Raw genomic sequence first — 57671 nt, forward strand, 5'->3', positions numbered from 1 at the left:
CCGGGGGGCCCCAACACCGGCTGCCGCCCCCCCCCCCCGCGCGGGCCCCCCGCGTGCCGCCCCCCCGGGGGGGCGGGCCCCGGGGGGGGGGGGGGGGGGGGGCCCCCCCCCCCCCACCCCTCCCGTGTGCCGACCGGGCGCCGCGGGCCCTTCGGGCCCGTGCCGGGCCCCTGCGCCGGCCGGGGCCTCACGGTCGACCGTCAGATGTCAGTCGGATGCCATGAACGCGCCCAGGACGGCGGCCAGATGACCGGGATCGGCGGCCCCGCACAGTTCGCGCGCCGAATGCATGGACAGCCCGGGCACCCCCACGTCGACCGTCGTGACGCCCAGCCGGGCCGCGGTGAGCGGGCCGATGGACGTGCCGCACGGCATCGCGTTGTTGGAGACGAACGGCTGCCACGGCGCGCCCGCCCGCTCGCACGCCGCCGCGAACACCGCCATGCCCGTGCTGTCGGTCGCGTACCGCTGGTTGACGTTGACCTTCACCGTCGGGCCGCCGTTGGGCAGCGGCTGGTGACCCGGATCGTGCCGTTCCGCGTAATTGGGGTGCACGGCGTGCGCCATGTCGGAGGACACGCAGAACGCGCCGGACAGGGCCCTGGCCCAGTCCTCCGGGCCGCCGCCGCGCGCGGTGACCGTACGGCCCAGCACCCGTTCCAGCAGTGGGCTCTGCGCGCCCGTCTCCGAACCGCTGCCGACCTCCTCGTGGTCGAACGCGGCCAGGACGGGGACGTACGCGGGCTCGTCGTGCGCGGTCGCCGCGGCCGCCAGCGCCGTCACACCGGCGTGCACGGACACCAGGTTGTCCAGCCGCGCCGACACCACGAACTCCCGGTCCGCGCCCAGGTATCCGGGCGGCTGGACATCGTGGAGCATCAGGTCCCAGCCGAGCACGTCCTCCCGGTCCGCCTCCACGGTCCGCGCGACCCGGCGCAGCAGCGCACCCTCCTCGGGCGCCCCGAGCGCCCACAGCGGGGCGAGATGGCGCTGCCGGTCGAGGACCAGCCCCTCGTTGACCGTGCGGTCCAGGTGGATGGCCAGCTGGGGCACCCGCAGCAGCGGTTCGTCGATCTGGACGAGCCGGGACTCGACCGTGCCGCCGGGCCCGCGCAGCGCCAGCCGCCCCGAGATGCCGAGATCGCGGTCGAGCCAGGTGTTCAGCGGGACGCCGCCGTACACCTCCACGGCGACCTGCCGCCAGCCCGCCGTCCCGGTGTCGGGAGTGGGCTTGACCCGCAGGTTGGGCGAGTCGGTGTGCGTGCCGACGATCCGGAAGGGGGTGTGGGCGGGGGCGCCCTCGGGGACGTACCACGCGATCAGGGCACCGCCGCGGGTGACGAAGCAGCCGCCGGTCGTGCCCGTCCAGTCGTCCGTGCCGTGCAGCTCTCGGAAGCCGGCCTTCTCCAGGCGTTGGGCGGCGCAGGCCACCGCGTGATACGGGGAGGGACTGGCCTTGATGAAGGACAGCAGGTCGTCGGCGTGGCTGCGGTGGGGAAGCGGCGTCATACGGCGTCCGCCTTTCCGGTGTTCGACGGTGAGGTGACAGTGCCCGGGCCGCGTCCGGCCGCTCGCTGCGGGCCGGGTGCGGTCCGGGGTGTGGGGGGTGGCGGCTGGGCTGCTGTTCTCCGGGACTTCTTCCGTTTCCGGGACTTCTTCCGGCTACGGATTCCCGGCGAGGGCTCCCGGTTCCCCGCTACCGCGGAGCGCCGAGCACGTCGGGGCCCTCGACAACCCACCGCAGGGGCCCGGTACCGCGCAAGTCCCCGGCACGGCCCGCTGCGTGAAAGCGGCGGTGCCGGACCGGCCGCCCGGGAGCCCCGGACCGGGGCGTGCGAGGGCGCGCGGCGCCCGTACGGAGGGGGTTCGAGGAGGGGCCCGCAGGTCGGTGGGGGTCGCGCGTACCGGACGCGCGCCCCTGCGCCGGGCCGGGTGACCGGTCCCGCGTGGACCGCCGCGAAATTGGCTGAAACTTGCCGTACATGATCGCTGGTCACGCCCACCCGCCATGGCCGGTTCGGGGGGCGGGGCGCGGGACGGCGTCCCGCCGTCGGGCCCTCGTCACATGGCCCGTGTTCCGGCCGCGACCGGGGCCCACGGGCCGGCCCCCGGAATCCTCCGGGCCCGCGGAGGGCCCTGCGCATGCCGAACGCGCACGCCGGAACGCGCGCCGCCGCGCACCCGGTCGTGGGGGCGTGCGCGCTCATGACCGGGGTACGCGGCGGCGGTGCTGCCGTACTTCCGTACCTTCGTGGCTCCGTGCCCGCACACGGGGACGGCCCCTGTCGCGCGGACGTGGCACTCGGGCTCGCAGTGTCGCGTTCGCGCTAACGACCTGGGGAACAATAGGGAGTGGATCAGTGAGCGGCGTCGTGCGGCTTCGAATCCAAGGCGGAGGCGGGAGGCGGATGGGGTCTCCGCTGCTCGAAAGCAGCTGAGAGCTCGGGGAAGGAGCGTCGGTGACCGACGACGACGCGGGAGGCGGAGTCGCACGGCGTCGGGAGCCCGCCCCCTATTGCTCCCCAGGTCGTAAGGGGCGTGCTCCTCCGCGTCCGGGCGCTTGTTCTTCCCGGGGCGTCAGGCGAGGCCGGGGCCCCGCACCGGGATGCTGGTGAACGTCGGCGCGGCGGCCGGCTCGGTGAAGAAGTCGTTGCCCTTGTCGTCGACGACGATGAACGCGGGGAAGTCCTCGACCTCGATCCGCCACACCGCCTCCATGCCGAGCTCCTCGTACTCGACGACCTCGACCTTCTTGATGCAGTCCTGGGCGAGGCGCGCCGCCGGGCCGCCGATCGAGCCGAGGTAGAAGCCGCCGTGCGCCTCGCAGGCGTCGGTGACCTGCTTGGAGCGGTTGCCCTTGGCGAGCATCACCTTGGAGCCGCCCGCCGCCTGGAACTGCGCGACGTAGCTGTCCATGCGGCCGGCCGTGGTCGGGCCGAAGGAGCCGGACGCGTACCCCTCGGGGGTCTTCGCCGGGCCCGCGTAGTAGACCGGGTGGTCCTTCAGGTACTGCGGCATCTCCTCGCCGGCGTCCAGCCGCTCCTTGATCTTGGCGTGCGCGATGTCGCGGGCCACGACCAGCGGACCGGTCAGCGAGAGCCGGGTCTTGACCGGGTACTTGGTCAGCTCGGCGAGGACCTCGTCCATCGGCCGGCTGAGGTCGATCTTCACACTGTGTCGTTCAGCGTCTTCGCCGCGGGTCCCGGACTCGTCGAGGTGCTCGTCCGTGGTGTCCGGCAGGAAGCGCGCCGGGTCCTTCTCCAGCTGCTCCAGGAAGACGCCCTCGGCGGTGATCTTCGCGACGGCCTGGCGGTCCGCCGAGCAGGACACGGCGATCGCGACCGGCAGCGACGCGCCGTGGCGGGGGAGGCGGACGACGCGTACGTCGTGGCAGAAGTACTTGCCGCCGAACTGGGCGCCGATGCCGATCTTCTGCGTCAGCTCGAAGACCTTCTCCTCCAGCTCCTCGTCCCGGAAGCCGTGGCCGGTGGGGGAGCCCTCGGTGGGCAGCTCGTCCAGGTAGTGCGCGGAGGCGTACTTCGCGGTCTTCAGCGCGAACTCGGCCGACGTGCCGCCGACGACGATCGCCAGGTGGTAGGGCGGGCAGGCGGCCGTGCCCAGTGAACGGATCTTCTCCTCCAGGAACTTCATCATGGAGGTCTCGTTCAGTACGGCCTTCGTCTCCTGGAACAGGAACGACTTGTTGGCCGAGCCGCCGCCCTTCGCCATGAAGAGGAACTTGTACGCGCCGCCGTCGGTGGCGTACAGCTCGATCTGCGCGGGCAGGTTGGAGCCGGTGTTCTTCTCCTCCCACATGGTGAGCGGAGCCATCTGCGAATACCGCAGGTTGAGCTTGGTGTAGGCGTCGAAGATGCCGCGCGACAGCGCCTCCTCGTCACCACCCTCGGTGAGCACGTTCTGCCCGCGCTTGCCCATGACGATCGCGGTGCCGGTGTCCTGGCACATCGGCAGTACGCCCGCGGCGGCGATGTTCGCGTTCTTCAGCAGGTCGAGCGCGACGAACTTGTCGTTCGACGACGCCTCGGGGTCGTCCACGATCCGCCGCAGCTGCGCGAGGTGGGCGGGGCGCAGGTAGTGCGAGATGTCGTGCATGGCCTCGGCGGCCAGGGTGCGCAGCGCCTCCGGGGAGACCTTGAGGAACGTACGGCCGTCGGCCTCGAAGGTGGAGACACCCTCGGAGGTCACCAGACGATAAGGCGTGGTGTCCTCTCCCAGGGGGAGCAGATCGGAGTACGCAAACTCTGGCATTACGGCCATTCCTCACTCGGCAGACGGTGGCTGGCCTCCCTCGGGCAGCGCATCCACCAGGGTAGAACCCCGTACGGACACCGAAGCTGTGAGGTAAGGCTCAGTCCGGGCACCCGTACGAGGGGGGTTCGCCCGGACGCCTGTCCGGGAGCGCTCGTGCGGGTGTGTCTGCCCGAGGGGTTGGCGCGGGCGCCCACGCGGTGTGGCCGGCCAGGGGTTTCATGGACGTGGGCATGGACGCGACACGGCGGGGCGGAGCAAGGGGTAGTCGCGATCTATCGCGTTTCGGTACGCTGGGGCGGTGGACCTCGAAAAGCACCCTCAGAAGCCTGTAGCCCCGGCCGAGCCGGCCGGTATCCGCGCCTCCGACGCGGACCGCGACCGGATCGCGGACATCCTGCGCGAGGCCATGGCCGAGGGCCGGCTCACCGCCCAGGAACACTCCGAGCGGGTCGACGCGGTCTATCGCGCCAAGACCGTGGGCGAACTCGAACCGCTGGTGCGGGATCTGCCCGCGCCCGGCGGCGCCCGCCCGACCGTCGCCCCCGGCGTCCACGGTCAGGAGGACGCAGCGGGTCCGGGCGGCCCGGCGGAGAGCCTCGTGGCGATCTTCAGCAGTTCCACCCGCAGGGGGCGCTGGCGGGTCGGCGGCCGTACGAACGCCTTCGCCTTCTTCGGCAGTGTGGAGATCGATCTGACGGAGGCGCTTTTCGGCCAGAGGCTCACGGTGATCAACGCGACCTCCGTCTTCGGCAGCGTCGACATCAGGGTTCCCGAGAACATCTCGCTGCGCGGTGCCGGCACCGGTGTCTTCGGCAGCTTCGAGGTCTCCACGCTGGAATCCGCCGACCCCGAGGCGCCTGTGGTCGTCGTCAACGGATATTCGGTGTTCGGCAGCGTCGACGCCAAGCCCAAGCGCGGGAAGTTCATCGAGGACCTCCAGGACCGGCTGCGCAAGCAGATGCGCAAACACCTGGGCTGAGGCGGTGGCGCGGGGCGTGCGGGAGGGATCCGTTCGGAATTCCCGAAACTCCCACCGGACCCCGGTGCGTCACCTCCGAACCGTCGTCGGCTGTATCCGAGCGGCTCGCGAGGCGTTCCCAAAGCGCCTCCGAGTCGATTCCGAGCCGCTTCGGAAGTACGCCGGAACCCACTTCGGAACGTCCTTCGCATCGCCCCGGCGTCGCCCCGGAACCGCCTTCGGGTCTTCTTCGGGTCTCCTTCGAAAATCAGCCAAATCCCTGACCAGAGGCACTTGTGAGGCCCGGAACCGAAAGCCACTCAGTGCATAGGCGCACGCACGGCGGGTAGGGACTGCTGCATCGTCTTCTCGCTCCGAAGCCGTCGTCAGGAGTAGACCGTGCTGCAACTGCCGCATCAGCCCCTGCAGGTCGCCGCCGTTCCTCCCCAGCGCATTCCCGCTCGGGAGGACCAGGCCGGCCCCTGGCACTCGGAGGCGGTGTGCCGCCGCGACGAGGCCGGGCTGTTCTTCGCTCCGTCGAAGGAGCCGACCGCCGCCAGAATCGCGCGGGAGGAGTCCGCGAAGCGGGTCTGCGCGCGCTGCCCGGTGATGGTCGAGTGCCAGGAGCACGCGCTCATACAGCCGGAGCCGTACGGCGTGTGGGGCGGTCTCACCGCCGCCGAGCGCCGCGTGGTGCTCGCCCGGCGCAGGCGGCGCGAGATGGAGCTGAAGGCGTCGGCGGCGACCACCGTGGCGCCGAACCGCGTCGCCGCGGCGGGCTGACGGGCACACGTCCGCGCAGCGCCGGCGAGCGGACGGCCGGGGAGCGAGCCCGTCCACGCGCGCGGGCACCCTCGTGCACGCGAAGAGGCGCCCCACCGCACAACAGGGGCGCCTCTTCGCGTACGTCCCCTGCGCTCGGGAACGGGCCCACGGGCCGGACCCACCGGGTCCGCGGGGAGGGGGGTTACTTCGCGCGGTCGAAGTCGATCGCGCTGTAGGCGCGGAGCTTCGAGAGCCGGTGCGTCGAGTCGATCTTCCGGATGGTGCCGGACTTGGACCGCATGACGATCGACTCGGTGGTCGCCGTCTCCGCGCGATACCGCACGCCGCGCATCAGCTCGCCGTCCGTGATGCCGGTCGCGACGAAGAACACGTTGTCGCCGCTGACCAGGTCGTCGGTGGACAGCACCCGGTCCAGGTCGTGCCCGGCGTCCAGCGCGCGCTGCCGCTCGGCCTCGTCCTTCGGCCAGAGCTTGCCCTGGATGACACCGCCGAGGCACTTTATGGCGCACGCCGAGATGATGCCCTCCGGCGTGCCGCCGATGCCCATCAGCAGGTCCACGCCGGTCCCCTCGCGGGCGGCCATGATCGAGCCCGCGACGTCGCCGTCGGAGATGAACTTGATGCGGGCGCCGGTCTCCCGGATCTCCTTGACGATGCCCTCGTGGCGCGGGCGGTCGAGGACGACGACGGTGACGTCCTCGGGGGAGGAGTTCTTCGCCTTCGCGACACGGCGGATGTTCACCGAGACGGGCGCGTTGATGTCGACGAAGTCGGCGGCCTCGGGGCCCGTGACGAGCTTGTCCATGTAGAAGACCGCGGACGGGTCGAACATGGCGCCGCGGTCGGCGGCGGCCAGCACGGCGATCGCGTTCGGCATGCCCTTGGCGTTGAGCGTCGTGCCGTCGATCGGGTCCACCGCGATGTCGACCTCGGGGCCCGTGCCGTCACCGACGCGCTCCCCGTTGAACAGCATGGGGGCTTCGTCCTTCTCGCCCTCGCCGATGACGACGACGCCGTTCATCGACACGGTGGAAACGAGGGTTCGCATGGCCTTCACGGCGGCCCCGTCGGCGCCGATCTTGTCTCCGCGGCCGACCCAGCGCCCCGCCGCCATGGCGGCGGCCTCGGTGACCCGGACCAGCTCCAGGGCGAGGTTGCGGTCGGGGGCCTCCGGGGAGACCTCGAGCTGGGACGGCAGATGATGCTCGGACATCGGAGCGCACCTTTCTGTACGGCGACGACCGGAAGAGGGTGCAATGACTCTATCGCCAGGTCGATAAAATGAGCAGACCGGGTCACTTTTGAGCGCTTGACCCGAGCGACGGGCTCGTCGTCTCTGATGCGACCATGGACCCGTGGCTAGCAAGCGAGGCAAGCAGACGGTGCGGGGGATGTTCCTGTCGATGGCGGTGGCCACCGGCACGGCAGGACTTGTTTACATCTTCGTTCCGCATGACGGGAACGCCAACCCGGTCAAGGCGATCGACTACCGGGTGGAACTGGTGACGGCGCGGCGCGCGGCGCCGTACCCGGTGGCCGCCCCGGACGGGCTCGCCAAGGGCTGGAAGCCGACCTCGGTCAGCTACGACCGCGAGAACGGCGACAGCTGGCACCTGGGCTTCCTCGACCCGGATGGCAAGTACGTCGCGGTGGAGCAGTCCACCTCCCTGGCGGAGAAGTACGTGACCGAGGTCAGCCAGAACGCCAGGAACACCGGGCGCACCCGGCAGGTCGCCGGTGAGGCGTGGCAGCACTGGAAGGGCGACAAGTACGACGCCCTCGTGCTCCGGGGCAAGGACGCGACCACGGTGGTGACGGGGTCCGCCCCGACGGAACGGCTGGCGGAGATGGCCGCCGCGCTCAAGGAATCCTGACCCGCTGGATCCCTGACCCGCTGGATCCCCTGACCTGGCAGTATTCCCGACCCGCCGGGATTTTCGGCGCGTCGCCCCCGGGGCGTCCCGGCGGGTCGGAGCGCTCGCGGTGCCCCGAGGTGCGCTCCGGGCCCGCGGGGCGCTCAGGTGGTCCCAGGGCGCGTTACGGCGCATGGAAGAAGCCCCGGGCCAGCGGCGGGCGGGCGCTGCTCCGGGGCCTTCTTCCTGTCCGTCTCGCGTGATCAGACGGTCGTGACGACCTCGTCGTAGGAGAGGCGCGGCAGACGCGGGAACCAGGCGTCCTCGCCCGGCTTGCCGATGTTGACGACCATCAGCACGTTGTGGTCGCCGTCCAGGAACTCCTTCTCGATGCCCGCGGCGTCGTAGCCGGTCATCGGGCCGGCGGCCAGACCGGCGGCGCGGACGCCCAGGATGAAGTACGCGGCCTGCAGCGAGCCGTTGAGCGTGGCGGACGACTCGCGGACCGGGCGCTCGGAGAAGAAGGCGTCCTTGGCCTGCGGGAAGTGCGGCAGCAGGGCCGGAAGCTCCTCGTGGAACTCGTTGTCCGTGGCCAGGATCGCGACCAGCGGGGCGGTGGAGGTCTTCGGCTGGTTGCCCTCGGCCATGTGCTTCACGAGGCGCGCGCGGGCGTCGTCGGAGCGGACCAGGACGACGCGCAGCGGCGACTGGTTGAACGCGGTGGGGCCGTACTTGACCAGGTCGTAGATCGCCTGGACCTGCTCATCGGTGACCGGCTCGTCGGTGAAGGTGTTGGCGGTACGGGCCTCACGGAAGAGGAGGTCCTGCGCAGCGGGGTCGAGAACGAGGGACATGGTGAGGTACTGCCTTCCGGATTGTGCGCGTGGTTCGTGCAACGCGGAACACCGTAAGGCAGAGGTGTATTAACTTTCAACTAAACTTGGAGGGGAGTGATCCGTTCCACAGGACGCGGGCAGCGTCCGTGGGACGGGGCAGTGCGTCAGGGCCGGGCAGGCATGTCGGTGCGGGGCATCCGGAAGTCCGCGGCGGCCCCGGACGTCCTCGGTCGGCCCCGGCCGTCCTCGGCCGTCGTCGGACACCGGAGTTCAGTCGTCGTCGCCCGCCGCGCCGCCACCGTCCCGCAAGGGCGTGTCGCCGGTCTGCTGAGGGCCGGTCGGTCCGGCCAGGGCCGCGTCCAGTCGCGCGCGGGCGCCCTCCAGCCAGTGCCGGCACACCTTCGCCAGCTCCTCGCCCCGCTCCCAGAGAGCGAGGGACTCCTCCAGCGTCGTACCGCCCGCCTCCAGGCGGCGTACGACCTCGATCAGCTCGTCACGGGCCTGCTCGTATCCGAGCGTGCCCGTGGCACCGGCCGTCGCGGCTCCGTCGTCCGTCATATGCCCCACCCTACGTTCCGGCCCGCCTCGGGCCCTCGACCTCGTCGTCCGTCATCGCCGCCGTCCGCGCACCGCGCCGAGGGCGTGCGGTGCGCTCCCGCCCGTCGTGGCGTGGTCCCTCGTGGCGCGGCACGGTCGGGGTTCACTCGGCCACCCGCACCGCGAACTCGCCTCCCGACACCCGCGCCCGGAGCACCTCACCCGCCGGTCCCGCATCCTCGGGGGTCCGCACCACGTGGCCGTCCGCACGCTGCAGCACCGCGTATCCGCGCTCCAGGGTCGCCGCGGGCGACAGCGCGACCACACGCGCCCGGGTGTGGGCGAGCTCCGAGTCCGCCCGGTCCAGCAGATGCCCCAGCACCCGTCGGCTCCGTCCGACCAGGGCGTCGATCTCCGACTCCCGTTCGTCCACCATCCGCTGCGGGTGCTCCATCGACGGTCTGGCCAGCGCGTACGCCAGCCCCCGCTCCTCCCGGTCCAGCAGCCCCCGGACCGACCGCAACGCCCGGTCCCGCAGCTGCCGCACCCGGTCCAGCTCCTCGCCCACATCGGGCACGATCTTCTTCGCCGCGTCCGTCGGCGTCGAGGCGCGCAGGTCCGCGACCAGGTCGAGCAGCGGGGAATCCGGCTCATGACCGATCGCGGACACCACCGGCGTACGGCACGCGGCGACCGTACGGATCAGCTGCTCGTCCGAGAACGGCAACAGGTCCTCCACGCTGCCGCCGCCCCGGGCCACGACGATCACGTCGACATCCGGGAGGTCGTCCAGCTCCTTCACGGCCTGGACCACCTGATTGACCGCGTGCACCCCCTGCACCGCCGTGTTCCGCACCTCGAACCGCACGGCGGGCCACCGGCGGCGGGCGTTCTCCAGCACATCGCGCTCGGCCGCCGAGGCCCGCCCGCAGACCAGCCCGATCAGCTGGGGCAGGAACGGCAGCGGCTTCTTCCGGTCGAGCGCGAAGATCCCCTCGGCGGCCAGCGACTTCCTCAGTTGTTCGAGCCTGACCAGCAGCTCACCGACGCCGACCGGCCGTATCTCCGTGGCCCGCAGCGACAGCTGCCCACGAGGCGCGTACCACTCGGGCTTCGCGAGGACGACGACCCGCGCCCCCTCCGTCACCACGTCGGCGATCCGGTCGAAGACCTGCCGGAAGCACGTCACGCCCACCGAGACGTCCCGCGAGGGGTCGCGCAGCGTCAGGAAGACCACACCGGCGCCGGGCCGCCGTGACAGCTGGGTGATCTGTCCTTCGACCCAGACCGCCCCGAGCCGGTCGATCCAGCCACCGATGAGCCGCGACACCTCGCCGACGGGCAACGGAGCTTCGGCGGACGTTTGGAGAGCCATGCGAGTGAGCGTATCCGCCGGCACCGACAATCGGCCGCCCGCGAACCGGCCACGCCGTCACCGTCCCCCACCTCGCTCCCGCCCGGCCCGGGTGCCGTACCGCGCGTCCGCCGGAACGCACAGCGTCGGGCGCACAGCCGTCGGGAGCGGGGCGTACGGCCCCATCACGCCGGCCGCCGCCCCCACTGCACCGCCAGCACCACCAGCCCCACTCCCAGCCAGCACACCCCCACCACCTGGGCGCTCGCGGTCGCCGCCGTGATCACCGCGACCAGCGCCCCCGCACCCACCACCGGCACCAGCACATGCCGCCACCAGCTCGGCGGCCCCGCCATCCGGTGCACGGCGAACCAGCCGACCACCGACGCGTGCAGCAGCACGAACGCCGTCAGCGCCCCGATGTCGACGACCGACACCAGAAGGTCGAGACCGTCGGGGCGCCGGGCCGCCCACACGGCGGCCACCAGCGTGACCGCCGCCGCCAGCAGGATCGCGAACCGCGGTACCCCCGACCGCGGATCGACCCTGGACAGCAGCGACGGCAGCCGCCGCTCCCTGGCCATCGCGAACACCAGACGTCCCGCGGCCGCCTGCCCCGCCAGCGCCGCGAAGGCCGCCCCGACCGCCTTGCTGACCGCCACCAGATCGTGCAGCCAGGTCCCGACCGACGCGTCCACCGTGTCGTAGAACGCCGACCCCTGCGCGGCCGGGTCGGTGGCCAGTTCCGCCGACGTCATCGGCTCCAGCAGCGCCGCCAGGTACCCCTGCGCCACGAACAGCGTGCCCGCGAGCACCAGACAGAACAGCACCGCCCGCGCCACCTTCGCCGAGCCGCCCGTCACCTCTTCGGCGAACGAGGCGATCGCGTCGAAGCCCAGGTACGACAGCACCGCGACCGACACCGCGCCCAGCACCGCCGGCAAGGCGAAACCGGAGTCGCCCGTGAACGGGGTCAGCCAGCCGCGCTGCGCCCCGCTCCGCAGGAGCACCGCCACCGCCGATACCAGGAACACCAGCAGCACCAAGATCTCCATCATCAGGACCGCGAACCCGACCCGGGCGGCGGCCCGTACGCCCCGCAGATTGAGCAGCGTGGTCACGACGACGGCGAGCGCCGTCCACACCCATCGCGACACCGACGGCACGAGCGCGTTCAGCGCGATCCCGGAGAAGAGGTAGGCGACGGCCGGGATCAGGAGGTAGTCGAGCATCGCCATCCACCCCGCGACGAACCCCGCCCCCTCCCCGAGCCCCTTGCGCGCATAGGCGAAGACCGAACCCGCCAGCGGGGCCACGCGCACCATCTGGGCGTAGCTGAAGGCCGTGAACGCCATCACGACCGTCGCCGCGACGTAGACCAGCGCGACCGCGCCGCCCGATTTCGCGTCGAGCGTCCCGAACACCCCGACGGGCGCCATCGGCGCGATGAAGAGGAGTCCGTAGACCACCAGATCCTGGAATCCGAGCGTCCGTCGCAGTCGGCCCGGCTCCTGGTGCGAGCCCCTCACCTCCGTGCCCACGCCACCGCTGCCCCCGCCGTCGCCGCTGCCGCCTCCGGTCCCCGACATGAGCCCTCCGTCGATCGCGCACGCACCAGATCGCGTACGCATCAGTCTGGCGACCCCGTCGATCTTCCGCCCGTCCGGCGCGGCCTTACGATGGGGCCCATGACTGCTCCCACACCCCGCCGCGTCCTGCTCGCCGCTCCCCGTGGCTACTGCGCGGGCGTGGACCGTGCCGTGATCGCCGTGGAGAAGGCCCTGGAGCAGTACGGCTCCCCGGTCTACGTACGCCACGAGATCGTCCACAACAAGTACGTCGTACAGACCCTGGAGAAGAAGGGCGCGATCTTCGTCGAGGAGACGGCGGAGGTCCCCGAGGGCTCGATCGTGATGTTCTCCGCGCACGGCGTCGCGCCGACCGTGCACCAGGAGGCGGCCGAGAGGAAGCTCGCCACGATCGACGCGACCTGCCCCCTGGTCACCAAGGTCCACAAGGAGGCCGTCCGCTTCGCGCAGCAGGACTTCGACATCCTCCTGATCGGCCACGAGGGCCACGAGGAGGTCATCGGCACCTCCGGCGAGGCCCCCGACCACATCACGCTGGTCGACGGCCCCGAGGACGTCGCGAACGTCGAGGTGCGCGACCCGTCGAAGGTCGTGTGGCTCTCCCAGACCACGCTCTCCGTCGACGAGACGATGGAGACGGTCGGCGCGCTCAAGGAGAAGTTCCCGCTCCTGGTCTCGCCGCCCAGCGACGACATCTGCTACGCCACGCAGAACCGGCAGACCGCGGTGAAGCAGATGGGCGCGGACGCCGACCTCGTGATCGTCGTCGGCTCCAAGAACTCCTCGAACTCGGTCCGGCTGGTCGAGGTCGCACTCGGCGCCGGTGCCGGCGACGCCCACCTGGTCGACTTCGCCGACGAGATCGACGAGGCGTGGCTGGAGGGCGTCTCCACGGTCGGCCTCACCTCGGGCGCGTCCGTTCCCGAGGTACTGGTCGACGGTGTCCTGGAGTGGCTGTCGCGGCGCGGCTTCGAGGACGTGGAGATCGTGAAGGCGGCCGAGGAGTCCATCACGTTCTCGCTGCCGAAGGAACTCCGCCGCGACCTGCGGGCCGAGGCCGCCGAGCTGGTCGAGGGTAAGTAGCTCCGACGAAGCCGGCGGAGTCTCCGAAGCGGCGGAGTCTCCGAAGCGGCGGAGTCTCCGATGCGGTCGGACCCGCCGAAGCGCTGGAGCCACCGATGAGGGTGGGGGCGCAGAAGCGCTCGGAACCGCCGGAGCCGCCACAGCCACGCCTGCGGACGCGGGGCGGCTGCGGCGGCTCCGGCGGTTCCGAGCTCCGGGAAGTGGGCCGGGCCGCCTGCCCGTACCGTGGATTCCATGGAGATCTTCGGCGTGGACATCGGCGGATCCGGAATCAAGGGCGCTCCCGTTGATCTGGAGCGCGGAGACCTGGCGCAGGAGCGCTACAAAGTACTCACACCGCACCCGGCCACGCCCAAGGACGTGGCCGACCACGTGGCCGAGGTGGTCGGGCACTTCGACTGGTCGGGGCCGGTGGGCATCACGTTCCCCGGCGTCGTCACCGACGGGTGCACCCGCTCTGCGGCCAACGTCGACAAGAGCTGGATCGACGCGGAGGCCCGTCGGATCCTGGGCGACCGGCTCGGCCTGCCCGTCACCCTCCTGAACGACGCCGACGCCGCGGGCATCGCGGAGATGACGTTCGGCGCGGGGCGGGGCCGCAGGGGAACCGTGATCATGCTGACGTTCGGTACGGGGATCGGCAGCGCCCTGTTCACCGACGGCAGGCTCGTCCCCAACACGGAGCTGGGCCACCTGGAGCTGGAGGGCCGCGACGCGGAGACGCACGCCTCCACCAAGGCCAAGGAGGACGAGGGCCTCGGCTGGCACCACTGGGCGCGCAGGGTGCAGAAGTACCTGATGCACGTGGAAATGCTGTTCTCGCCCGAGCTCTTCATCATCGGCGGCGGGATCAGCCGCAAGGCCGACAAGTTCCTGCCGCTGATCGAACACGTCCGGGCCGAGATGGTGCCGGCGGAGCTGCAGAACAATGCGGGCATCGTGGGCGCGGCGATGGCGGCGTCGGACAGGGCGTAGACCGGACAGGGCGCGGACCGGACAGGGCGTGGACCGGACAGGGCGTGGACCGGACAGGGCGTGGACCGGACAGGGCGTGGAGGCGCGGAAGCCGGAGGGGCCGCGGGGGGCGAGGGGCCGGGCGCAGGGTGCCCGCCCGCCGGGCGGCCGTGTACGAGCCGTGAGCCATACGCAAGCGCGCCCGCAGGAACGCACCCGTGCGTGCGTACGCCCCGGCAAGAAGGAGCACACGCCGACCTCCGAACGCGCCCCCGGGACCGGCGCGGGAGTTCTGCCCCCGGCCTCGGGGCCCGAGGGCCCGGCCTCGGCAACGGCCTGAGGTTCTCCGCACCACCACGGTCGTGGTCAGCGCCGGGGACGGCGCGTCTCCCTCCGGTCGCGGGGCGCCCGCGCGGCGGACATCTCCCGGCGCTGCCGTTGCCGCAGGCGCATCATCCGTACCTTCCGCACGGTCGCGATGAGTCCGGCGACGAGCGTGCCACCGTACAGCCAGCCCGCGTGCACGGCGAGGGCGGTGACGAGCGCCATGGTCTGACCGGCGAAACCTCCGTCACCGCCGGAGATCGGGATGATCCCGACGGCGAACGCGATCGGCACGATGATCGGGGCGGTCACCAGGTCCGCGGGCCGCACCCACAGCGCGGTCAGCGCGCTGACCGGCAGGAACAGCACGCCGTACACGGTCGCCGAACCGTCGAACAGCAGCGAGTCGAGGCATGCCAGCACGAACATGACGGCGGCGGCGAAGAGACCCGCGCCGATGCCGGTCAGCCGGGGATTGGGCAGCCTGCGCAGCGCGAGAACGACGGGCGGCACCGGCCGGGACCGGCCACCCGGCTTCGCGTCCACCACCCGGTAGACGGTGGCGGCTTCGTCGATGGTGCCCTGCGGGGACACCGGGGCCTGCTGGGACTGGCCGCGCTGCGGGCGCTGCGGGGGACGTGTTCTGGGCTGCTCCACCGTGACAACGTAGGTCGCCGGACGGCAGGAAGCGGGTGCGGGACACGCCCTTTGGGTGACGTCGGGGTGAGTTCGATGCCACACGGCCGAACGGGAACCGAACGCTCCTGACCGAACCGGGCCCCTTCCGGGCCCGAACGGCCGACTTCCCGCCGGATTCCACGGCCCTCGGAACGCGGCGCCGCGACTACGGGAGGTTCGCGGGCCGTTCCCGCCCGAGCCTGCCGTCCGTGCCTGCGCGAGCCTGCCGTCCGTGCCTGCGCGAGCCTGCCGTCCGTGCCTGCGCGAGCCCGCCGTCCGTGCCTGCGCGGCGCCTGGGCCGCCCGGCCGTCCGTACCCGCCGAGACGCCGACCCGTGACCGACGGGCCCCGGAGACCGGGCTGTGCCCGCCGGAGGTTCGGACCGTGCCTCCCGGAGCCCGGTTGCCGGACCGGCCGCTCGCCCCCGCCCGTAAACTGGAGAATCGGCCCACCCGGGCCGAGGCCACCCCGCCCTCCCATCCTTCAGGAAGTCGCCAACGTGTCGCTCACGATCGGAATCGTCGGTCTGCCGAATGTCGGCAAGTCGACCCTGTTCAACGCCCTGACCAAGAACGACGTGCTGGCGGCCAACTACCCGTTCGCCACGATCGAGCCCAATGTCGGAGTCGTCGGCGTCCCCGACGCGCGTCTGAACAAGCTGGCGGAGATCTTCGGCTCCCAGCGGCTGCTGCCCGCGACGGTCGACTTCGTCGACATCGCCGGCATCGTCCGCGGTGCCTCGGAGGGCGAGGGCCTGGGCAACAAGTTCCTCGCGAACATCCGTGAGTCGGACGCGATCTGCCAGGTCATCCGCGCCTTCAAGGACGAGAACGTCGTCCACGTCGACGGCAAGGTCTCGCCGAAGGACGACATCGAGACGATCAACACCGAGCTGATCCTCGCCGACCTCCAGTCCATCGAGAAGGCCGTCCCGCGCCTCACGAAGGAGTCCCGCCTCCAGAAGGACAAGGTCGCGGTCCTCGCCGCGGTCGAGGAGGCCCAGAAGATCCTGGAGTCCGGCCAGACCCTGTTCGCCGAGGGCATCACGGCGGGCACCGAGAAGGGCAGGCTCCTCCACGAGCTGCACCTGCTCACGACCAAGCCCTTCCTCTACGTCTTCAACGTCGACGAGGACGAGCTCGTCGACGAGGACTTCAAGAACGAGCAGCGCGCCCTGGTCGCCCCTGCCGAGGCGATCTTCCTGAACGCCAAGATCGAGTCCGAGCTGATCGAGCTCGACGACGACGAGGCCCTGGAACTCCTCCAGTCCATGGGCCAGGACGAGCCCGGCCTCGCCACCCTCGGCCGCGTGGGCTTCGACACCCTGGGCCTCCAGACCTACCTGACGGCGGGCCCCAAGGAAGCCAGGGCCTGGACGATCAAGAAGGGCGCCACCGCGCCCGAGGCGGCCGGTGTGATCCACACCGACTTCCAGAAGGGCTTCATCAAGGCGGAAATCGTCTCCTTCGAGGACCTGGTCGAAACCGGCTCGGTCGCCGAGGCCCGCGCCAAGGGCAAGGCCCGCATGGAGGGCAAGGACTACGTGATGCAGGACGGCGACGTGGTGGAGTTTCGCTTCAACGTGTGACACGTCCGGCGAAAGGCCGTCTGACCTGCGGTGGAGCGGGTTGGGCGGCCTTTGCGGTCCGCGCAGAGTCCGCAGGGGTTGACGCGTATTCAATACAGCCCTCGCGGATCCCGTTACGCTCCAACACGTGCTCGCCGGGACGGCGAGCCGACCAGGCAGAGTATGGAAACGAGTAGTGATCGAGTGGGGTCGAGTGCGGTCGGCACGGGGGAGCAGGAGCTTCCGATGCCGTTGACACTGGGGGAGCTGGAGTCGTATCTGGCGAAGGCGGCTGATCTGCTTCGGGGCAGCATCGATCAGGCGGACTTCAAGGCGTACATCTTCCCGTTGATGTTCTTCAAACGGATCAGCGATGTGTACGACGAGGAGTACGCCCGCGCGCTGGACGAGTCCGGTGGAGACCACACGTATGCGGCGTTCGAGGAGAACCATCGGTTCACCATTCCCGAGGGATGCCACTGGGTAGACGTGCGCGAGCGCACCGAGAACGTCGGTGAGGCCCTCAAGGCCGCCTTCCGCGGGATCGAACAGGCCAATCAGGGCACGCTGTACGGCATCTTCGGCGGTGCGACCTGGACCAACAAGGACAAGCTCCCGGATAGCAAGCTGATTGACCTGATCGAGCACTTCTCGATCAAGAACCTTTCGATCTCGCAGGCCGCCCCCGACGTACTGGGGCAGGCGTACGAGTACCTGATCAAGAGGTTCGCCGACCAGTCCAACAAGAAGGCCGGCGAGTACTACACCCCGCGCGAGGTGGTCGCGCTACTGGTCAACATCCTCGATCCCCAGGAGGGCGAGACGGTCTACGACCCGGCCTGTGGCACCGGTGGCATGCTGATCGAGGTCATCCAGCACATCAAGGCTCGCGGCGGTGACCCGAAGACCGTGCTCGGCAAGCTGTATGGCCAGGAGAAGGTGCTCACCACCTCCGCGATCGCCCGGATGAACCTGCTGCTGCACGGCATGGAGGACTTCCACATCGAGCGCGACGACACGTTGCGCGACCCGGCCTACTTCGATCACGGCCGGCTGGCCGGGTTCGACTGCGTGGTCGCCAATCCGCCGTTCTCGTTGAAGAACTGGGGCCATGAGAGGTGGGCCTCTGACCCATGGGGTCGTAATGAGCTGGGTGGGGTGCCGCCGAAGGGGTACGCAGACTGGGCCTGGGTCCAGCACATGCTCACCTCCGCCGCACCCACCGGAGGAAGGGCCGCGGTCGTACTCCCGCAGGGCGCCCTGTTCCGCCAGGGCGCCGAGGGCCGCATCCGCGAGCACGTCGTCAAGACAGGGTTCGTTGAGGCCGTCATCGGCCTGGCGCCCAAACTGTTCTATGGCACCGACCTGGCCGCCTGCGTGCTGATCTTGCGTCGCCAGCGGCCCGCCGAGCAGCAGGACCAGGTGCTCTTCGTCAACGGAGAGTTGCTCTGCAAGCGCGGCCGCAACCAGAACACCCTCGAACCGAACCACGCCGAGACCCTCCTGAAGGCCTATCACGAGTACGCCGACCAACTCGGTCTGGCCGCGGTCGCGACCCTGGAAGACGTAAAGGCCAACGGCTGGAACCTGCATATCCCGTTGTACGTTGAGCCCGCCGACACCAGCGAGCAGATCACCCTGGAGCAGGCCTTGGCCGACCTGAAGACCGCCCACGCGAAGGCCCGCGAGACCCGCGCAACGCTGGAGGCCGAGCTGGCGAAGTGGGGGCTGGGCGCATGACCACGACAAGCCCGAAGCGGATTACCCAGCGGGAACTGGAGTCCCACCTGTGGGGTGCCGCAGTGCTGCTGCGGGGGCTGATCGACGCTGGCGACTACAAGCAGTACATCTTCCCGCTGGTCTTCCTCAAGCGCCTCTCCGACGTCTACGACGAGGAGCACGCTGCCGCCTTGAAGGAGTATGGCAACGAGGAGTTCGCCGACCTCCCGGAGAATCACCGCTTCGCCATCCCCGACGGCGCCCACTGGTCCGACCTGCGCAAGGTCACCAGCAACGTCGGCGTCGCACTCAAGGCCGCGATGCGGGCCATCGAGTCCGCTAACCCCGACACGCTGACCGGCGTTTTCGGCGACGGCGAGTGGACTAACAAGGACCTGCTCCCCGACGCGACCCTCTCGGATCTGATCGAGCACTTCTCGACCAAGACGCTATCGGTGGCGAACCTGCCCGAGGACGAGCTTGGGCAGGGCTATGAGTACCTGATCAAGAAGTTCGCCGACGACTCCGGCCACACTGCCCAGGAGTTCTATACCAACCGCACCCTGGTGCACCTGATGACCATGATGCTGGAACCTCAGCCGGGGGAGTCGGTCTACGACCCCACCTGCGGCACCGGTGGCATGCTCATCTCCACCGTCGCCGAGCTCAAGCGCCAGGGCAAGGAGTGGCGCAACCTGCGCCTGTACGGCCAGGAGCTCAACTACGGCACCTCGGCGATCGCGAAGATGAACCTCTTCCTCCATGGCATCGCCGACGGCCACATCGCACACGGCGACACCCTCGCCAAGCCGGCCTTCCTCGACACCCACGGCCAGCTGCAGCCCTTCGACGTCGTCCTGGCCAACCCGCCCTACTCCATCAAGGCCTGGAACCGGTCTGCTTTCACCAAAGACCCCTACGGCCGCGCCATTTGGGGCGTACCGCCTCAGAATGCTGCGGACTACGCCTTCATCCAGCACATCGAGGCGAGCCTAGATCCCGAGACCGGCCGTGCCGCGATCTTGCTGCCTCACGGGGTCTTGAACCGGATCGGAGAGGCGACAGTTCGCAACGCAATGATTGACGCGGACGCTGTCGAGGCGGTGATCGGCCTAGCCCACGGGCTCTTCTACAACTCGGGCATGGAAGCGATCGTCTTGGTCCTCCGCAAGCAGAAGCCGACTGACCGCAGGCACAAGGTGATCTTCATCGACGCGAAGAAGGAGTTCTACCGAGCAGGTGTCCAGTCGTTCCTCTCCGCGACGCATCAGCAGAGGATCCTGCGCGCGTTTCGCGACTTCGCCGACGTGCCGGGCTTCGCCCGAGTCGCCACACTCGACGAGATCCGTTCCAATGACGGCAACATGGCCATCCCGCAGTACGTCAGGCCTGTCGCGCCAGATCGCGACTCGACACCTACTGACTCGGTCGCAGCGGCGCTCGTAGAATGGCGTGAGGCTGCGGCAACGGCGAATGATGCGGTCACGGAAATTGCTGGTTTGCTGCGCGCGGAGGTTTCCCGGTGAGTCTCAACCTCGACAAGACCACCTGGAAACGAGTCCGACTAGGTGACGTGATCCGTCGATCGCGCACCCAGGTTGACCCGGCGAACGGTGAGGTCGATCGCTACGTTGGCGGCGGGCACATCGACAGCGGCAGCCTCACGGTCGAGCGCTTTGGAGACGTCGACGACGGCCAGATAGGCTCAACGTTTACTTACCTCTTTCAGCCTGGCCAGATTCTCTTCGTCTCAGCCCGTCCCTATCTTCGCAAGTCTGGCGTTGCGAACTTCTCGGGTGTCGTCGCCGACAAGACCTACGTTCTCGACGCCGTCCTCGAGAACGGCCTGCTGCAGGAGTTCTTGCCATTCATTCTCGCCTCCGACCACTTCATCGCCTTCGCGACCTCCGAGGCGACCGGTTCGATGAATCCTCGCCTGCTCTGGGGGCAGATGCAGCGCTACGAGTTCGACCTTCCGCCCCTCGATGAACAGCAGCGCCTCGCAGCCCTTCTCTGGGCGTTGGAAAGCCACAGAGTCGAATTGGACGGCCAGATCTCGGTAATCGAGGACGCGCTGCAGAGTTTCCTCGCCGACTCGTTCCACCAGGCAGCCCCTGGCCCGCAAGCAAAGATCGCCGACCTCTGTACCGATGTCATCGGTGGGATTTGGGGCTCGCCAGAGGGCGAGGGTGAGGTTGACGTACTGGCGCTCGGCCCACGCGTGTATGCAGATGGCGCGACTCAACTGTCAACGGATGGGTCTCCTGTCCGTTCTGTGAGCAGACGGCAGGCCGAAATGCGCCTTGTTCGTGACGGGGACATCATCCTTGAGCGATCTGGAGGCTCGCCCTCACAGCCAGTCGGGCGCGTCGTGATCGCGCACGGAGAGCTGGCTCCCTGCATCCCCACTGACTTTCAGCGGCTGCTTCGGCCGAACCGGGAATTTGTGGAGCCACGTTTCCTGTTCTGGCGTCTTCGACATGACTGGGCGGTTGGTGTGACTCGGAATTACGCAAAGAAGACGACCAACATCACGAATCTGTCAGTTAAGGACTACATCGTGCGTAGCATCGCGGTGCCTTCCATTGCAGCTCAGACGCACATGCTCGGTCGTGTGACCTCTTTCGAAGACACACTCACAAGCGTGGCGCAGGAAAAGTCAAAACTCGACGTGCTCCGCAGAAGCCTCCACGATGAGGTCTTCGGGGATGCCAGGTGACCTTCAACGAGGCGAACACCGTCCGCGACTTCGTCCGGGACCTTGTGTCCTCAATCGACATGTGCTTCGTACCGGGAAGTCATCTGCCGCGGCGTAACGATGAGGTGTTGCTGGAGCAGCAGGTGCGGGAGGCGTTAATCCGCCTCAACCCGACCATCGAGGCGGACCCGCGTCTGGCCGACGAGGTGATCTACCGGCTGCGTGCGATCCTGGTCTCCGCACGCCACACGCCGAATCCGGTGGTGGCGAACGAGGAGTTCACGGCATGGCTCACAGGGCAGAAAACGATGCCGTTCGGGCCCGAAGGCGAGCATGTGGCCGTCAAACTGATCGACTTCGACCACCCCGGCGAGCACGGTGCGAACAACTGGATCGTCTCCACCGAGGTGACCTACGGGGTCGGTCGGCTCGGGCGGCGCTTCGACCTGGTGGTCTGGTGCAACGGCTTCCCGTTGGTCGTGGGGGAGGCGAAGTCGCCGGTGCGGCCGGCGTACTCCTGGATAGACGCGGCCGCGCAGGTCAAGGAAGACTACGAGGTCAACGTGCCGGCGTTCTTCGTGCCGAATGTGCTCAACTTCGCCACCGAGGGCAAGGACTTCCGCTACGGGTCGGTCGGGATGCCGGTGGAGCTGTGGGGGCCGTGGCGGGCAGATGAGTCCGGTGACGACCACACGCCGGTGAAGGTAGACCTGGCGGCAGTCAAGGAGGCGGTCGAGGGCGTCCTGGATCCGGATGCGATTTTGGACTTCCTGCGGTTCTTCACACTGTTCGCAACCGACAAGAAGCACCGCAAGATCAAGGTGATCGCGCGGTTCCAGCAGTTCCAGGCATCCAACCTGATCGTGGAAAGAGTGCTGCATGGGCGGATCAAGCAGGGGTTGATCTGGCACTTCCAGGGGTCGGGGAAGTCGCTGCTGATGGTGTTCACCGCGCAGAAACTGCGTGCGATGGCGGGGCTGACCTCGCCGACCGTGATCATCGTGGTCGACCGGATCGACCTGGACACTCAGATCACCGCGACGTTCAACGCTTCCGACGTACCGAACCTGGTCTCGACGGAGTCCCGCAAGGAACTGCAGGAGCTCCTGGCTGCGGGGGCGCGGAAGATCATCATCACCACGATTCACAAATTCGGCGAAGCTCCCGGTGTGCTGGATGCGCGCGACAAGATCATCGTGATGGTCGACGAGGCCCACCGCTCTCAGGAAGGCGACTACGGCCGCAAGATGCGCGAGGCGCTGCCCAACGCGTTCCTGTTCGGGTTGACCGGGACGCCGATCAACAAGCGCGACCGCAACACGTTCATGTGGTTCGGCGCCGAGGCCGATAAGCACGGCTATCTCTCGCGCTACTCCTTCTCTGACTCCATCCGTGACGGTGCCACTCTGCCGCTGCACTTCGAGCCACGCCTTTCCGAAATCCACCTGGACGAGGAGGCGATCAAAGCGGCCTTCGACGAGCTCGCCGACCGCCACGGGCTCACCGAGGAGGACCGCAGCATTTTGTCGAAGAAGGCCGCCTCCCTGGAGGCGTTGATCAAGGCCCCTGGCCGGGTCCGCAAGATCGCCGCCGACATTGCCGAGCACTTCACCACGAAGGTCGAGCCGCGGGGCTTCAAGGCGCAGGTCGTGGTCTACGACAAGGCCACCTGCGTGGCGTACAAGAAAGAGCTTGACGGCCTGCTTGGCCCGGATGTGTCCACGATCGTGATGTCCGCCGGTCGCGGTGACAAGCTGGCGTGGAAACAGTGGACCCCGGGCCGGGAGGAGCTGGAGCGGATCACCGCCCGCTTCAATGACCCGGCCGACCCGCTGAAGATCATCATTGTGACCGCGAAGCTGCTCACCGGCTTCGACGCCCCGATCCTCTACGCCCAGTACATCGACAAGCCCCTACGCGAGCACACCCTGCTCCAGGCGATTTGCCGCACCAACCGGGTCTACCCGCCCGCGAAGACCCACGGCCTGATAGTGGACTACCTCGGCATCTTCGATGACGTCGCCAAGGCCTTCGAGTTCGACGACAAGTCCGTCCAGCAGGTCATCTCCAACATCGCTGTCCTCCGCGAGCAGCTCGGCCCTGCGATCGAGGCTGCTCTGGCATTCTTCCCGGGCGTCGACCGCACCGTCGGCGGCTATGAGGGTCTGATCCAGGCACAGACCGCGATCGGCTCCGACGAGTCCCGCGACGCCTTCGGAGCCGCGTACAGCGTCGTCGCCCAACTGTGGGAGACCCTCTCTCCGGACCTGGTCCTGTCCGAGTACGAGTCGGACTACCGCTGGCTGACCGACGTCTACCAGTCCGTGCAGCCCACCGATGTCACCGGCCGGCTGGTCTGGCACACGCTGGGCGCCAAAACCCTCGAGCTCATAAACGAGCATGTCACCGTCGAGGTCCCCCGCACCGACCTGGAGACCATTGTCCTCGACGCTCAGGTCATCGAGGACCTGATGACCGGCAAGCGTAAGGACATCGACCCCGTCGAGGTCGAGAAGTGGATCACCGCCCGCATCGCCAAGCACGTCGGCAACCCGGCCTTCATCGAGCTCGGCCAGCGGTTGAATGCTCTGCGGGAGAAGTACGCCCACTCCCAGCAGGCATCTCTGGAGTTCCTCAAGGAGCTCTTCGCATTGGCGCGAGACACGGTCGCAGCGGAGAAGGCCGCCGCCGAGGTGCCCCGCGAGGAGCGTGGCAAGGCCGCCTTGACCGACCTCTTCGAGTCACTCAAGAGTGAAGAGACCCCGATCATCGCCGAGAAGATCGTCGACGAGGTCGACTCCGTCGTCCGTACCGTCCGCTTTGACGGCTGGCAGGGCACCAATGAAGGCGATCGCCTCGTCCAGCAGGCGCTCCGCAAGGCGCTCTACATCAAGTTCAAGATCCGTGACCAGGATGTCTTCGGGAAGGCGCTGGGATACATCCGGGAGTACTACTAGAGTCGCCGAAGTCCTGGGAGCCTCAAGCTCCGCTGCGGGGAATCTGCAGCGGAGCAGGTTCGGTCGGCCCTCACGGTCCGTACCGAGTTGGCAGCGTGCTGACTTCGGTCAGCTGGTGGTAGCCGCTATGCCGCTCCAGTGGCAAGCGTCTTGCTGTCCGCAGAGCAGTCCGCGTACGCCTTGTCGATGGCGGCCCGGGTCCGCTCCTCGGAGTCGGGCCACAGGTGGGTGTAGATGTTCAGCGTCATGGCCGCATTGGTATGGCCGAGGCGCTCGGAGACGGTCTTCACCGACTCGCCGTGCTTGATCAGCAGACTGGCGTAGTGGTGCCGGAGGGAGTGGGGTCCGGTGCCCTTCGGTATGCCGGCCTTCGTGCAGGCGGGCCGCCAGGATCCGTCCATGAAGTGCGTGTAGACCACGGGTCCGCCTTGCGGCGCCGTGAAGATCCAGCCCTCGGGCCCATCGGCGGGGAAGTCCCGCAGGTGGGCCTTCATCGCATCCACCGCCATGCGGGGGAGCGGGACCGTGCGGTGCGAACGAGCGGTCTTGGGCGGGCAGACGTACACGCCGTGCTTGGCGGTCTGCTGGATCTGCTGCTCGACCGAGACGGTCGCGTGCAGCAGGTCCACGTGCCGGAGCTGGAGGCCGAACAGCTCGCCGGGGCGGAGCCCGGTGGCGGCGCCGAGCAGCACGAGGCCCTTGTAGCGGGCGGGTATCTCCTCGGACAGCGTCCGCACCTGCTCGACGGCCAGGGGCACGATCTTCTTCCGGGGTACCGAAGGCAGTTTCGCCTCGGCGCACGGGTTGTGGGGGATCATCCGGTCACGGACAGCCGCCCGGAAGACGGCGTTGACCGTGTTGAAGACCGTCCGTGAGGTGCTGGCGGCCAGCCCGTGCGTGGTGGTCAGGCTAGTGATCCAGCTCTGTACGTCGCCGGGCTTGATGGCGCCGAGTGCCCGTTTCTCCCAGGCCGGGTAGACGTAGCAGCGCAGGTGTTGGGCCACCGCCTTGGCCGTGGAAGGCCGGTGCGGCTGGATGGCACGCCATTCCTCCGCGTACTCCTTGAAGGGCTTCTTCGCCGATCGAGGGTCGACGTACTGACCGGTGACCAGGCTGGCCGTGACCTCGTCGATCCACCGCTGGGCGTCGACTTTACGGTCGAAGTGGCGCGCGTGCTCCTTGCCGTCGAGGTCGCGGTAGCGAGCACGCCATTTGCTGTTGGGGCGCTTCTGGATGTTGGCCAAGTGGCCTCTCCTTCGTGTCGGTTGTCAGTAGTGGCCGCCGTCCTCGATGTCGCCGCTGAGAGTGCGAGCGTCCCGCTCGTCGCCCATGAGGCGGAGGCACTGCTCGTGGATGGCCCGCGAGCTGTCGGGATGGGCCTTGATGTGGTCGGCGATGGCGACCACGGCGCGATGAAGCCGGTCTCGTGCGTCGCGGGTCTCGTAGAACGCTTCGACGGCTTCTTGGACGAGGCGCCGGCTGTCGATGTCGAGCCCCTCCAGGGGCGGTGACATGAGCTCTTCGAGGGGGAGTTCGAAGACGCGGGTGAAGGCGAGAGCCTCGTCGAGGTTGATGCGCCGGCGGGGGGTGCCGTTCTCGATGCGCCAGACCGCTGTCTGGTTCATCTTGACGCCGGCTCTGGTCACCCGCTCCGCCAGCTCGGTCGTGCTCCACCCTCTGACCTCACGCTCCAGCGCCACGCGCGCGGCCACATTTCCCTCGCTGTAGAGCAGCGGCACCTCGCCGCCCTCGGGCCTGTCGCCTGCCATCGAACCTCCGTCGTCACCGTCGCTATCCCAATTGAAACATGGGCTTCCCGATTTGGTTAACCGCCGATCCCGGGGTACAACTCTATGCAGATCGAATCGCCACCTAGTCGAATGGGAATGCATGCGATACCTGACCACCGCCGAGGTCGCCGAGCGCTACCGCACAGCCGAGAGCACCGTCCGCTACTGGCGCCACATCCAGAAGGGGCCGCGCGGCATCAAGGTCGGCAAGCGGGTCCTGTACCCCGAGGCCGAGCTGCTGCGCTACGAGCACACCCTGATCGACGGCCAGGAGGAATGGGGCCTGGCCTCATGAGCCACCGACAGGCCCAGACACAGCAACGGCCCCCGGCGCGCCAACGCCGAGGGCCGGAGATTCCCCTGCATGTCGCCCATCCCTGAACGAACGAACCGGTGAGGGGCGGGACCTTGCCCGTCCCGTCCCCCACCTGAGAGGAACGTCTATGGAGGACTCTACGTCCCCCGCCACCTCGAACACATCCGAGGTTGTCTGGCCCACCCCTGCGGTCCCCGGCCAGGGCATCCCCTGGCGCAACGGGGACCGAGGCGGGGACCGAACGGAGTCACGGTCCTCTGCTTTGACGGGTGTTCCGGTCGGGGACCGAAATTCCCCCAACGCGGAACATGCGCAGGCCAGCGCCCTGGGGACCGGTCCCGCCGAACCGGACGCCGGGGACCGGACAGAGACTTCCGGTCCGCCGGTCCCCGAACCCGGTCCCCGAATCCCGGACGAGCGCAACGCGCCCCAAGCACACGCTGAGGACCACGGTCCCCATGTATCTGCGGGGACCGTGGTCCCCGATGGTGGATCGGGGACTGGGGACCGCACTGGCATGAGCGGTGAGACGGCCGACGAAGGAGCCGCACTGCTGAATGACCTCCGTGCGGCGATCGGCCGGTACGTCGTACTGCCGAGCGACGAGGCCCTGACCGCGGTCACCCTGTGGGTGGCGGCCTCCCACATCCAGCCCGCCCTCCAGCACGCGCCGCGCCTGGCGGTGGTGGGGCCGACCAAGGGGTGCGGCAAGTCCCGTGTCCTGGACGTGCTCCACGAGACCGTGTCCCGGCCGATGATGACGGTGAACACCTCGCCGGCGGTGGTCTTCCGGATCATCGGCGAGGACCCGCCGACGCTGCTGGTGGACGAGGCCGACACCATCTTCGGCCCCAAGGCTGGCGACAAGGAGGACCTGCGCGGCCTGCTGAACGCCGGACACCAGCGCAACCGCCCCGCCTGGCGGATATCCGGCCCTGAGCACAAGCCGACAGCGTTCCCGACGTTCGCCATGGCCGCGCTGGCCGGCATCGGCGACCTACCGGACACGATCATGGACCGCGCCGTCGTGCTCCGCATGCAGAAGCGCAAGCCCGGCGAGAAGGTCGCTCCCTTCCGCTCCCGGCACTCCGTCCCGGAACTAAACGCCCTGCGCGACCGACTGGCCGCGTGGCTGACCCCACTGCGCGGGACAGCGCACAGGCTGGTGCCACCGATGCCGGTCGAAGACCGGGCCGCGGACACCTGGGAACCCCTGGTCATCGTCGCCGACCTGGCCGGCGGCCACTGGCCCACCCAGGCCCGTGCCGCCTGCCTGGCGATGACCAGGAACGAGGTGGTCCAGGACGAGCAGACGACGCTGAAGACCCGGTTGCTCCGGGACATCCGCCGAGTCTTCGAGCAACAGGGCGACCAGGAAGCGCTGCGCAGCCACGACCTGCTCGCCGCCCTCATCCAGGACGCCGAGGCACCCTGGGCCGAGTACGGAACGAAGGGCCTGAACGCCTACCACCTGGCCAACCTGCTGCGCGACTTCGGCATCAGCCCGGCCAACCACCGCTTCGAGAACGGCAGGCAGGCGAAGGCATACGCCCGCAACCAGTTCCTCGACGCCTGGGCCCGCTACTGCCCTGACCCCGCCCAGCCAGCCCCCGCAGCCGGCGAGGCCGCGCCCACACGTCGGGCCCAGGGCAAGCCGCTGGCCCCTCCGTCCGGGACGCTGCCCATCGGCCCGCCTGGCGGGCCTGCCGGCCCCAGGCCCACTCGCTGACACCAGCTCCGTATCAATCCGTCGCATCCGTCCCCGCGCAGGTCAGCGCGGGGACGGAGTTCCTCGCCGATACGGATCACTCCGTACCTGCGGTCGCCTCCGTACCTGTCCTGACCAGCTACGGGACGGATGCAACGGACGTGACGAAGCCCCACCCCACACGACCACCGGAGCACCACCATGCCCGAAACGAGCACCGAGAACACCTCCATCCGCCGCCGCAAGGGATTCTTCGGCCTGACCCGCCGATCAGCAGCAAGCTGGAGCGAACGAGCCTCTAACGAGGCTTCGTCCGCGCTTGCCCCCGCCCCAGGGGCGGCGGAGGAGAAGGCCGAGCGCCAGGGGGCGCCCGAGCCGGAGGAGGGCGTAGCCGAGACCCGCTGCCCGCCCGCAGCCGACTCCATCGCCCCTCGCACCCAGCCGCCGGCCGATGCCCAACCGCCCGTCGAGCAGCCCTCCTGGCGAGATCTCGATGCCCCCGTCCTGCCCGCGCTGATGAACCGCAAGCGCACCGTGGAGAAGCGCGACCAGGAGAAGACCATCCGCTTCACGCGGACCGCGGTCGGTGTGATCAGCGCCGCCGCTCACCAGCGCGGTCAGAAGTTCGCCGGATTCGTCGGGGACGCCGCCCTGGCCGTTGCCCTCGGCAAGGCGGGGCTGGTCGGCAGCCCGGAGGACGATCCCATCCGTCCCTTGATTGAGGCCGTCGAGGCACACACGGTCGCGCTGAACCGCATCGGCGGCAACCTCAACCAGATCACCGCAGCCATCCACCGAGGCACCGTGCCCGAGCGCGCCGAGGCCGTACTGGACCACGTTGAGCAAGCAGCCGAGAACAGCTACCGACTGATCGACCAGCTCCTGACGGAAGGCACCCGGCATGGTTCCTGACGTCTCCACCGGCTCCGACTCCCGCGGACTGATCGTCTACCTCTTCGGCCCCGGCCGCCGCGACGAACACACCGACCCTCACATCGTCGCCGCCTGGGACATGGCCGGCGCCCCCGGCCCCGGCCGCGACCCGGCAGCCACCTACACCCAGCTCGCCAAACGCCTCGACCACCACGTCGACCTGCGCACCCGCGAGCTGGGCGGCAAGAAACCACCTCAGCACGTCTGGCACTGCCCCGTCCGCACCGCGCCCGGTGACCGCTACCTCACCGACACCGAGTGGGCCGAGGTCGCCCGCCGCATCGTCCACGCCACAGGCATCGCCCCCGAAGGCGACGCGAAGGCGTGCCGGTGGATCGCGGTACGCCACGCCGACGACCACATCCACATCATGGCCACCACCGTCCGAGCCGACGGACGCCGCCCACGCACCCACCACGACGGACAACGAGCCCAAGCCGAATGCCGCAAGATCGAAGCCGAGTTCGGCCTGCGCCGCCTGAAGTCCGGCGACCTCACCGCGCCCCGCCCCCCCACCGGCGCCGAACGCGCCAAGGCCGAGCGCCAGGGCCAGACGGTCACCGCACGACACTGGCTGCGCGAGCAGGCGTACGCGGTCGCCGCCGCCGTACGAACCGAAGCCGACTACTTCACCGTGCTGCAGTCCCTCGGCATCAAGGTCAAAACACGCCTCGGCCCCGAGACCGGTGACGTGATCGGCTACAGCCTTGCCGCACCAGGCGACACCAACGCGGCCGGCGAACCCGTCTGGTACGGCGGCTCGAAGCTCGCCCCCGATCTCTCCATCAACCGCCTACGCGAACGCCTCCCCGACCAGGATGTGGTCGACCGCCCGCGGTATGTGGCGGACCCCGCCGACCCATGGCGGCACACCACCACCGCAGTCCACACGGCACGCACCGTCCTCGACTCGGATGACGATGCCGTCGCCCAGGGCCACCTGACCGCCTTCGGCGACGCCCTGTACAACATCGCAAGCGCCACGACCGGCCCACACCGGGCGGAACTACGAGCAGCGGCGACGGCGTTCAACCGCGCCCGCCGCTCCGCCACCCGCGCCGACCACCAAGCCGCCACCGCCCTGCGCAAGGCCGCCAAGGAACTCGCCTACGCGTCCAGCGAGCCGGGTGGGCTCGCCATCGCCCTGATCTTCGCCACCGTGCACCTGGCCCGCGCTGCCGCCAAGTGGCATGAACAGCGCGGCCACGCACAGCAGGCCGCCACACCCGTCCTGGCGGACCTGGCCCGCCGTGCACCACGAGCCGCAACCGCCCACCGCTTCGAGCAGGACGTTCGTGCGGCCCTCCCCGACCACGCCGACCGGATCCTCGCCGACCCCACTTGGACCGCCCTGACCACCACCCTCGCCCACGCCGAAACCGCCGGCCACAACCCCCGGCACCTCCTGGCCACGGTCGGCACCCTGCGGGAACTCGACAGTGCCGAGCGCCCCGCCGAGGTCCTCAACTGGCGCATCACCGCTCAGCCGAACAGGCGGACGCAAGCGGCTCGCAGGCGAAGTACGGTCAGCGGCACGTCGTCCATGTCCGCCACACCAATCCCACCGGCCACACCAGTGGGCACGAGGCCCGAAGAGCACAGTCGACACCGCTGACCCCGGCCGGATGCCCCCGCCACGCATCGTGGCGGGGCACCGGGTCGAGTTCAATGGCAAGCTTCATGATGGTGCTGTCCTCTGCGGCCCGCACGATGATCGCCGCGGCCGTAGCCGCCCGGCAGCCCCAACGTCGTGATCACCACTGCTCGGGCTACGCGCGAGCTCACCCACGGGGCGAACCTCCCGTCAGACGCTTGTGAACCTGGCTTCGTTGAGCTGAGGTCGAGAACGGGTCAGGATTGTCAGACCGATCATCTACTGTCAAAACCTGATCAGTTCTCAACTGACCTGCTGACCCGGAGACTTGTATGAGGTGTGCGACGTGGATGTTCCGTACGAGGCACGACTGCGCGACATGCTGGCCGACCTCCTGCCGCTCATCGAGCCGAGTCTTCGGTTGATTGGCACGGAGTACCCGCTGCCCAATGCTCATGGAACACGCGGGCGTATAGACATCCTGGCCCGAGACGGCCACGGATCGTGGGTGGTGATCGAATTGAAGCGATCCGACTCGACCTCGGCCCGCGCCCTTCATGAGGTCACGAAGTACGCCGAGCTGTTGCAGCAGGAGTTGGGGCTCCGCAAGGACCGCATCCGCGCGATGATTGTCTCCACCACTTGGCACGAACTGCGCGTCCCGGTGAGCAACATGGCGAGAGACTGGTCCCACGATCTCCGCGGGTACCAACTCACATTGGACGACAACGGCGTTCCTGTGCGCGCGGACCGGGTGGAATTTCTCGAAGCGGCGGTACCGCCTCGGGTCACCCCACATCACTTCATCTACTTCTACAACTCCCCGGAGGAGCGATCGAAAGGCTGGAACGAAATTCTGGCCACATCCGCCGAGGCGGGAGCGCATGATCTCCTCGCGGCGGACTTCCGGCGCATCTCACAGAAAGACCTTGTGGTCGCACCGTACGGCCTCTATTTCGCAATCGGGCGTCTGGACCCCGATGAAGCGCCAGCATGGCTCGATGGCAATGAGACGGATTCGTACGAGGAAACTGGGGGGTATCCCCTAGAGTACTCGGCCCTTTGTCATATCACCCGGAATGTCTTCGCAGCTGGCTATGATACGGCCCGCCCCGGCGTGCTCCGGCATCTGGCGGAGAACCCGCACTGGGAGATTGAGGGCTATCGGGCGGCAGGTGAATTCGAGAAGCGTACTTCGCTGGACGAGCGAGATCTTCTCCGCGACCTGAACGGTGACGAAGAGGGAATCGGCGAAGTTCTCTACACAGGCTCCGCGCGTACCACGGATCGTGGAAGATGGCCGGCTTTCCGGGAGGAGAGCAGGATGTGCTTTGCGGGGAATCCCGATTGGGAGAGGCTCGTGGGACGGTGGCTGGACGACGTCTCGGCTGATGCCGTAGAGCGGGATGTCATGCTCCACGTGTACAACCCCTGCGACCTGATTCGATCCCTGGTGCACGGATGGCCTGACAAGCTCTCAAACCTTGTTCCGATGACCTTTGGAACGGCGCTTACCCAGGATGGCGTCAACCGCACGATCCATGGCTCGCTCTATTGGGACGGCATTCCGCACACCAATGTGACTGACCGAGTAAGGTTGGTTTATCGAGACGCTGTGCACTGGCAGGCCCACCGACTCATGGATGCGGCCTGGGTCACCGATCTTGATCTCCTTAACCTTCTCGGTCTTCGTTACGTACTCATCGAGCAGATTGGGGGAAATCCATTGAACATCTCCGAGGCGCGCGAACTCCGACTCCACTTCGTAAAGGACGCGGACCTCTGCACACTACCGATCCCCTGTGAGGGGTCGCAGCTGCGCGACGCTGGCTGGAACGGCGCCTACTCGCTCGATACATTCCTGGAAAAGTACAAAGATCAGTTCGATGCAATGATTTCGACATATCGATCCGGATTTCATTTCGCGCCCTGATGTTCCACAGTGATCGGCCAGCGGGTCACTTCGCGCGATCACTAGAATCCGGAGGTCATGGGGTCAATCCCCTGGATAGTTGATAGATGCCAACAAATTGCTGGTCGAGAGCAATATCGACGAGTAATTTTCGTTGGCGAGTCAATAGAAGATCGATCTCAACGGCGCAAGTCCCCACTATGGAACGCCGAAGCCGCCGCCACCACTCCGCCGCACGCGGCTATGCCCTCGGCCACCCTGGATGCAGTCGGCGTTCGCTGACTCCGCCATCAGCGGCGCCGATGAAAATCCCTATCACACTGCCATCTCGTTCAGAATGCCGAACGGTGCCCAGTCGCAGGCAGCGCCCACAGTGCACCCTGATGCCCTCGCTGCTCGTGGCAGCGAGGGCATCAGTCGTCAGGCGGCGTGGGCCGCGGGCAACTGCGAGGCCCACGTCGTGACCTCGGTCAGGTGCTCGGGCTGCAGCCCGAGGTGCGGGTCGGGCTGAATGAGGAGGGTCGCCGTTCCCTTCGCAGTGCGTTCCACCGCCCATTCATGGTCGAGGCCGGTGAAGTCGTCGTCGATCCATACAGCAGGGGCGTCGCCGAGCCAGGCGTCGACGTGGTCGCGCTTCCAGAGGTAGCCGTTGGGGTGGCTGGTGGTGATCTGCGGGCGCGGCAGGTCGACGTACGGCAGCACCGGAAGGCCCAGAAGGGGGCCGATGAGGGTGGTGGCGTCCTGCCGCCAGCTGGTGCACCAGACGGGGGTGACCAGGCCGGTACGGATCACGTCCATGAGCAGGCGGCCGTGGGCAGGGTGGAGCCAGACGGTGACCGGGTTGTCGGCGCTGCGGCCGGTGGGGACGACGTCGTGGCGGGCGTGTGTGGCCGGGGTCGAGCCGTGCTCGTCGGGGAAGGGTATGAGGACGCCGTCGATGTCGAGGAGCAGGTAGGGCGGGCGCATCGGTCCTCCATAGTCCGGATGAACGCGGCTGTCAGAGCTTGCGGGCGCGGATCAGCAAGGTGGTGGGCCAGTGGCCCATGCGGGGGTCGTTGAACTCCTGGGCCGAAGTGAGCCAGAAGCCCGCCCGGCTGAGGTGCCTCTCCCAACGGTCGGTATCGAACTCCCATCGAGCGATGGGGAGCCGAGTGTGGTCGGGCAGGGTGACGAAGTCGCGGCGGGGCCGGTCGTCGCCCGAGGGGCTTCGGCCGCCACGCTGCGGGTGCGGGACGGAGAAGGCGAGCACCCGGCCGGGCGTGAGGCGCTGGGCAATGGCCGGGAGCAGGAGCTCGGGCGCGACAAGCCCGACGGCGCCGAAGGCGGAGTAGATCGCGTCGAACTGCTCGTCGGAGGCTTGCAGGTAGTGCAGGGCATGGCCAGCTACGAAGGTGAGGTTGTTCAGCCGTCCGTAGTGGGAGCGGGCGCGGCGGACCTGCAGGCCGACCAGGTCGATGCCCGTGACGTGGGCGCCGTGGTGGGTGGCGAGGTGGGCGGCGTTGTGGCCGGGGCCGCAGCCGAGTTCCAGGAGTCGCTTGCCGCGCAGGTCGGGGCCGAGGATCTCGGCTCCGAGCCCTTGGCCGGGTCGGGTGGTCCATTCCATCCGGGCGGGTACGGAGAGGGGTTCGGCGAGCCCGGCAGCGGTGCGCTGGAGCGCGTGGGCGTGCCATGGGGATGCCTGGGCGAGCACGTCAGATCTCCAGGAGGTGAAGAACGTCGATGAGGTGGCGGCGGACGGCCTTGGTGTAGGCGGGGTCGGTGGCCGAGTCGTTGATCCAGCGGATGGCCTGTTCCATGAACCACTCGACGGCCCACATGCGGTGCCAGCCCAGGGCCCAGTTCTCGGCGGTGAGCCCGCCGCGCGGGGCGAGGGCGTCAGGGGTGCCGCCGGCGGTGACGTACTGCTCCAGGAAGACGCGCAGACGCACGGGGCGCGGGGGCTCGAGGGTTCCGTGCCAGCTGGCGAGGTCGAGCAGGCCGGGGCCGGTGAAGGCGCGAGCGAAGTCGAGCAGCCGCCAGCCACACTCGCCGATGTGGAGGCTGGTGGGGTGGAACTCGGAGTGCACCCAGCCGAACGGTTCCAGCGTCGCTCCGGCCGAGCGGGCCTCGGCGGCCTGAGCGATCCGGTCGAGCGCGTCCTCGACGTCGTCGGCGTCCTGCCACCGGTCGGCCTTGCGCAGCCGTTCGAGGTGTTCCAGCGCCCGAGCCGGGAGCGTGCGCAGCCGGTCCTGGTCGAGGACGGGCAAGGGCGGGGCCGTACGGGTGCCGTGCAGGATCACGGCTGCGGCGACGCCGTCGAGGTCGTCGGCCTCGCGGACGGAGAGTCCGAGGTCCTCCATGAGCATGCCAAGCCAGCCGTCCAGGACGGCGGAGGCGTGAACCTGGGGGACGGGTACGCCGAGGGTGTGGGCCAGGCGGAGGGCCTGGTCCTCGCTGTCGAAGGGCTTCTTGGCGTACTTGAAGATGGCCGTGGAGCCGTCCGGGAAGGTCACGCGCTCGATGCCGGACATGGACCACACGCGCACCTCCTTCCGTGCGGCGGTGGTCTGGCCGGTCGCGGTGAGCAGGTTGTCGAGGAGTTCGGCGCTGGGGTTCGTGGTCACGGGCGGGCTCCGGGGATGGGTGGTGGCGTCCGGGGCGGGCGAGGGATGCCGGCCCGCCCCGGAGCCCGATCGGGTGGTGGCTACGCGGCGGGGTTCACGCGGTGGGCATAGACCTGCTCGATCCAGCCCGCCTTGAAGGCCGCGAGGTCGTCGCGGAAGTTCGCCATCGAGGCACCGTAGGGCGCGACCACGCCGCCGGACTGGTCCGGCACGGACTGGCAGCCGTGCACGAGTCGGCCGCCGAGCGCGGCGTGGGCCTTGATGGACTCGATCCGGCGGTGCTCGTTGAACCAGCCGCCGTGGTAGACCTCGTCGAGCATCCCGCCCATCTCGGCGTCCAGGTCGAAGACGACGGAGGTGGCGGCGGGGAAGAACCAGCACGGGCCGACGTTGGAGATGTGCCCGTCCAGCTCGACCTTGTTGAGCGCCATGAGCGTGGCCGCCTCGCGGAGCATCCGCAGGTGGTCGGCGGTGATCTGCGGCAGGCCGAGGCAGGCCAGGTGCTCCTCGCGGAAGAGGTACGCGTACACCTCGTACGCGGTGGCCAGGACGCGGGCCGCGTCGGAGGTGGATTCGCTGTGCTGCTTGATGAAGTCGAGCGCGAGCTGCTCGACCGCGCTCTCGGTCGTCTCGTCCACGTCCAGGAGCTGGGACTTGACCAGCTTCCAGTCGGCGACGAGCCAGGTGTTCGACTCGAAGCGGAAGAAGTACTCGGCCGGGTCGATGGTGATGCGTCGGCCGTCGACTTGGATGCCGGGCAGGCGGCTCCAGCGCGGGTCGAACGCCTCGGGCAGCTCGACCGTGATGGCCGTGGTGTCGATGGTGGTCACCGTGTCTCCGTCTCTGTTCGTCCGGACGCGGGCACAGGAATGCCCGAGCCTGGTGTGGGCGTACGGAATTCGGGGTGCCGCCCGGACCAAGGGGGAGCCTGGATCACGGTCGCGCCGTTCCGGGCGGCTGCTGATAAGTGAACCGGTGGTCACGCTCAGTGGGTACGGTGGAAGGCAGTTGGAGCGGTATACGCGGTTTACAGCTCCGGAGTGGAGGCGATCGTGGCGGCGCCGAGAGAACCCAATTCCCGTCTGCGTGACGTCATCGCGGCGGTCGACTGCACGTACGAGGCCCTCGCCAGAGACGTGCGGCGCATCGCGGCCGAGAACGGCGAGATCCTCCAGACCAACAAGTCGGCCGTCTCGCACTGGGTGAACGGCACCCGCGCCCCGTCGGGCCGGGTAGGTCAGTACCTGGCCGAGGCGCTGTCCCGACGAGCGGGGCGCACGGTCACCCAGACCGAGATCGGCCTCCAGACCAGCGGTGACGAAGAGCCGGCGGAATCCGACCCTGTCCTGGCCGCCACCGACCTGGGCCGTGCCGACGTTGAGCGCCGCCGCTTCCTCGCCATCGCGGCCTTCACCACCGCCGGCGTCGCCATGCCGCTCGGTTACGACCACGAAGCCACCGCCCGCATGCTCCGCGCAAGCACGGGCACGTCGCTGGTCGGCGTGGAGGACGTGGACGTCGTACGGCAGATCACGGCTGCCTTCAGCGCGGCCGACGAGCGCCTCGGCGGCGGGCACGGACTGACCACCGTCACCGCGTACCTCGCCGACACAGCCGCCCCCATGCTGCGCGGACGCTTCCCCAGCGAAGCCTTACGCCGGGCCGCCTTCGGCGCCGTCGCCGAACTCGCCTACCTCGCAGGGTGGAAGCACCACGACCTTGGCCAGGAAGGCGCCGCCCAGCGCTACTACCAGGTCGGCTACAAACTCGCCTGCGAAGCCGACCCCCACGGCCACGCCGCCTGGATGATGCGCGCCCTCGCCCACCAGGCCCTGAGCCTCAAGCAGCCCCACCACTGCGTCGACCTCGTCGAAGGCGCCCTGCGCACAGGGCTCGGCCATGTCGACGGCCAGACCGAGGCCCTCCTCCACATCACCCACGCCCGCGCCTACGCAGCCACCAACGAGAACCCGTCGGCCGCACGCGCCCTGCTCGCCGCCGAGGACGCCCTCCTCCGCGACGACGGCCCCCAACCCAGCTACTCCCGCGTCAGTGGTCCCGCCGCCGGCACCGTGGCCAGCCACACCGCCCGCACCCTGACCGACCTCGCAGACCACATTGGCACCGAGCAGCAGCACCGAGACGCCCTCACCCGCTGGGACCCGGAGAAGTACAAGCGCGTTCACGCCCTCACCCACGCAGACCTGGGCGACAGCCTCGCCGCCCAGGCGCGCGCCGACGAGGCCGTCGCGGCCTGGACCCAGGCCCTGGTCCTCATGGAGGGCATGACCTCCGACCGGACCCGCAAGGCGATCGCCTCGATCCGCTCCACGCTCGCGGTCTACCAGCGCCGCCGCGTTCCCGGCGCCGCCGATCTCGCCCGCCGCGCACGCGAGGCCCTCGCCTAACATGCCCAACAATCCGCCCGACGAAGGGAACACCGTGACTCAGCAGACCGACGATCAGCCGAAGGCCCTCCAGCCGGCGCTCGAATCGATGACCCTGCTGGTCGCCGCAGTCATCGTCCACGACAAGGCCACCAACCGCGTCGTCCTCCTCCAGCGCAGCGAGAACGCCAAGTTCGCCCAGGGAATGTGGGACCTCCCCGTCGGCAAGAGCGAGCCGGGCGAGCCCATCACCGAAACCGCGGTCCGCGAGCTCTATGAGGAGACCGGCCTCACGGTGAAGCCCGAGTCCCTCAAGGTCGCCCACATCATCCACGGCGCCTGGGGCGTCGAAGCCCCCAACGGCTTCCTCACCGTCGTCTTCGCCGCCCACGAATGGACCGGCGAACCCGAAAACCGCGAACCCCGCAAGCACTCCCAGGTTCGCTGGGTCGACGCCAGTGACATTCCGGAAGCATTCGTCGAAACCACAGCGAGTTCCCTCCACGGATATCTATCTGGCAGGTCCCAGGTCTCGCTCGATGGCTGGCGCTGAGTGAAGGAAGGGAGTGTTTTCCCAGTCTATTGAGAAGTGTGGGTGGTCCGATCTGATTTTGCTTGCTTGGGAAAAAAGTGCTGCGCATTGTCGCCGGATTGGGTTGATCTGAAGAGGGATTCGAAGATCGCCTCGAATTCGCATTCATCTGAATCCTTGAACACGGCCAGCCCCTTGATGTCATCGGCGGTCACGTGCCGTTCGCAGAAAGATCGAGCGCGATCGTTCTTGTTCGAGGACTCGTTGTTCTCTAGCGGCGGGTAGTAGTCCTCAATTGTGCCGCGCTCCCATACGTAAATGTCATCTTTCCGTAGTTCCTGAAGTAGCTCGATCTTCATGCGCCTAAGGTCAGGATCGGCAGCCTCTTCGAGAACTTTCCGCATGGCGCCCGAGGTAGATCGCGCAAAAAACGCGCTGACAGCGGCGTCGAGATCCTCCCATTCGCAAAGCCCTTGAGCGTATTGCTCTCGTGCCACCCTGGCCCGCTTCCAGAGATCCTGCACAGCGCCGTTAGTGCGCATGCTCTTGAGTGTCTTTCCGGAGGGGTCGGTTTCTGAAGCGGCTGCAATTTCTTTTGCCTTGGCGATGAGTCGATCCCGCAGTTGGTGACAATCTTGGCTGGCTCCCAGTTTGTCAAAACCTTCCGCTAGGACGTCAAGGTCGGCGAGTACCGCAATCCGCATTTCGAACTGAGTGAAGAAACTTCTGTAGCGGGCGATGCTTCCCTTTCCTTCGACCTTCGCGATCGCTGTCGCACGCTTCTCGAAGTCCCATTCCGGATTGAGGGTTCGAGCGATGTGCGGGATTAGGATGTGGTCGCTCGGTCCCTCTACGAGCAAGACAGAGTTCGCAAAAAATGCCGCCTCGTTGTTTTCGTGCTTGATGATCTCAAATTGATCGCGTGCCTCAATTTTTGAAAGGTCGATCACGCGTGTCCGGCTTGCCGGCGGATCCAGGGAGTGGTCCTTAATGACCTTTACAAATGTTCCGGTCGCCCCAGGTGCGAAGAACGACGGCGAGTGGGTGCTGACCAGGACGTCGTTGAACTCGGAGAAGAACGCCAAGGCTTCGAACAGCTTCCGCTGTGCCTGGGGGTGCAGGAATACTTCGGGTTCCTCGAAGAGGAGTAGGCAAGGTTGCTGAGAGCTGTCTGCCGTGACTGGTCGTGCGGTTTTCATGTCGACATACGCACGAAGGATGGCGAATGCGACCGACCTTCGAAGGCCGTCTCCTTTGGTCCTGAAATGGCCGGTGACTCCATCGTCGATGGAGATTTGCGCTTCTTCGAGAAGGCTACGCAGACGTGGAGGCGGGATCTCAAGGCGGACGCTTGCTCGTGGGAAGGATTCCTGGAGATTTCTCTGGATCAGTGATTCAATTTGTCGAACTTCAGAAAGGCGCTGGTCTGACTCCTCGCCGTCTTCGTTCGTGGTTACGTTCAGCTGCCCCCGGAGCGCCTCAAACGAGGATTCCAGCTCGGGAAGCTGGTGCTCGATCTGCCCGAAAAGTAGACTAAGGAGCCGCCCAAATGTTGCCGTGGATGTCGTCTTGAGCTCCTCGTTGAGCTCTTTGACGGCAGGAATGTAAATTGATTCCGGGAGTAGCGGGGCGATCGATTTGTCCATCCCGGTTGGCAAAGCGTCGTCTCCAGTGACGAAGTCATCTTCACCGAGTGATTCAATTACCGTGGCGATCTCGCGCCTCACCGCTGCGCGGCTGATCTTGCCCTCGATTTTATGGGCAACTTCTGGGTACGTGACCTTCACGTTGGCGGCGATGACTTCGGGAGGTAGCCCAGACTTCAATGTGTCGTCGATTACGACCTTCGTGTACCTGTGATCCCGGGGAACCCGCGTGACGACCAGGAAGGTCCCCTTCCCCGGGCCCTTATAAACTTTAGCGAGCGTGATACGCCCGTCCCGAATTTCCCTCTCGATTCGAGTTCGGTGCCCGTCTTCGAGTCGCTTCAGATCGGCTTCGCTGACCTCGGAGAAGGAGAGTTGAATTCGGATCGAGCGACTTCTGTCGAGAAAGTCGGTGTCGACTGCGGTCCCCGACTTTAGGAACATATTCAAAGCCTGGAACACGGACGACTTTCCGGCGTTGTTCTCGCCGATAAGGCAGCCGAATCGAGAGAAAGGGATGTCCACGTGCGTGAGGCCGCGGAAGTTCTCGATTTTGATCGTCTCGAGGCGCATGGTGCTCCAGTTGTTCAAGCCGCAGAGCGATCATCGTAGAGGCACATGAGGGACTGGCGGGCGTGATTCCGCACCACAGGTACCGGAGCTCGACGCTCGTGGCCGCGGGCTGGGCGAGCCCTGTGGCCCCACTGCCCTGTCGGTACTGTGCCGTTGAGTTCCGAGTGGGGCAGGCGTTGGAGGAGCAGTTCCGGCCAAGGTCATGCGTCGGGCAGCATGTGCCGGCATGGTGGGCACGTCGACCGAAGGCAGTAGGAGTGGTACTCGTGAACCTGTGGCGCGTGATCCGCTGAGCACGCAGCCGATCACGGCTCCATGGTCCGGAATCAGCCGTGCGTGCTGATTCCTCCTCGGGGCGGACGGGCCGCTGTCAAACTGTGTCTAGGGATCAGGTGGCAGTGTCGTTGGGGGAGAGCGCAGTGGCGCAGAAGAGCGACAAGCCCTACTACCGGGCAGGGCACTGGGTGCGGCCGTCGGCCGCCAAGCAGGTGAAGAAGCCTGCGACGGGCGTTGTGATTGCGGCGGCGTTGCTGGCTATTGCCGCTTGGAACACGGTCTTCGGCGATGACAGCGAGGCACCTGCTCCGGCTCCGCAGCAGGCATCTCCGACTGCCTCAGCTACTCCCTGAACGGTGATCTCGGCTGCGACCGTTTCGCCGGGACACTCTTCCGGTCAACCGCTGCAACGTGGTGGGCTTCTGGTTCTGGCGTGGTTGCGGGACGGTGAGCGCCGAAGCGTCGGTCGTCGTATCCGTTAGCAACCGCGTCCAGACGGCATGCCACTCAGCGACCTGCTGATCCGGCACGCCGCAGGCGGACAGATACACCGCTGTGGTGTGCCAGGTCTTGGGAAGGCTCTCGCGGTTCAAAAGACGGCTGACGGTACCGGGTGAGATGCGCCCACCGGAACGTTGGCTAACCATCTGATGGGTGAGACCGCTCGTCACACGAACATCGGCCAACGACTTGAAGAAACCCCTGACAGTGCGGATTCCCGAGGGACTCGGCCAGGAGCGCCCTGTGGCTGGCTCCCCGTCAGTAGACGGGGTGGTCGCGGTTGTCGGCAGGCAGGCCAGGTTGCGGCCGAGAGCGAGTCGGGCCGCGGTGTTCCTGCCCCTCGCCTGTGGGTCGGGACGTCCCTTAGCCGCCAGCCTGATGCGCAAGTGCCGGTACAGCGCTTCAAAGTCGATCAGCTCAGGCCCATTGGGGATGCCCGTCTGAAGCGTGGCGAGGAGCTCGCCGGTGAACGCGGTGAAGGTCTCGTCCGGCGGGGCGAGTGCTTGGCGTGTTTCTGCAGCAGCGGCCAGCAGGAATGTCCCCTCCACGGCCGCCTGATCGGCCAGATCTGATGGGCCGCCCATCGTCCCGAGGGCCAGACCGCTGTAGCAGCAGTCGAGGACAACGACACATCGATCGGCCCGGCCGTTCAGGAGAGCCTGCCGTATCCACCGATAGGGCAGTCCGGTCTCCACGCGTTGCTGCTTGGACTGCGGCATGGCCAGATAGAGGTCCCCTTCGGGGTCGACCAGCCCATGACCGGCGAAGTAGATCAGCACGGTGTCGCGCGCTTGCTCGGCTGCGGCTCGCACTGCGGCCATGGTCATCTCTGCGGTCGTGGGGTTGGAGAGGATCGTGCAATGCTCCTGCGGCAGGGTCCAAGAGGCGGGTCCGGTCAGCGCCTCGGCCAGAGCGGTCAGGTTGTTGGACACAGCCGGCAGCGACTCCAGGTGGTCGTAGTGGCTGGTGCCGATCAGCACGGCTCGGGTCGCGCCGGGGTCGGGCAACACGCTCATGTCCCAGGTGCCTCATCCTCGGTCGAGGTCTCAAGGGCACGAATGACACGTTCGATCTCGGCATCGCTGCCCTGGGTAAGAACGATCACGGTGTCACCCCGCCTGATCTCGATCCGCGGGTCCTGGGGCCTGGTTCGCTTCCAGGCGGCCAGTGCCACCACGAAGGAGGCAGCGCTCCATCCGTTGTCAGTCACCAGTTGGATGACGTCCAGCAAACCGCCCATGTGCCCTGGCTCGGGAGGCTTCTCCTGGAGTGTCAAGGAGGACGACCTGCGGATCTCTCTGTCTGCCCCCAGCCACTGGTGCAGTGAACGCAGCTCGTCTGCCTCGGCCCCTACCCGCACGTCGATGCGCATGGTTCCCCCTGTCTCCGCGTGTCGGCGGTCTTCCGCATTTCCATCGTCGGGCAGAACCGGCTTTCCTGTGTGCGTTTGGCTTGTTCAGGCCCTTAACTGGTGGGAACTAGGGGGCCTGGGGGCAGTGATTGCACCGCGACCTACAGGCGTCGCCAGCCGTTGGCGAACTCGCATTGGAGGTCCGTCCAGCGGCGCTGTTCGGCGGGGATGTGGCTGGGGTAGCCGAGGCGTCCCACGCCCTTGACCCACTCGTCCCAGAGGCCGTCGGGCTCTGTGAAGCGGTCGGCGTGGTGGGTGCCGAGGAAGGCGTCGAGGCGGAGGAGGGCACCGAGGGCGGCGGGCTGGTCGTAGTGGAGGTCGGTGCAGGGGAGGTAGTGGTCGAGGTAGGCGGTGAGGATCTCGGCGTCGGCGTGGGTGCCGAAGCGGGCCAGGGCGAAGCAGTATGCGCTGCCGGAGTAGCAGACCTCGCTGGCCAGGAGCAGGTCGCCGATGCGTGCCCGGAACCGTTCGCGGCCGTCGACGCCGATCAGCCAGGCGGCGGTGAGGCGCGAGCGCCATTCGTACCCGAGGAGGGCTTCCAGTTCCTCGTCGGTGATCGCGGCGGCGTCATTCAGCAGGTGTCGGGTGAAGCGGGTGGTGTGCCACCACCGGGGGCCCAGGAACCGCCCGCCGTTCAGTACGAGGTAGCGCGGGAGGCCGCCGTACGTCCTCGTCACGTAGCTCTCGACCACATGGCCGTAGCCGACTTCCTCGGGGTGCTGGGACGGCATCGGTCACCTCTCCGGGTTCAGGTCGGTGCGGTCGATCCAGATGGGGGTGACGAAGATGTTGTCGCCGACGGGGGCTTCGGAGGCTTCCAGCAGGGACCAGGTGCGGGACTCTTCGACCAGGTGCTCCCAGGGCGCGGTCCAGTCGAGTTCCCAGTCCAGACCGGTGCCGGAGACGCCGTATGTGCTGCCGGCGTCCACCCGCCAGAACTGGGAGTAGAGGATCACCTGGGAGTGGTCGGCCAGGTCGTTGATGATCTCGGTGAAGTGGGCCGAGGGCCAGCCAGGGACGTTGTCCGCAGCAGTGGGGCGTAGGCGCGCGGTGAGCGGCGGGACGACGGGGGTGCGTGCGCCGAGTTCGGTCAGGGCCCAGCGGATGCCTTCCGGCTCGCTCCAGTCCGGTGGCGTCGCCCGCTCCAGGCAGGCGCGATAGGCGCGGCGCACGGGCTCGACCGCGCCGTCGATCTTCAGGCTCGCCAGGGCCATCGCCGCCCATTCCCGGACGGTGGAGTCGTCGCTGCGCAGGAGGGTGATCAGGATGGGGCCGCAGCGTGGGTCCGCCACCTCTTCGAAAACCTCGATGGCGGTCAGCTGACCGAAGCCGCCGAGGGAGGGCAGTCCGTTGATGATGGCGGGGATGGCGTTGGAGCCGATGCCGATCAGTTCCGCGCGGGCGTCGTACGACGGGCCGGTCGAGTCGTCGAGCTGCTGGATGAGTCTCTCGATGTGAGTGGTCATGGGTGGTCCCGGCGCCAGAAAGTAGGCAGCCACCAGCAGAGCACCGAGTGGTCATCGGGCCAGGGGGCGCGGTCCTCGGCCGCCCAGTCCTCGAAGGAGTCCTGTGCCAGATCGATGGGGCGCCAGGCGGGGTCGAGGGGCTCGTCGTCGGCCGGAGGGCGGACGTACCGCCGGCCGTGTTCGTCGCAGGCGCCGAAGTCCCGGTAGTTCCGCTGGGCCTCGATCAGGGAGACCTTGTTCGCCCCGCCTGCCATGGTCGGCCATCGGAACTGGACCCCGTCGTCCTCCCAGAAGCAGACGGGGCAGATCTCGTACGAGCCAGGCATCGCGCCCAGCACGCGGTGCCCGCAGCACGGGCAGGGGTAGGAGTCGCTCACCCGCGCAGTCTCGTTGCAGCTCCCGCCGGGGTGCCATGGATTTCTCTGCCTCGGGGTGCCCAGCCAGTCCGCAGCCAGTCCGCAGGACACCCGTAAACGGCCATCGGGAGCCAACGTATGCCAACGAGGAATCCCAGGTCAGGTCCCTGTGCTGAGCTCCGCCGCAGGTCAGGATCAGACCGCAGACATTCCGCTTCAACGTGCGAGTAGGTGAAATGGCACCACGTCGCTGACGTGGCAAACATGCAGGCCAGAAGGGGGCGGCTCCTCCAGGGGCGGCCCCTTCGCCGATCCCGTACTGGGTTGGTACTGGATATTCGGACCTGGCGTCAGGAGCGTTCAGGCGTCGTAGGCGGTGGACCGCTGGCCGACGTGTACCGCCCACACCACCAACTCGCCGTTGTCGATCGTGTGGATCTGGCCGACACCCATCCCCGGAACCAAGCCCGGCTCCTCTCCGGCATCACCAGCTCGTCGTCGTCGGAGACGGCGGAGCGCCCGGTGGTCGGGAGCGGGGCGTGGAACCCCGGAAGCGCCCCTCACGGCTGTCTGACCGTCAGCTCCCGCACACCCGGCGGCTTTTCCGGGTCCGGGGCGGTGACCGTCAGGCGCACCAGGCGGGCCGTCGCGCCCGGGTGGTACGGGTGCCAGACGGTGCCGGTCGTCGAGGTCTCCAGGCGGTACGGGACGGAGCGCGCGTCCGTCCATTCCGGCTGAACGGAGGTGACCGGGGCGGCGCGCCCCAGGTCGACCGTCAGCGAGCCCGTCGCGCCGTCCGGGGACCAGGAGGTGGCCGGGCTGCCGTCGACGGCGGCCACCGCGTACAGGCCGGGGGACTCGGAGGTCGCCGTCACCGGACGGCAGCGGGCCGCGTCCGTCGTGGCGGCGAGGTCGGGGCGGCGGGTGGGGAGGGCAAGGGCGCCGGTGAGGAGGCGGGGGCCGGTGGGGGTGTGGAGGGTGAACGGGGTGCCGGAGGTCAGCCGGACCGTGGTCGTCAGGGGGCCGATCGCGATGTCGAAGACGCGGCCCCGGTAACGCAGGCCCGTCAGCGTGACGCCGCGGCCGAGCTGCGGGGGCAGCAGAGGGTCGAGCCGCACCCCGTCCTCGCGCAGCCGAAGCCCCGTCAGCCCATGGGTGAAGACCTGGAGGAAACCGCCCTTTCCGGTGAGGAAGTCCTCGGCGGGGGCCCCGGCCAGCTGGTCCTGGGCGCCCGCCTTCGTGCCCCGCGCCTCGCTGAACAGGGCGTACGGGCCGCGCACGAACGGGCGCACGGACCGCTGGAGGTAGGTGTACGTCGCGCAGCCGGCCTCGCCGATCGTGGCCGCGTCGATCGCGTGGACCGAGTCCGTCATGGCCGGACCGTCCGGGTCGGTGCGGGGGGCGTAGTAGTCGAGCGTGGCCGCGGCGGCGCCCGGCTTCATCGGCCATTCCAGTGGATGGAGCAGGAGCACCGTGTCGGCCTGTTTGATCGTCGAGCCGTTGTAGCCCGCGTACTGGAGGAACAGGTTGCGCGCCGGGTCGTACGGGATGCGCAGACCGTCCGCGACCCGTGTCCACTCGGCCGGTGCGGGGTGTCCGAGCAGGCGCGCGGCGCGGGCGGCGTTGCGCAGGGCGGTGGCGGCGACGGCGTTGGTGAAGGCCCCGTCGGTGACGCCGTTGCTGTACTCGTCGGGGCCCGCGACGTCCTTCAGCGAGTAGCTGCCGTCGCCGTTCGGGGTGACCCGGGAGGTCCAGAACTCGGCGATCCCTCGGAGCAGCGGCCAGCCGTGCCCGGACAGCCAGGCGCGGTCCCCGGTCGCCAGGTAGTACTGCCAGACAGCGAGCGAGACATCGCCCTGGAGGTGGATCTGGGTGAGGCAGTGCGGGGGGTCCCAGCTGTGGCACTCCTTCCACAGGTCGCCCCGGCTCCCGCTCGTCCACGGGTAGAACAGGCCCCGGTACCCGAGCTTGCGGGCGTTGGCGCGGGCGGCGGCGCGGGTGCGGTAGCGGTACTCCACGATCGAGCGGGCCGCTTCGGGACGGGTGACGAGCAGCCCGGGGTACATCCAGATCTCGGCGTCCCAGAAGATCAGGCCGGCGTAGTCGTCGCTGGTCAGCCCGGTCGGGGCGATGCTGTCGCGGGAACCGGGCCGGGTGGCGGTGAGCAGGCCGTACTGCGCGGATCGCAGCCATTTCCGCAGCTCGGGGCTGTCCGGTACGGAGATGTCGGCCGCCCATGCCCTGTGCCAGGCGGCGGCGTTCGAGGCGAGCACATCCGTCCAGCCGCGCCGGGCCGCGCGCGTCGACGCCGCGCGGGCGGTGGTGCGCGGGTCGGACGAGGTGAGCGTGGTGTCGACGCCGACGTATTTCTCGAAGGTGTACGTGCGCCCGGCGCGCACCTGGCGCGTGATCGTCTGGTGCGCGCCGGTTCGCGAGGTGCCGGTCTGTGGGCTGCCGGTCTGTGGCTTGTCTGTCTGTGGGTTGCCGGTCTGCGGGGTGTCGGACCCGTGCGGCGTGCCCGGTCCGGGGGTGCGCAGGGTCTGGGCGATCGCCCCCGCCGTTCTGGTCCCCCGGGTGCGGAACGTGCCGTCGGGCTCCAGGTCGATGCGGCGCGCGCCTCGTGGGTCCAGCCGGGCGGTGACGGTCGCGATGCCGTTCCAGCGCGGGGTCATGCGCAGCCGTACGGCGCCGGTGTGCGCGTCGGACCGGTCGGCGAGCACTTCGTACGTGAGGTCCGTCGCGCGTCCGTCGGCTGTGGTCCAGCGCAGCGACGTGCGCACCAGACCGCAGCGGAGGAACAGCGTCTGGCGGTAGCGCGAGACCCGGGCCGGTGGTGTGCCGGAGCCGTAGGTCTCGTCGGCGACGCGCACGTCGAGGGTCGTCCAGCTCGGCAGGGCGGCGATCACCTCGCGGCCGGCGGCGAGGTTCTTGTCGCGTCCGTACAGGCCGGAGACGAAGGCTCCGTCGTAGCGCGGGGTGAACAGCGGCCAGCCGGTCTTCTCTCCCGTCGCCGCGTATCCCGCGCCCGCGGCGGGCACCCGGTGGCCGAGGTAGCCGTTGCCGACGTACGGGGTGTAGCCGCCGGCCTCGCCGAAACGGGTGGAGGACAGGGTCCACGCTGGGTCGGCGTCGTGGCCGCAGTCGGTGGTCGCGGGTGAGCGGGGCACGGCCGCGTAGGAGACGGGCGGTGGCGGTGCGATCAGGACACCCGCGACCAGGGACGTCAGGGTTGCCAGGGACGTGAGGAGACAGATGCGCGAGAGGCTCACCGTATGAACGTAGGGAAGCGCGTGCCGGGCGCAGGGGCACGGCGCGCGGCGCACGGGTGAACGCCGGTCCGGGCGCCTCGTCCCGGTGAGAGCTTCGTCTTGGTGTCCCGGTGTCCCGGTGTCCCGGTGTCCCGGTGTCCCGTGTCCGGTTTCCGGCGTCAGGGGGCGAGGCCCGTCTTGAGGCCTGCGCCGCACAGCGGCACGACGATTTCGAGGTCCGTCCGGCCGCCGACCGCCGCCCAGCAGGCGACGCCCGTCGTCTCCACGTAGAAACCCCGTGCGGCCAGGTCCAGTTGGGCCGCGCGGATCTGGTCCTCGGTCACCGTGAGGAAGGTGCCGCGCGACGCGCGCACCGCCGCCAGGACGGCGCGGGCGCGCGGCGGGCAGGGGATGGCGATGCCCTCCGCGAGGGTGGGCGAGGCCGGCGCGGGCGTTCCGGTCGGGGTGCCGAGGAGGTCGTCGGAGCCCGCGTGGAAGGCGGTGGCCAGCGGCGACACGGCCTCGGCCTGGACGGCGATCAGCGCGGGGCGTTCGTCGATCAGTCCCTGGGCGTGGAGTTCGGCGGTGGCGAGGGCGGCCCCGAGGAGAAGGGTGCCGTTGCCGACCGGTACGGCGATGGCGTCCGGCAGACGGCCGCCGAGGTCCTCCCAGAGTTCGTACACGTAGGTCTTCGTGCCGTGCAGGAAGTACGGGTTGAAGACGTGTGAGGCGTAGAAGGTGCCGGGGGCGCCGGCGGCGGCTCGGGCCGCCCGCGCGGTGGCCTCGCGGTCACCGGGGACGATCTCCAAGTGGGCGCCGTGCGCCCGGATCTGCTCGGTCTTCTTCGGTGACGTGCCCTCGGGGACGTACACCGTGCAGGGGAGCGAGGCGCGGGCGCAGTACGCGGCGACGGCCGTGCCCGCGTTGCCGCTGCTGTCCGCGACGACCCGTTCGGGTGCCAGACGCCGGGCGAGTTCGGCGAGCATCACCGCGCCGCGGTCCTTGAAGGAGAGCGTCGGCATCAGGTAGTCGAGCTTGGCCGAGACCGTGCCGGTGAGCGGCACGAGCGGGGTGCGGCCTCGCCGAGGCTGGTCGTGGGAGAGGCGAGGGGCAGCACCTCTTCGTAACGCCACAGTGAATTGACGCGGCCGGTCAGGGAGTTGAGGGACAGCGGTCCGGCAGGCTCGAAGTCGAGGTCCCAGGGGCCGCCGCAGAGGGTGCAACACCAGGTCAGGTAGGTCGTGTCGGCGCGGGTGCCGTCCAGCGGGCAGAGATAGGAAGCCATGCCCGTCAGCGTGTCAGGCGTATGGCGGCTGAAGGGCGAAGGTATGGCATGCGTCAACGCACCCTTGTGCGAATCCCAGGAATCGGTCAACCTTTCGCTGTCGGCCGGGCTTTGGATGCGCGGAACCCGAAGCGTGTGTTTGTCATGTCCATGATATTCGAGCCCATTCGGCTCGATCCGCCCGGCCCCGCTCCACCTTCACCTCCATGACCCCTGGACCCCACACCAGTGCACCGCGATCGAGGAGGAACCCTCGGATGTCAGTGATGCGTCACACCCCCCACGCCCGGCGAAGAGCCGCCGCAGCGAGCGTCATAGCCGGTGCGGCCCTCGCGCTCTCCACCGCGGCGGCGTTCCCCGCCACCGCGGCCGGTCCGGCGGCGGAAGGCCGGATCGAGAACGCGGGTGCCCCGGGCGCCATCAGCGGCAGCTACATCGTCACGCTCGACGAGTCGGCGGCCGACGCGGGATCGGCGAAGGGCAGGTCCCTCGCCAGGGAGTACGGCGCGAAGATCAAGCGGACCTACCACGCGGCCCTCAACGGCTACTCGGTGGAACTCTCGGAGGACCGGGCGAAGAAGCTCGCCGCGGACCCGGCCGTCGTGTCCGTCGTGCAGAACCGGACCTTCAGGATCACCGGCACGCAGCCCTCGCCGCCCTCGTGGGGGCTGGACCGGATCGACCAGAAGAGCCTTCCGCTGAACCAGAGTTACACCTATCCGGACAAGGCCGGTGAGGGTGTCACCGCCTACATCATCGACACCGGTGTCCGGATCACCCACAACGACTTCGGCGGCCGGGCCTCGTACGGCTATGACGCCATCGACAACGACAACACCGCGCAGGACGGCCACGGTCACGGCACACACGTGGCCGCCACCGTCGCGGGCTCGTCGTACGGCGTGGCCAAGAAGGCGAAGGTCGTCGGCGTCCGGGTCCTCGACAACAGCGGCTCCGGCACGACCGATCAAGTGGTCGCGGGCATCGACTGGGTGACGGCGAACGCCGTCAAGCCGGCCGTCGCCAACATGAGCCTGGGTGGCGGGGCGGACTCCGTGCTCGACGCCGCCGTGCGCAAGTCCATCGCGTCCGGCGTGACCTACGCGGTGGCCGCGGGCAACGAGTCGACCGACGCCTCCACCCGGTCTCCCGCGCGGGTCACCGAGGCCATCACGGTCGGTTCCACGACCAGCACGGATGCCCGCTCCAGCTTCTCCAACTACGGCAGTGTGCTGGACATCTTCGCCCCGGGATCGTCGATCACCTCGGCGTGGAACACCAGTGACAGCGCCACCAACACGATCTCCGGCACCTCGATGGCGACCCCGCACGTCGCCGGTGCGGCCGCCCTCTACCTGGCCGACCATCCGGCTGAGAGCCCCGCGCAGGTCTCCGCCGGACTGGTCGCCGCGGCGAGCACCGGAGTGGTGACGAGCCCGGGCACGGGCTCCCCGAACCGGCTGCTGAACGTCGGCAGCGGCACCACGACCCCGCCGGGACCGAAGTTCGAGAACGCGACGGCGTACACCATCCGTGACAACTCCACCGTCGAGTCGCCCATCACGGTCTCCGGTGTCAGTGGGAACGCTCCGGCCACGCTGGGTGTGCCCGTCAATATCACGCACACCTGGATCGGCGACCTGAAGATCGACCTCGTCGCGCCCGATGGTTCGGTCTACAACCTGAAGGCGAGCGGAACGGGCGGCAGCAGCGACGACGTGGTCACCACCTACTCGGTGAACGCCTCGTCCGAGGTGGCCAACGGCACCTGGAAGCTGCGCGTCACCGACAACGCCGGGGGCGACACCGGGCGGATCAACTCCTGGGGCATGCAGTTCTGATGACGGCCTGTCGGGCGGACCGTGCGGCTTCCCGGGTGGTCCGCCCGACGGATCGTTCGATGACTCGCCCGATGGGTCGCCCGATGGGTCGGTCGATGCCCTGATCGGTGGACGGCTCGCCGGATCGCTCCGCGGGCCGTCGGGCCGCGGAGGCGTGAGCAGGGTCGAGGAGGGGCGAAGGGCGGCCGCCCCTCGCCCCTTGCGCGGATGCATGATGTACGGACGCATGTACGGTTTATCCCTGCGCGTGGAGCGTGTCATGCGGGCCACTCCCATCGATCATCACTTCGAGTGAATCTCTGGCCTTTGCTTGCGATGGGCAACCGACCGTTGTCAATCTGTTGCAGACCGTCAACCTGTTGGGAGAGGCCTGTGACTTTCGGTGAGCAGCCCGCCTATTTGCGTGTTGCGAGCGATCTGCGGGAGAAGATCGTCAATGGTTCGCTGCCGCCGCGTACGCGCCTGCCGTCCCAGGCCCGTATCCGTGAGGAGTACGGGGTGTCGGACACCGTCGCGCTGGAGGCGCGCAAGGTGCTGATGGCCGAGGGGCTGGTCGAGGGCCGCTCCGGTTCCGGTACGTATGTGCGGGAGCGGCCGGTTCCGCGCCGGATCGCCCGCTCGGGGTACCGGCCCGTTTCGGGAGCCAGTTCGTTCCGTCAGGAGCAGACGGCGGACGGCGCGCGAGGTACGTGGGAGTCCCGCAGCGAGCAGGAGGAAGCGACCGGTCCCGTCGCCGAGCGGCTGGGCATCGAGCCCGGTGACCGTGTGATGCGCACGAGTTACACCTTCCGCGAGGCGGGGGAGCCGATGATGCTCTCCACGTCCTGGGAGCCGCTCGCGCTGACGGGGCGCACGCCCGTGATGCTGCCGGAGGAAGGGCCGTTGGGCGGCTGCGGGGTGGCCGAACGGATGGCCGCGATCGACGTCGTCGTGGACAACGTGGTCGAACAGGTCGGTGCGCGCCCGGGGCTGGCGGAGGAGCTCCTGGCGCTCGGCGGTGTTCCGGGCCATGTCGTGATGGTGATCGAGCGTACGTTCTACGCGTCGGGGCGCCCGGTCGAGACGGCGGATGTGGTGGTGCCCGCCGACCGTTTCCGGATCGCCTACCACCTCCCGGTCAGGTGAGCGGCGAGCGGAGGTCGCTGCCGCTCGCCGGTCCGCCGCAAGTCCGGGTTTCCTTGACCGGCGAGCGGCCGCCGCCGGCCTTGCCGGTCAGGCTCCGATAAGCCCTGTCGGGGGGCGGTCGGCCGAGGAGTCGCACGGCCGGCCGATGTGGTCGTCGATGTCGTCGTGGGGGCGTATCCGAGGGGATGCGCCCCTCTTGCGCGGCCGGATCGGTATCTCTTTGTGTAATTACGTATCCGTTCAGTGAAGGTCTGGCGTAGGCTCCGGCATATGCGTACCGCGGTTTCCTGGGGATTCTTAAACGAGCCGTCGAAGACGTTCGAGCCGTTCGGGGGAGGGGCGCGATGCTTGGAAGGGGCGCGATGACCGACAGCGGTGCCGAGCTCCCTTGGCTGGTGATACGGCAGGACGACAACGGCAATCGCTATCGCGTCGGCAGATACGCCACACGCGGCGAGGCCCAGGAGATGGCCGACAAGCTGGAGATCCACGGCCACAAGCAGCTCTATTGGGTGGAGCGCGCCGACCGGTCTGCGCGGCCGTGACGTGACGTGCCGGGCCCGGGAAGGCGCCGGTCTCTGACGTGACGGGGCCGGGGCGCCGCCGGGCCGTGGTGATGTACCCGCCCGGGATGCGGACCGGCCGTGATGATGTACCCGCCCGGGATGCCGGGCGGCCGTGATGACGGACCCGCCCGAGCCGTCGACCGGCCGTGGTGATGTGCCGGCCGCGGTGCGGGCCGGGGGCGGTGGAGCGCCCGGGTGCGGCGCGGGACCGTGCGCGGGGCCGGGGTGTCGTGCGGGGGCATCCGTGGGCGCACTTTCCCGCCCCTTGTCCGAGCCCTCGGCGTTACGCTCCGGCTCATGAACAATCTCGTGGTGGCGGCCGGAGCCGTCTTCGACCGGGGCCGCCTGCTGGCCGCGCGCCGCAGCGCCCCGCCCGAGCTGGCCGGCCGCTGGGAGCTGCCGGGCGGGAAGCTGGAGCCGGGGGAGACCGGTGAGCAGGCGCTCGTACGGGAACTCCGCGAGGAGCTCGGCGTGGAAGCGCGCCCACTGGAGCGGGTCCCCGGTGAGTGGCCGCTGAAGCCGGGGTACGTGCTCAGGGTGTGGACGGTGCGGCTGGTGTCCGGTGTGCCCGAGCCGCTCGAGGACCATGACGAACTGCGCTGGCTCGGGCCCGACGAGATCTACGCGGTCGACTGGCTGGATCAGGATCTGCCCGCCGTCGCGGCAGCGGTGCGATGCCTGCCGGACGGCGCCCCCGTCGACGTGCCGGGTGGTGCCCCCGCCGACATCTGACATCGCGCCGCTCCCGGTGCCGGTGCGGGGCCCGGACCCTGGCCACTGGGCACCGGAACGTCCTCCGGGGACCGGCGCCGGGAGCGGACCGGCGCCGGGAGCGGGCCGGCGCCGGGAGTGGTGCGAGCCGGTGGGTACGGCGTGCGCCGCTGACGCGGAGTCGGGCAGCGGTCGGCGCCGGTTCCCGCCGTTCCGGCGCGCGGTGCTCTCCCCGTGCGCCCCTCTCTCTGCGTACATCTGTTCGCGCGCGGGGCCATACACCCGTACGCCCCACGTGTCGCTCCCGGCGATAGTTCGTCCTGAATATCGGGTATGAGCTGAATATCCCGTGTAAGCAGGGCGTACCCGTTGCTGGTCTTGGGAAGTGATCGGCGTGATCGACACCGAAGGCGACTGCGCCGAGTGGACCTTTCCCGCTGTGCCCGGCGTGGTACGCACCGCGCGGCACGCCGTCCACGAGGCGTTGCGCGGCTGGGGGCTCGACGCGGCCGTCGGGGATGTGACGGTTTTGCTGGTCAGCGAGTTGGTCACGAACTCCTTGCAGTACACATCTGGCCCCATCGGGGTACGGTTGCAGCGCCCCCATCCCAACGGTGACGCGGCCTCCGCCCACTCCGGCCTGCTCGTGGAGGTCTCCGATCCGCTTCCGGATCCGCCCACCGAACGGGCCGCGGGGCCCGAAGACGAGGGCGGCAGGGGGCTGCAACTGGTGGCGTGCACCGCTCGCCGCTGGGGGACCAGGCGCGGCAAGACCGGCAAGACCGTGTGGTTCGAGCTGGCGCTGCCTGGTTAGGAGTGGGGTGGGACGACGCGCACGGCGATCACCTGGTCGAGCAGAACCTGTCCGAAACGGACTGAGACCGTGCTGTGATCGTGAACGCCGTGTCGGTCGGGGCCGGAGTGCTGAATACTGCGGTCAGGGCCGGTCCGGTGTGTGAGCTGGAGGGGACGGTCGCGTGAGCGAAATACCTGGGACGGCGGGCGGCATCGTGTGGCAGAACAGTCCGCCCGGCTCGATCTATGACTACATCAGAGTCGCCTCCTTCTCGATCGGCGCCGATGGCCTGATCGAGCAGTGGAGCCGACGGGCCGCGGGCTTGTTCGGCATCGCCGCGGACGTCGCCGTGGGCATGGACCCGGTCGAGGCGTTCATGCCCGCCGAGCTGCGGCGGGGCGGTCATCGCCGGGTCGGCGAGATCCTCGACGGCAGGGAGTGGACGGGCCTCGTCCCGTTCCGGATACCGGGGGAGCGGGGCGTCCGCGGACTCGCCGAGCTCTACGTGATGCCGAGCGAGACCAAGACCGGGGAACGGGCCGCGCTCTGCATCGTCGTGGACGTCCGCGCCCTGCGCCGCATCGAGACGGACCTCGCCGCGTCACAGGCCATATTCGGCCAATCTCCTTTCGGCTTCGTGCTGTTCGGTATGGACCTCGCGGTGGTGCGTGCCAACGAGCGCTTCGCCACCGTCTTCGGCGGCAGGGCCGAGGACCATCGGGGGCGCACCGTCGACGACTACCTGTCCCGCACCGAGGCGGACCGTCTCACCGCCACCCTGAAGCGGGTGCTGGAGACCGGGACGTCCGTCACCGACCTCCAGCTCGTCGGCCACGCCCCCGGTGACCCGGACCGCCGGTACTGGTCCATGAACCTCTACCGCGTCCACGGCGGTTCGGGTCGGCCCGTCGGCATCGCCGGGCTGGCCACGGATGTGACGGGGCGTCATATCGCCGCCCGGGAGGCGGCCAGTGCCCGCCGCAACCTCGCGCTGCTCAACGAGGCCAGCGCCCGCATCGGCAACTCCCTCGACCTGGAGACCACCGCCCGCGAACTCCTCGACGTCGCCGTGCCCGGCTTCTGCGACCTCGCCTCCGTCGACCTCTACCAGGGGCTGCTCACCGGTGACGACGCGCCGCCCGGGAGCTGGGACTCGCTCCGCCAGGAGTCCGTCGGCGGCTCCGCCGAGCTGCGCCGGGTCGCCTTCGCCAGCGCCGTGTCGGACGCCCTGCCCGCCACGTCGGCGGACCGGACCGCACCCGCCCCCGGCGACGGGCCGCCCGCGCTCGGCGCCGTGCACCGGTTCCCGTACTACTCGCCCTGCGCCATCGCGCTGCGCACCGGGCACGTGGAGGACGTCCCCGGCGACGACCGCGGCTTCGTCCAGTCGACCCTGGCCGTGCCGATGGTCGCCCACGACACGGTGGTCGGACTCGTCCAGTTCTCCCGCACCAAGGGCAGCGAGCCCTTCGGCGAACGGGACCGGGGCCTGGCCGTCGAACTCGCCGCCCGTGCCGCTGTCTGTATCGACAACGCCCGTCTCTACCGGCGCGAGCACGAGCGGGCGTTGATCCTCCAGCGCAGCCTGCTGCCGCCCGGTGACCCCGAGGCCGCCGGTCTCGACATCGCCTGCCGGTACCTCCCCGGCAACACCGCCACCGAGGTGGGCGGCGACTGGTTCGACGTGATCGAGCTCCCCGGCCATCGCACCGCCCTCGTCGTCGGCGACGTCATGGGGCGTGGCCTGCGCGCCGCCGTGGCCATGGGCGAACTGCGCACCGCCGTACGGACCCTGGCCCTGCTCGACCTGGAGCCGGCCGAGGTGCTCGCCGCGCTCGACGAGGTCGCGCGGGGACTCGGCACCCCCGGCCGCGCCGCCGGTGCCTTCCCCGGGGGTTCCGGCGGCGGAGCCCAGTGGCCCTCCCGGGCCGCCCACAAGTCCCGTGAGGCGGACCTCTCCGAGGTGTACCTGGCGACGTGCGTGTACGCGGTCTACGACCCGGTCACCCGGCGGTGCACCTTCGCCAACGCCGGCCACCTCCCCCCGGCGGTGGTCGAACCGGGCCAACGGGCCGTCATGCTCGACGTCCCGCCCGGGATGCCGCTCGGCGTCGGCGGTGAACCCTTCGAGGAGGTCGAGGTCGAACTGAAGGAGGGCGCCCTGCTCGCCCTCTACACGGACGGTCTCGTCGAGTCCCGCGACCATCCGCTCGACGAGGGGCTCAAGGCCCTTCGCGAGGCGCTCGTCGCGCCGCGACGGCCGCTGGAGGACGTCTGCGACCACGTCCTGGCCACGCTCGACACCCGGCACGGCGAGGACGACATCGCCCTGCTCATGGCGCGCATCCGGGGACTTCCGGTCGACGCCGTCGGCGACTGGCGGCTGCCCCGCGAGCCCCGCTCCGTCGGCCGCGCCCGCGAACTGGCCCGTGAACAGCTGCTCGCCTGGGACCTCGGCGAACTGGTGGACACCACCGAACTGCTGGTCAGCGAGCTGGTCACCAACGCCCTGCGGTACGGCGAGGGCGAGATCCGGCTCCGCCTGCTGCTCGACCGCACACTCGTGTGCGAGGTGTGGGACGCGGGCCTGGTCCAGCCGCGACGGCGGCGGGCCCGCGACACCGACGAGGGCGGGCGCGGGTTGCAGCTGGTCGGGATGCTGAGCATGGGCTGGGGGTCCAGGCGGACGCCGCGCGGCAAGACCGTCTGGTTCGAGCTGGCGCTGCCCGACGGGGCGCCGGCCGCCGAGCCCACGCTGGAACAACTGCTCAGCATGTACTGAACCGGGCGGGAGGGGCCTACGCCCCCTCGTGCGGCCGTCGGCGGGTTGCCGTCCCGGGGGTGGTGCGGGTGGCGGTGCGCCGCCGACGCCGGACGCGCGCGAAGGCAGCGGTCGCCGCCGTGCCGGCGAGGACGGCCAGCGGCACGATCAGGTCCACGGCACCCGCCCCGCCGTTGCCGCCGGTCCCGGGCCCCGAGCCGGCCGGGACGGCTGCATAGGCCGTCCGGAGGAGGTCCGGGACGGCCGGGAAGCTCACCGCGGACAGCGCGGTGAGCGGGGCTCCGCCGGGCCCGCGCCGCCCGGGTATTCGGATACGGCTCCTGAGCGATGTCACCTTTGTGAGGCTATGTCCACTGCCCGCCGCCCGCGACCGGGCGAAAGGCGCCCCCCGTGACCACGCGGACGGCGCCCCCGCGGCCATGTGGCCACGGGTGGCGCCGCCCCGTGTGACCGGTCAGATGGAGAAGCGCTCCTTGGCGAGCAGCGGACGCACCCGCGACCGGAAGCCACCGGTACGGAACGGCGTCTGCAGCAGACCCGGCCGCAGTGCCTGGGCCAGCGCCGCGGCGATCATCCCCTGGTCGAGGGCGAGCACGTAGTCGCTGACCCGCCCGGTGCTCACGTTGACGGAGTCCCGGAACCCGTATCCGGCGTGGTAGGCGCCGAAGTCGCGGTCGAGCGCGCGCAGGTTGGCGATCGCCTCGTCCGGTGCGTAGGGCAGGGCGAGGAACGAGGCGTGCGGGGTGACCACGCCGTTCGTGAACGCCGACGGGGGCGGCAGCGGGGCGCCGTCCGTCGTGTACGTGCGGTCGGTGTTGGAGGCGTACCCGTCGACCTGCATGCCGAGCGCGTCGACGCCGTACTCCTGGTACCCGCCCTCGGGGATGTTGGCGGGGGAGAAGCCCCAGTACCCGTACCGGGCCTCCTCCATGCCGTGCTCGATCTGGCCCCGTACGTAACGCTGGTGCGCGAGGCCCCAGGAACGCGGCGACCACTCCGCCTCCGGCACGAACAGCGGCACCATCAGCGCCTCGAACATGGAACCGCCCCAGCTGGGGACGATCTTGCGGCCCCGGTGGGTGTAGTGCCCCTGCCAGACGCGTACGCCGTCCATGGCGACGTAGGCGCCCCCCGGGTGCTGTTCCTGC

General features: G+C 69.0%; 47 protein-coding genes and 1 pseudogene (1 of these 48 only partly in view). 24 read left to right on the forward strand and 24 right to left on the reverse strand.

Translation table 11 applies throughout. The features are described 5' to 3' along the window. Window positions 1-207: 207 nt before the first annotated feature. Window positions 208-1509 (reverse strand): M18 family aminopeptidase, encoded by a 1302-nt coding sequence (locus ACFYXM_RS04185; RefSeq protein WP_389286682.1) that lies wholly within the window; start codon window positions 1507-1509, stop codon window positions 208-210. 1068 nt (window positions 1510-2577) lie between these two features. Next, complete coding sequence (locus tag ACFYXM_RS04190) at window positions 2578-4278, reverse strand: fumarate hydratase (protein ID WP_389286684.1); 1701 nt, start codon at window positions 4276-4278, stop codon at window positions 2578-2580. Window positions 4279-4570: 292 nt separating this feature from the next. Between ACFYXM_RS04190 and ACFYXM_RS04195 the strand changes: the two genes are divergently transcribed. Both ACFYXM_RS04195 and ACFYXM_RS04200 read left to right on the forward strand, forming a co-directional pair. Next, entirely contained in the window at window positions 4571-5251 is a 681-nt protein-coding gene (locus ACFYXM_RS04195) for a DUF1707 domain-containing protein (RefSeq protein WP_389286686.1), read from the forward strand. A gap of 378 nt (window positions 5252-5629) precedes the next feature. Next, window positions 5630-6013, forward strand: a complete 384-nt coding sequence (locus ACFYXM_RS04200; RefSeq protein ID WP_389286688.1) for a WhiB family transcriptional regulator — start codon at window positions 5630-5632, stop codon at window positions 6011-6013. A gap of 184 nt (window positions 6014-6197) precedes the next feature. Here the strand turns inward: ACFYXM_RS04200 and glpX are convergent, their stop codons facing one another. Next, window positions 6198-7229: a class II fructose-bisphosphatase gene (gene glpX / locus ACFYXM_RS04205; RefSeq protein WP_360111918.1), complete on the reverse strand. Its 1032-nt coding sequence runs from the start codon at window positions 7227-7229 to the stop codon at window positions 6198-6200. 142 nt (window positions 7230-7371) lie between these two features. Between glpX and ACFYXM_RS04210 the strand changes: the two genes are divergently transcribed. After that, window positions 7372-7890 (forward strand): DUF4245 domain-containing protein, encoded by a 519-nt coding sequence (locus tag ACFYXM_RS04210; RefSeq protein ID WP_389286690.1) that lies wholly within the window; start codon window positions 7372-7374, stop codon window positions 7888-7890. Between the two features lie 242 nt (window positions 7891-8132). Here ACFYXM_RS04210 and ACFYXM_RS04215 read toward each other — a convergent pair whose 3' ends face one another. The 4 genes from ACFYXM_RS04215 to ACFYXM_RS04230 form a co-directional block, all read right to left on the reverse strand. Then, window positions 8133-8723, reverse strand: a complete 591-nt coding sequence (locus ACFYXM_RS04215) for a malonic semialdehyde reductase (RefSeq protein ID WP_389286691.1) — start codon at window positions 8721-8723, stop codon at window positions 8133-8135. A gap of 252 nt (window positions 8724-8975) precedes the next feature. After that, the gene (locus ACFYXM_RS04220; RefSeq protein ID WP_389286693.1) at window positions 8976-9263 is read right to left on the reverse strand and encodes an exodeoxyribonuclease VII small subunit; all 288 of its coding nucleotides are present in this window, start codon (window positions 9261-9263) and stop codon (window positions 8976-8978) included. 142 nt (window positions 9264-9405) lie between these two features. Then, window positions 9406-10617: an exodeoxyribonuclease VII large subunit gene (gene xseA / locus ACFYXM_RS04225; RefSeq protein ID WP_389286695.1), complete on the reverse strand. Its 1212-nt coding sequence runs from the start codon at window positions 10615-10617 to the stop codon at window positions 9406-9408. A 164-nt stretch (window positions 10618-10781) separates the two neighbouring features. Next, on the reverse strand, window positions 10782-12185 hold the full coding sequence (locus ACFYXM_RS04230; RefSeq protein ID WP_389286696.1) for an APC family permease: 1404 nt from the start codon (window positions 12183-12185) through the stop codon (window positions 10782-10784). A gap of 90 nt (window positions 12186-12275) precedes the next feature. Between ACFYXM_RS04230 and ACFYXM_RS04235 the strand changes: the two genes are divergently transcribed. Beyond that, window positions 12276-13268: a 4-hydroxy-3-methylbut-2-enyl diphosphate reductase gene (locus ACFYXM_RS04235; RefSeq protein WP_389286697.1), complete on the forward strand. Its 993-nt coding sequence runs from the start codon at window positions 12276-12278 to the stop codon at window positions 13266-13268. Window positions 13269-13502: 234 nt separating this feature from the next. Continuing rightward, the gene (gene ppgK / locus ACFYXM_RS04240; RefSeq protein WP_389286699.1) at window positions 13503-14243 is read left to right on the forward strand and encodes a polyphosphate--glucose phosphotransferase; all 741 of its coding nucleotides are present in this window, start codon (window positions 13503-13505) and stop codon (window positions 14241-14243) included. Between the two features lie 345 nt (window positions 14244-14588). Here the strand turns inward: ppgK and ACFYXM_RS04245 are convergent, their stop codons facing one another. Continuing rightward, window positions 14589-15203: a DUF6542 domain-containing protein gene (locus ACFYXM_RS04245; RefSeq protein ID WP_389286701.1), complete on the reverse strand. Its 615-nt coding sequence runs from the start codon at window positions 15201-15203 to the stop codon at window positions 14589-14591. A gap of 520 nt (window positions 15204-15723) precedes the next feature. Here ACFYXM_RS04245 and ychF point away from each other — a divergent pair. The 5 genes from ychF to ACFYXM_RS04270 all read left to right on the forward strand — a co-directional run bounded on the left by ychF (window position 15724) and on the right by ACFYXM_RS04270 (window position 24165). Continuing rightward, complete coding sequence (gene ychF, locus ACFYXM_RS04250) at window positions 15724-16812, forward strand: redox-regulated ATPase YchF (RefSeq protein ID WP_389286703.1); 1089 nt, start codon at window positions 15724-15726, stop codon at window positions 16810-16812. A 225-nt stretch (window positions 16813-17037) separates the two neighbouring features. Then, the gene (locus ACFYXM_RS04255; protein WP_385697528.1) at window positions 17038-18531 is read left to right on the forward strand and encodes an N-6 DNA methylase; all 1494 of its coding nucleotides are present in this window, start codon (window positions 17038-17040) and stop codon (window positions 18529-18531) included. Then, window positions 18528-20036 (forward strand): N-6 DNA methylase, encoded by a 1509-nt coding sequence (locus tag ACFYXM_RS04260; protein WP_389286705.1) that lies wholly within the window; start codon window positions 18528-18530, stop codon window positions 20034-20036. The genes ACFYXM_RS04255 and ACFYXM_RS04260 overlap by 4 nt, the downstream gene beginning before the upstream one ends. Continuing rightward, window positions 20033-21229, forward strand: a complete 1197-nt coding sequence (locus ACFYXM_RS04265) for a restriction endonuclease subunit S (protein WP_385697524.1) — start codon at window positions 20033-20035, stop codon at window positions 21227-21229. Before ACFYXM_RS04260 ends, ACFYXM_RS04265 begins: the two co-directional genes overlap by 4 nt. Further along, a complete protein-coding gene (locus ACFYXM_RS04270) occupies window positions 21226-24165 on the forward strand; it encodes a type I restriction endonuclease subunit R (RefSeq protein ID WP_389286708.1) in 2940 nt (979 codons plus the stop codon). Before ACFYXM_RS04265 ends, ACFYXM_RS04270 begins: the two co-directional genes overlap by 4 nt. Before the next feature lie 125 nt (window positions 24166-24290). On the opposite strand, the gene ACFYXM_RS04275 is transcribed toward ACFYXM_RS04270, so the two are convergent. Beyond that, window positions 24291-25409 (reverse strand): tyrosine-type recombinase/integrase, encoded by a 1119-nt coding sequence (locus ACFYXM_RS04275; protein ID WP_389286709.1) that lies wholly within the window; start codon window positions 25407-25409, stop codon window positions 24291-24293. A gap of 24 nt (window positions 25410-25433) precedes the next feature. Continuing rightward, on the reverse strand, window positions 25434-25934 hold the full coding sequence (locus tag ACFYXM_RS04280; RefSeq protein WP_385697518.1) for a helix-turn-helix transcriptional regulator: 501 nt from the start codon (window positions 25932-25934) through the stop codon (window positions 25434-25436). 121 nt (window positions 25935-26055) lie between these two features. On the opposite strand from ACFYXM_RS04280, the gene ACFYXM_RS04285 reads away from it, so the two are divergent. From ACFYXM_RS04285 to ACFYXM_RS04305, 5 genes are all read left to right on the forward strand, one after another. Next, window positions 26056-26250: a helix-turn-helix transcriptional regulator gene (locus ACFYXM_RS04285; protein WP_385697516.1), complete on the forward strand. Its 195-nt coding sequence runs from the start codon at window positions 26056-26058 to the stop codon at window positions 26248-26250. Between the two features lie 538 nt (window positions 26251-26788). After that, window positions 26789-28000 carry a DUF3631 domain-containing protein gene (locus ACFYXM_RS04290; RefSeq protein ID WP_385697515.1) on the forward strand — a complete coding sequence of 404 codons (1212 nt, stop codon included), beginning with the start codon at window positions 26789-26791 and terminating at the stop codon, window positions 27998-28000. Between the two features lie 180 nt (window positions 28001-28180). After that, window positions 28181-28891, forward strand: a complete 711-nt coding sequence (locus ACFYXM_RS04295) for a hypothetical protein (RefSeq protein ID WP_385697513.1) — start codon at window positions 28181-28183, stop codon at window positions 28889-28891. Next, the gene (locus ACFYXM_RS04300; protein WP_389286711.1) at window positions 28881-30527 is read left to right on the forward strand and encodes a relaxase/mobilization nuclease domain-containing protein; all 1647 of its coding nucleotides are present in this window, start codon (window positions 28881-28883) and stop codon (window positions 30525-30527) included. Before ACFYXM_RS04295 ends, ACFYXM_RS04300 begins: the two co-directional genes overlap by 11 nt. Window positions 30528-30852: 325 nt before the next feature. Continuing rightward, entirely contained in the window at window positions 30853-32439 is a 1587-nt protein-coding gene (locus ACFYXM_RS04305) for an endonuclease NucS domain-containing protein (protein ID WP_389286714.1), read from the forward strand. A gap of 399 nt (window positions 32440-32838) precedes the next feature. On the opposite strand, the gene ACFYXM_RS04310 is transcribed toward ACFYXM_RS04305, so the two are convergent. The 4 genes from ACFYXM_RS04310 to ACFYXM_RS04325 form a co-directional block, all read right to left on the reverse strand. Further along, on the reverse strand, window positions 32839-33384 hold the full coding sequence (locus ACFYXM_RS04310; protein ID WP_385697507.1) for an HAD domain-containing protein: 546 nt from the start codon (window positions 33382-33384) through the stop codon (window positions 32839-32841). A 31-nt stretch (window positions 33385-33415) separates the two neighbouring features. Then, on the reverse strand, window positions 33416-34108 hold the full coding sequence (locus ACFYXM_RS04315; RefSeq protein WP_389286716.1) for a class I SAM-dependent methyltransferase: 693 nt from the start codon (window positions 34106-34108) through the stop codon (window positions 33416-33418). Between the two features lies 1 nt (window position 34109). Continuing rightward, on the reverse strand, window positions 34110-35021 hold the full coding sequence (locus ACFYXM_RS04320) for a phosphotransferase family protein (protein ID WP_389286718.1): 912 nt from the start codon (window positions 35019-35021) through the stop codon (window positions 34110-34112). 80 nt (window positions 35022-35101) lie between these two features. Further along, window positions 35102-35851 (reverse strand): hypothetical protein, encoded by a 750-nt coding sequence (locus tag ACFYXM_RS04325; RefSeq protein WP_389286720.1) that lies wholly within the window; start codon window positions 35849-35851, stop codon window positions 35102-35104. Between the two features lie 222 nt (window positions 35852-36073). On the opposite strand from ACFYXM_RS04325, the gene ACFYXM_RS04330 reads away from it, so the two are divergent. Beyond that, a complete protein-coding gene (locus ACFYXM_RS04330; protein ID WP_389286722.1) occupies window positions 36074-37429 on the forward strand; it encodes a tetratricopeptide repeat protein in 1356 nt (451 codons plus the stop codon). A 1-nt stretch (window position 37430) separates the two neighbouring features. After that, window positions 37431-37961, forward strand: a complete 531-nt coding sequence (locus ACFYXM_RS04335) for an NUDIX domain-containing protein (RefSeq protein ID WP_389286724.1) — start codon at window positions 37431-37433, stop codon at window positions 37959-37961. A 26-nt stretch (window positions 37962-37987) separates the two neighbouring features. Here ACFYXM_RS04335 and ACFYXM_RS04340 read toward each other — a convergent pair whose 3' ends face one another. Beyond that, window positions 37988-40177, reverse strand: a complete 2190-nt coding sequence (locus tag ACFYXM_RS04340; RefSeq protein WP_389286726.1) for an ATP-dependent endonuclease — start codon at window positions 40175-40177, stop codon at window positions 37988-37990. Window positions 40178-40578: 401 nt separating this feature from the next. On the opposite strand from ACFYXM_RS04340, the gene ACFYXM_RS04345 reads away from it, so the two are divergent. Then, window positions 40579-40788, forward strand: coding sequence for a hypothetical protein (locus ACFYXM_RS04345; protein WP_139216355.1), 210 nt, complete (start codon window positions 40579-40581; stop codon window positions 40786-40788). Here the strand turns inward: ACFYXM_RS04345 and ACFYXM_RS04350 are convergent. From ACFYXM_RS04350 to ACFYXM_RS04380, 7 genes and pseudogenes are all read right to left on the reverse strand, one after another. Further along, entirely contained in the window at window positions 40774-41952 is a 1179-nt protein-coding gene (locus ACFYXM_RS04350; RefSeq protein WP_389286729.1) for a caspase family protein, read from the reverse strand. The two genes, ACFYXM_RS04345 and ACFYXM_RS04350, sit on opposite strands and share 15 nt — an antisense overlap. Beyond that, window positions 41949-42308 carry a hypothetical protein gene (locus ACFYXM_RS04355; RefSeq protein ID WP_389286731.1) on the reverse strand — a complete coding sequence of 120 codons (360 nt, stop codon included), beginning with the start codon at window positions 42306-42308 and terminating at the stop codon, window positions 41949-41951. Before ACFYXM_RS04355 ends, ACFYXM_RS04350 begins: the two co-directional genes overlap by 4 nt. A gap of 140 nt (window positions 42309-42448) precedes the next feature. After that, window positions 42449-43078, reverse strand: a complete 630-nt coding sequence (locus ACFYXM_RS04360) for a DUF6000 family protein (protein ID WP_389286733.1) — start codon at window positions 43076-43078, stop codon at window positions 42449-42451. Between the two features lie 3 nt (window positions 43079-43081). Next, a complete protein-coding gene (locus tag ACFYXM_RS04365) occupies window positions 43082-43813 on the reverse strand; it encodes a HEAT repeat domain-containing protein (protein ID WP_389286735.1) in 732 nt (243 codons plus the stop codon). Then, window positions 43810-44190 carry a CPCC family cysteine-rich protein gene (locus tag ACFYXM_RS04370; protein ID WP_389286737.1) on the reverse strand — a complete coding sequence of 127 codons (381 nt, stop codon included), beginning with the start codon at window positions 44188-44190 and terminating at the stop codon, window positions 43810-43812. The genes ACFYXM_RS04365 and ACFYXM_RS04370 overlap by 4 nt, the downstream gene beginning before the upstream one ends. Window positions 44191-44729: 539 nt before the next feature. Beyond that, window positions 44730-47438, reverse strand: coding sequence for a glycosyl hydrolase family 65 protein (locus ACFYXM_RS04375; protein ID WP_389286739.1), 2709 nt, complete (start codon window positions 47436-47438; stop codon window positions 44730-44732). Between the two features lie 158 nt (window positions 47439-47596). After that, window positions 47597-48702 (reverse strand): annotated as a pseudogene (locus ACFYXM_RS04380) (pyridoxal-phosphate dependent enzyme). Window positions 48703-48959: 257 nt separating this feature from the next. Here ACFYXM_RS04380 and ACFYXM_RS04385 point away from each other — a divergent pair. The 6 genes from ACFYXM_RS04385 to ACFYXM_RS04410 all read left to right on the forward strand — a co-directional run bounded on the left by ACFYXM_RS04385 (window position 48960) and on the right by ACFYXM_RS04410 (window position 56523). Further along, entirely contained in the window at window positions 48960-50543 is a 1584-nt protein-coding gene (locus ACFYXM_RS04385; protein ID WP_389286741.1) for a S8 family peptidase, read from the forward strand. Window positions 50544-50915: 372 nt separating this feature from the next. Continuing rightward, the gene (locus tag ACFYXM_RS04390) at window positions 50916-51668 is read left to right on the forward strand and encodes a GntR family transcriptional regulator (protein ID WP_389286743.1); all 753 of its coding nucleotides are present in this window, start codon (window positions 50916-50918) and stop codon (window positions 51666-51668) included. Between the two features lie 344 nt (window positions 51669-52012). Beyond that, window positions 52013-52213, forward strand: a complete 201-nt coding sequence (locus ACFYXM_RS04395; RefSeq protein WP_389286745.1) for an SPOR domain-containing protein — start codon at window positions 52013-52015, stop codon at window positions 52211-52213. 318 nt (window positions 52214-52531) lie between these two features. Further along, a complete protein-coding gene (locus tag ACFYXM_RS04400; RefSeq protein ID WP_389286747.1) occupies window positions 52532-52966 on the forward strand; it encodes a (deoxy)nucleoside triphosphate pyrophosphohydrolase in 435 nt (144 codons plus the stop codon). A 364-nt stretch (window positions 52967-53330) separates the two neighbouring features. After that, window positions 53331-53759, forward strand: a complete 429-nt coding sequence (locus ACFYXM_RS04405) for an ATP-binding protein (RefSeq protein WP_389286749.1) — start codon at window positions 53331-53333, stop codon at window positions 53757-53759. A 196-nt stretch (window positions 53760-53955) separates the two neighbouring features. Next, window positions 53956-56523 carry a SpoIIE family protein phosphatase gene (locus ACFYXM_RS04410; RefSeq protein ID WP_389287167.1) on the forward strand — a complete coding sequence of 856 codons (2568 nt, stop codon included), beginning with the start codon at window positions 53956-53958 and terminating at the stop codon, window positions 56521-56523. A gap of 16 nt (window positions 56524-56539) precedes the next feature. On the opposite strand, the gene ACFYXM_RS04415 is transcribed toward ACFYXM_RS04410, so the two are convergent. Next, window positions 56540-56857, reverse strand: coding sequence for a hypothetical protein (locus tag ACFYXM_RS04415; RefSeq protein ID WP_389286751.1), 318 nt, complete (start codon window positions 56855-56857; stop codon window positions 56540-56542). Between the two features lie 120 nt (window positions 56858-56977). Next, on the reverse strand, window positions 56978-57671 hold the final stretch of the coding sequence (locus ACFYXM_RS04420) for a glucoamylase family protein (RefSeq protein WP_389286753.1). It continues 824 nt past the right edge of the window; only the last 694 of its 1518 coding nucleotides appear in the window; the start codon falls outside the window, past its right edge; its stop codon occupies window positions 56978-56980.

Source organism: Streptomyces sp. NPDC002476, assembly GCF_042889785.1.
Classification (GTDB): Bacteria; Actinomycetota; Actinomycetes; order Streptomycetales; family Streptomycetaceae; genus Streptomyces.

Coding starts and splice junctions, on each gene's coding strand:
- ACFYXM_RS04360 (WP_389286733.1), bottom strand. CDS start 43,078: ATGCCGTCCCAGCACCCCGAGGAAGTCGGCTACGGCCATGTGGTCGAG.
- ACFYXM_RS04355 (WP_389286731.1), bottom strand. CDS start 42,308: ATGCGCATCGACGTGCGGGTAGGGGCCGAGGCAGACGAGCTGCGTTCA.
- ACFYXM_RS04185 (WP_389286682.1), bottom strand. CDS start 1,509: ATGACGCCGCTTCCCCACCGCAGCCACGCCGACGACCTGCTGTCCTTC.
- ACFYXM_RS04335 (WP_389286724.1), top strand. CDS start 37,431: ATGCCCAACAATCCGCCCGACGAAGGGAACACCGTGACTCAGCAGACC.
- ACFYXM_RS04310 (WP_385697507.1), bottom strand. CDS start 33,384: ATGCGCCCGCCCTACCTGCTCCTCGACATCGACGGCGTCCTCATACCC.
- ACFYXM_RS04220 (WP_389286693.1), bottom strand. CDS start 9,263: ATGACGGACGACGGAGCCGCGACGGCCGGTGCCACGGGCACGCTCGGA.
- ACFYXM_RS04385 (WP_389286741.1), top strand. CDS start 48,960: ATGTCAGTGATGCGTCACACCCCCCACGCCCGGCGAAGAGCCGCCGCA.
- glpX (WP_360111918.1), bottom strand. CDS start 7,229: ATGTCCGAGCATCATCTGCCGTCCCAGCTCGAGGTCTCCCCGGAGGCC.
- ACFYXM_RS04215 (WP_389286691.1), bottom strand. CDS start 8,723: ATGTCCCTCGTTCTCGACCCCGCTGCGCAGGACCTCCTCTTCCGTGAG.
- xseA (WP_389286695.1), bottom strand. CDS start 10,617: ATGGCTCTCCAAACGTCCGCCGAAGCTCCGTTGCCCGTCGGCGAGGTG.
- ACFYXM_RS04365 (WP_389286735.1), bottom strand. CDS start 43,813: ATGACCACTCACATCGAGAGACTCATCCAGCAGCTCGACGACTCGACC.
- ACFYXM_RS04300 (WP_389286711.1), top strand. CDS start 28,881: ATGGTTCCTGACGTCTCCACCGGCTCCGACTCCCGCGGACTGATCGTC.
- ACFYXM_RS04395 (WP_389286745.1), top strand. CDS start 52,013: ATGCTTGGAAGGGGCGCGATGACCGACAGCGGTGCCGAGCTCCCTTGG.
- ACFYXM_RS04235 (WP_389286697.1), top strand. CDS start 12,276: ATGGGGCCCATGACTGCTCCCACACCCCGCCGCGTCCTGCTCGCCGCT.
- ACFYXM_RS04260 (WP_389286705.1), top strand. CDS start 18,528: ATGACCACGACAAGCCCGAAGCGGATTACCCAGCGGGAACTGGAGTCC.
- ACFYXM_RS04400 (WP_389286747.1), top strand. CDS start 52,532: ATGAACAATCTCGTGGTGGCGGCCGGAGCCGTCTTCGACCGGGGCCGC.
- ACFYXM_RS04350 (WP_389286729.1), bottom strand. CDS start 41,952: ATGAGCGTGTTGCCCGACCCCGGCGCGACCCGAGCCGTGCTGATCGGC.
- ACFYXM_RS04230 (WP_389286696.1), bottom strand. CDS start 12,185: ATGTCGGGGACCGGAGGCGGCAGCGGCGACGGCGGGGGCAGCGGTGGC.
- ACFYXM_RS04255 (WP_385697528.1), top strand. CDS start 17,038: ATGCCGTTGACACTGGGGGAGCTGGAGTCGTATCTGGCGAAGGCGGCT.
- ACFYXM_RS04280 (WP_385697518.1), bottom strand. CDS start 25,934: ATGGCAGGCGACAGGCCCGAGGGCGGCGAGGTGCCGCTGCTCTACAGC.
- ACFYXM_RS04285 (WP_385697516.1), top strand. CDS start 26,056: ATGCGATACCTGACCACCGCCGAGGTCGCCGAGCGCTACCGCACAGCC.
- ACFYXM_RS04190 (WP_389286684.1), bottom strand. CDS start 4,278: ATGGCCGTAATGCCAGAGTTTGCGTACTCCGATCTGCTCCCCCTGGGA.
- ACFYXM_RS04295 (WP_385697513.1), top strand. CDS start 28,181: ATGCCCGAAACGAGCACCGAGAACACCTCCATCCGCCGCCGCAAGGGA.
- ACFYXM_RS04290 (WP_385697515.1), top strand. CDS start 26,789: ATGAGCGGTGAGACGGCCGACGAAGGAGCCGCACTGCTGAATGACCTC.
- ppgK (WP_389286699.1), top strand. CDS start 13,503: ATGGAGATCTTCGGCGTGGACATCGGCGGATCCGGAATCAAGGGCGCT.